At 45.4% G+C, this 57,671-nt stretch carries 47 protein-coding genes and 2 pseudogenes (1 of these 49 running past the window's edge); 25 read left to right on the top strand and 24 right to left on the bottom strand.

Annotated elements, in window-relative coordinates:
• A protein-coding gene (locus AND4_RS11905; RefSeq protein ID WP_009843222.1) for a transcriptional regulator crosses the window boundary here: on the bottom strand, positions 1-748 show its 5' portion. It extends 128 nt beyond the left edge of the window; only the first 748 of its 876 coding nucleotides appear in the window; its start codon is at positions 746-748; the stop codon falls past the left edge of the window.
• Positions 749-1,021: 273 nt separating this feature from the next.
• Here AND4_RS11905 and htpG point away from each other — a divergent pair, with 273 nt between their 5' ends.
• From htpG to hemH, 3 genes are all read left to right on the top strand, one after another.
• Positions 1,022-2,926: a molecular chaperone HtpG gene (htpG, locus tag AND4_RS11900; protein ID WP_009843221.1), complete on the top strand. Its 1,905-nt coding sequence runs from the start codon at positions 1,022-1,024 to the stop codon at positions 2,924-2,926.
• A 317-nt stretch (positions 2,927-3,243) separates the two neighbouring features.
• Positions 3,244-3,888 (top strand): adenylate kinase, encoded by a 645-nt coding sequence (gene adk / locus AND4_RS11895; RefSeq protein WP_009843220.1) that lies wholly within the window; start codon positions 3,244-3,246, stop codon positions 3,886-3,888.
• Positions 3,889-4,027: 139 nt separating this feature from the next.
• Positions 4,028-4,993, top strand: a complete 966-nt coding sequence (gene hemH, locus AND4_RS11890; protein WP_009843219.1) for a ferrochelatase — start codon at positions 4,028-4,030, stop codon at positions 4,991-4,993.
• A gap of 92 nt (positions 4,994-5,085) precedes the next feature.
• Here hemH and AND4_RS11885 read toward each other — a convergent pair whose 3' ends face one another.
• A complete protein-coding gene (locus AND4_RS11885; RefSeq protein ID WP_009843218.1) occupies positions 5,086-6,474 on the bottom strand; it encodes a peptide MFS transporter in 1,389 nt (462 codons plus the stop codon).
• 334 nt (positions 6,475-6,808) lie between these two features.
• Here AND4_RS11885 and rfaH point away from each other — a divergent pair, with 334 nt between their 5' ends.
• Entirely contained in the window at positions 6,809-7,309 is a 501-nt protein-coding gene (gene rfaH, locus AND4_RS11880; protein ID WP_009843217.1) for a transcription/translation regulatory transformer protein RfaH, read from the top strand.
• A gap of 115 nt (positions 7,310-7,424) precedes the next feature.
• Here rfaH and asnB read toward each other — a convergent pair whose 3' ends face one another.
• The 4 genes from asnB to nagA form a co-directional block, all read right to left on the bottom strand.
• Positions 7,425-9,089, bottom strand: a complete 1,665-nt coding sequence (asnB, locus tag AND4_RS11875; RefSeq protein WP_009843216.1) for an asparagine synthase B — start codon at positions 9,087-9,089, stop codon at positions 7,425-7,427.
• Positions 9,090-9,317: 228 nt separating this feature from the next.
• On the bottom strand, positions 9,318-10,907 hold the full coding sequence (locus tag AND4_RS11870; protein ID WP_009843215.1) for a cation:proton antiporter family protein: 1,590 nt from the start codon (positions 10,905-10,907) through the stop codon (positions 9,318-9,320).
• 81 nt (positions 10,908-10,988) lie between these two features.
• A complete protein-coding gene (locus tag AND4_RS11865; RefSeq protein WP_009843214.1) occupies positions 10,989-12,203 on the bottom strand; it encodes an ROK family protein in 1,215 nt (404 codons plus the stop codon).
• Between the two features lie 2 nt (positions 12,204-12,205).
• Entirely contained in the window at positions 12,206-13,342 is a 1,137-nt protein-coding gene (gene nagA / locus AND4_RS11860; protein ID WP_009843213.1) for an N-acetylglucosamine-6-phosphate deacetylase, read from the bottom strand.
• A gap of 490 nt (positions 13,343-13,832) precedes the next feature.
• On the opposite strand from nagA, the gene nagE reads away from it, so the two are divergent.
• Positions 13,833-15,401, top strand: coding sequence for an N-acetylglucosamine-specific PTS transporter subunit IIBC (gene nagE, locus AND4_RS11855; protein WP_043991643.1), 1,569 nt, complete (start codon positions 13,833-13,835; stop codon positions 15,399-15,401).
• Between the two features lie 232 nt (positions 15,402-15,633).
• On the top strand, positions 15,634-17,304 hold the full coding sequence (glnS, locus tag AND4_RS11850; RefSeq protein WP_009843211.1) for a glutamine--tRNA ligase: 1,671 nt from the start codon (positions 15,634-15,636) through the stop codon (positions 17,302-17,304).
• Between the two features lie 131 nt (positions 17,305-17,435).
• Here the strand turns inward: glnS and fcrX are convergent, their stop codons facing one another.
• On the bottom strand, positions 17,436-17,885 hold the full coding sequence (gene fcrX / locus AND4_RS11845; protein ID WP_009843210.1) for a ferric iron uptake transcriptional regulator FcrX: 450 nt from the start codon (positions 17,883-17,885) through the stop codon (positions 17,436-17,438).
• Between the two features lie 198 nt (positions 17,886-18,083).
• Between fcrX and AND4_RS11840 the strand changes: the two genes are divergently transcribed.
• On the top strand, positions 18,084-18,587 hold the full coding sequence (locus AND4_RS11840; protein WP_009843209.1) for a DUF4442 domain-containing protein: 504 nt from the start codon (positions 18,084-18,086) through the stop codon (positions 18,585-18,587).
• A 57-nt stretch (positions 18,588-18,644) separates the two neighbouring features.
• On the opposite strand, the gene fldA is transcribed toward AND4_RS11840, so the two are convergent.
• The 3 genes from fldA to AND4_RS11825 form a co-directional block, all read right to left on the bottom strand.
• Positions 18,645-19,178, bottom strand: a complete 534-nt coding sequence (fldA, locus tag AND4_RS11835; protein WP_009843208.1) for a flavodoxin FldA — start codon at positions 19,176-19,178, stop codon at positions 18,645-18,647.
• A gap of 47 nt (positions 19,179-19,225) precedes the next feature.
• The gene (locus AND4_RS11830; protein WP_005446406.1) at positions 19,226-19,447 is read right to left on the bottom strand and encodes a DUF2788 domain-containing protein; all 222 of its coding nucleotides are present in this window, start codon (positions 19,445-19,447) and stop codon (positions 19,226-19,228) included.
• A gap of 112 nt (positions 19,448-19,559) precedes the next feature.
• Positions 19,560-20,327, bottom strand: coding sequence for an alpha/beta fold hydrolase (locus AND4_RS11825; RefSeq protein WP_009843207.1), 768 nt, complete (start codon positions 20,325-20,327; stop codon positions 19,560-19,562).
• Between the two features lie 92 nt (positions 20,328-20,419).
• Between AND4_RS11825 and seqA the strand changes: the two genes are divergently transcribed.
• Together seqA and pgm are read left to right on the top strand one after the other, a co-directional pair.
• Complete coding sequence (seqA, locus tag AND4_RS11820; RefSeq protein ID WP_009843206.1) at positions 20,420-20,962, top strand: replication initiation negative regulator SeqA; 543 nt, start codon at positions 20,420-20,422, stop codon at positions 20,960-20,962.
• 91 nt (positions 20,963-21,053) lie between these two features.
• Positions 21,054-22,700, top strand: a complete 1,647-nt coding sequence (pgm, locus tag AND4_RS11815; RefSeq protein ID WP_009843205.1) for a phosphoglucomutase (alpha-D-glucose-1,6-bisphosphate-dependent) — start codon at positions 21,054-21,056, stop codon at positions 22,698-22,700.
• Between the two features lie 238 nt (positions 22,701-22,938).
• On the opposite strand, the gene AND4_RS11810 is transcribed toward pgm, so the two are convergent.
• Positions 22,939-23,691: a DUF1853 family protein gene (locus AND4_RS11810; RefSeq protein ID WP_009843204.1), complete on the bottom strand. Its 753-nt coding sequence runs from the start codon at positions 23,689-23,691 to the stop codon at positions 22,939-22,941.
• A 132-nt stretch (positions 23,692-23,823) separates the two neighbouring features.
• On the opposite strand from AND4_RS11810, the gene AND4_RS11805 reads away from it, so the two are divergent.
• A complete protein-coding gene (locus AND4_RS11805) occupies positions 23,824-24,582 on the top strand; it encodes a Nif3-like dinuclear metal center hexameric protein (RefSeq protein ID WP_009843203.1) in 759 nt (252 codons plus the stop codon).
• Between the two features lie 173 nt (positions 24,583-24,755).
• Here AND4_RS11805 and AND4_RS11800 read toward each other — a convergent pair whose 3' ends face one another.
• Positions 24,756-26,045 carry a citrate synthase gene (locus AND4_RS11800; protein ID WP_009843202.1) on the bottom strand — a complete coding sequence of 430 codons (1,290 nt, stop codon included), beginning with the start codon at positions 26,043-26,045 and terminating at the stop codon, positions 24,756-24,758.
• A 395-nt stretch (positions 26,046-26,440) separates the two neighbouring features.
• On the opposite strand from AND4_RS11800, the gene sdhC reads away from it, so the two are divergent.
• The 8 genes from sdhC (at position 26,441) to sucD (ending at position 36,060) form a co-directional block, all read left to right on the top strand.
• Entirely contained in the window at positions 26,441-26,833 is a 393-nt protein-coding gene (gene sdhC, locus AND4_RS11795; protein ID WP_009843201.1) for a succinate dehydrogenase cytochrome b556 subunit, read from the top strand.
• Entirely contained in the window at positions 26,827-27,171 is a 345-nt protein-coding gene (sdhD, locus tag AND4_RS11790) for a succinate dehydrogenase, hydrophobic membrane anchor protein (RefSeq protein WP_009843200.1), read from the top strand. Before sdhC ends, sdhD begins: the two co-directional genes overlap by 7 nt.
• Positions 27,172-28,938, top strand: coding sequence for a succinate dehydrogenase flavoprotein subunit (gene sdhA, locus AND4_RS11785; protein ID WP_009843199.1), 1,767 nt, complete (start codon positions 27,172-27,174; stop codon positions 28,936-28,938).
• A 15-nt stretch (positions 28,939-28,953) separates the two neighbouring features.
• A complete protein-coding gene (locus AND4_RS11780) occupies positions 28,954-29,664 on the top strand; it encodes a succinate dehydrogenase iron-sulfur subunit (RefSeq protein WP_009843198.1) in 711 nt (236 codons plus the stop codon).
• Between the two features lie 91 nt (positions 29,665-29,755).
• On the top strand, positions 29,756-32,581 hold the full coding sequence (sucA, locus tag AND4_RS11775) for a 2-oxoglutarate dehydrogenase E1 component (protein WP_009843197.1): 2,826 nt from the start codon (positions 29,756-29,758) through the stop codon (positions 32,579-32,581).
• Positions 32,582-32,609: 28 nt separating this feature from the next.
• Positions 32,610-33,818 (top strand): 2-oxoglutarate dehydrogenase complex dihydrolipoyllysine-residue succinyltransferase, encoded by a 1,209-nt coding sequence (odhB, locus tag AND4_RS11770; RefSeq protein ID WP_009843196.1) that lies wholly within the window; start codon positions 32,610-32,612, stop codon positions 33,816-33,818.
• Positions 33,819-34,021: 203 nt separating this feature from the next.
• A complete protein-coding gene (gene sucC / locus AND4_RS11765) occupies positions 34,022-35,188 on the top strand; it encodes an ADP-forming succinate--CoA ligase subunit beta (protein ID WP_009843195.1) in 1,167 nt (388 codons plus the stop codon).
• Positions 35,188-36,060: a succinate--CoA ligase subunit alpha gene (gene sucD, locus AND4_RS11760; RefSeq protein ID WP_005436989.1), complete on the top strand. Its 873-nt coding sequence runs from the start codon at positions 35,188-35,190 to the stop codon at positions 36,058-36,060. The genes sucC and sucD overlap by 1 nt, the downstream gene beginning before the upstream one ends.
• Before the next feature lie 131 nt (positions 36,061-36,191).
• Here the strand turns inward: sucD and znuB are convergent, their stop codons facing one another.
• Positions 36,192-36,977, bottom strand: coding sequence for a zinc ABC transporter permease subunit ZnuB (znuB, locus tag AND4_RS11755; protein ID WP_009843194.1), 786 nt, complete (start codon positions 36,975-36,977; stop codon positions 36,192-36,194).
• On the bottom strand, positions 36,970-37,755 hold the full coding sequence (znuC, locus tag AND4_RS11750; RefSeq protein WP_009843193.1) for a zinc ABC transporter ATP-binding protein ZnuC: 786 nt from the start codon (positions 37,753-37,755) through the stop codon (positions 36,970-36,972). The genes znuB and znuC overlap by 8 nt, the downstream gene beginning before the upstream one ends.
• Before the next feature lie 78 nt (positions 37,756-37,833).
• Between znuC and znuA the strand changes: the two genes are divergently transcribed.
• The 5 genes from znuA to AND4_RS11725 all read left to right on the top strand — a co-directional run bounded on the left by znuA (position 37,834) and on the right by AND4_RS11725 (position 45,731).
• Positions 37,834-38,715, top strand: a complete 882-nt coding sequence (gene znuA, locus AND4_RS11745) for a zinc ABC transporter substrate-binding protein ZnuA (RefSeq protein WP_009843192.1) — start codon at positions 37,834-37,836, stop codon at positions 38,713-38,715.
• Positions 38,716-38,925: 210 nt separating this feature from the next.
• A complete protein-coding gene (locus AND4_RS11740; RefSeq protein WP_009843191.1) occupies positions 38,926-42,324 on the top strand; it encodes an AraC family transcriptional regulator in 3,399 nt (1,132 codons plus the stop codon).
• A 680-nt stretch (positions 42,325-43,004) separates the two neighbouring features.
• Positions 43,005-43,232 carry a FeoA family protein gene (locus AND4_RS11735; RefSeq protein ID WP_005426705.1) on the top strand — a complete coding sequence of 76 codons (228 nt, stop codon included), beginning with the start codon at positions 43,005-43,007 and terminating at the stop codon, positions 43,230-43,232.
• Positions 43,232-45,499 carry a Fe(2+) transporter permease subunit FeoB gene (feoB, locus tag AND4_RS11730; protein WP_009843190.1) on the top strand — a complete coding sequence of 756 codons (2,268 nt, stop codon included), beginning with the start codon at positions 43,232-43,234 and terminating at the stop codon, positions 45,497-45,499. Before AND4_RS11735 ends, feoB begins: the two co-directional genes overlap by 1 nt.
• Position 45,500: 1 nt before the next feature.
• Positions 45,501-45,731, top strand: a complete 231-nt coding sequence (locus tag AND4_RS11725) for a FeoC-like transcriptional regulator (RefSeq protein ID WP_009843189.1) — start codon at positions 45,501-45,503, stop codon at positions 45,729-45,731.
• 77 nt (positions 45,732-45,808) lie between these two features.
• Here AND4_RS11725 and AND4_RS11720 read toward each other — a convergent pair whose 3' ends face one another.
• From AND4_RS11720 to argS, 3 genes are all read right to left on the bottom strand, one after another.
• A complete protein-coding gene (locus AND4_RS11720) occupies positions 45,809-46,330 on the bottom strand; it encodes a YqhA family protein (RefSeq protein WP_009843188.1) in 522 nt (173 codons plus the stop codon).
• A gap of 155 nt (positions 46,331-46,485) precedes the next feature.
• Positions 46,486-46,911 (bottom strand): HIT domain-containing protein, encoded by a 426-nt coding sequence (locus AND4_RS11715; RefSeq protein WP_009843187.1) that lies wholly within the window; start codon positions 46,909-46,911, stop codon positions 46,486-46,488.
• Positions 46,912-47,057: 146 nt separating this feature from the next.
• Complete coding sequence (argS, locus tag AND4_RS11710) at positions 47,058-48,791, bottom strand: arginine--tRNA ligase (protein ID WP_009843186.1); 1,734 nt, start codon at positions 48,789-48,791, stop codon at positions 47,058-47,060.
• Between the two features lie 219 nt (positions 48,792-49,010).
• Here argS and AND4_RS11705 point away from each other — a divergent pair, with 219 nt between their 5' ends.
• A complete protein-coding gene (locus AND4_RS11705) occupies positions 49,011-49,613 on the top strand; it encodes a VOC family protein (protein ID WP_009843185.1) in 603 nt (200 codons plus the stop codon).
• 66 nt (positions 49,614-49,679) lie between these two features.
• Here AND4_RS11705 and AND4_RS11700 read toward each other — a convergent pair whose 3' ends face one another.
• The 7 genes and pseudogenes from AND4_RS11700 to purU form a co-directional block, all read right to left on the bottom strand.
• Positions 49,680-50,876 carry a serine protease gene (locus AND4_RS11700; RefSeq protein ID WP_009843184.1) on the bottom strand — a complete coding sequence of 399 codons (1,197 nt, stop codon included), beginning with the start codon at positions 50,874-50,876 and terminating at the stop codon, positions 49,680-49,682.
• 221 nt (positions 50,877-51,097) lie between these two features.
• Positions 51,098-51,175: pseudogene (locus AND4_RS20095) on the bottom strand (formyltetrahydrofolate deformylase); the annotation flags it as partial.
• A gap of 78 nt (positions 51,176-51,253) precedes the next feature.
• Complete coding sequence (locus AND4_RS11695; protein WP_009843183.1) at positions 51,254-52,852, bottom strand: serine protease; 1,599 nt, start codon at positions 52,850-52,852, stop codon at positions 51,254-51,256.
• Positions 52,853-53,045: 193 nt separating this feature from the next.
• Positions 53,046-53,204, bottom strand: a pseudogene (locus AND4_RS19550) (formyltetrahydrofolate deformylase); the annotation flags it as partial.
• Between the two features lie 55 nt (positions 53,205-53,259).
• The gene (locus AND4_RS11690; RefSeq protein ID WP_009843181.1) at positions 53,260-53,619 is read right to left on the bottom strand and encodes a hypothetical protein; all 360 of its coding nucleotides are present in this window, start codon (positions 53,617-53,619) and stop codon (positions 53,260-53,262) included.
• Positions 53,616-54,845 (bottom strand): serine protease, encoded by a 1,230-nt coding sequence (locus tag AND4_RS11685; RefSeq protein ID WP_009843180.1) that lies wholly within the window; start codon positions 54,843-54,845, stop codon positions 53,616-53,618. The genes AND4_RS11690 and AND4_RS11685 overlap by 4 nt, the downstream gene beginning before the upstream one ends.
• A gap of 193 nt (positions 54,846-55,038) precedes the next feature.
• On the bottom strand, positions 55,039-55,872 hold the full coding sequence (purU, locus tag AND4_RS11680) for a formyltetrahydrofolate deformylase (RefSeq protein WP_009843179.1): 834 nt from the start codon (positions 55,870-55,872) through the stop codon (positions 55,039-55,041).
• A gap of 217 nt (positions 55,873-56,089) precedes the next feature.
• Between purU and AND4_RS11675 the strand changes: the two genes are divergently transcribed.
• Positions 56,090-57,671 (top strand): ATP-dependent DNA helicase (locus AND4_RS11675; RefSeq protein ID WP_009843177.1); only part of this gene is annotated, 1,582 nt, incomplete at its 3' end.

Raw genomic sequence — 57,671 nt, 5'->3', positions numbered from 1 at the left:
CTTCGACTGGAGAAGAGCTATCTTCGTGTCGTTCAACAAAGCGCTTGATGCATTGCTCAATTGATGGCATCCAATGATTTAACTGAGGGTGGTTCATTGGCGTTTTTACTGTGACATTGTGATACTCGCCAATTTGACGGAATTTAGACTCCGCTGGGTTAGTCAGCATCAGCACACACACTGGTAGTAGCAAAGCCGCCACAATCAAAATACGGGATAACCAGTTCACCTCTTTCTGCGCAGGTGCTGGCGTTGTCTCTGGTTTTTCAGCTGGACTTACCGCCTCAGGGGCCGTTTTTTCTGGTGTGTCTGCCGTCGCTTCAGCAAACTGCTCCAAATCAACCACTGGCGCTTCGTTTTCTTCTTGCTCATCAATATCAGGATTGAAGTCAGAAGAAAGTGGGCTTAAGCGTTCAACAGAACAGATCAGTTGGTAGCCGCGTTTTGGTACGGTTTTCACAAACTCTGGTGACTTGGTGGAGTCCTTCAACATTTTACGTAGCGTCGAAATCGCTTGAGTTAAGCTCGAATCATCCACTTCAAAGCCTTGTTCACGCCAAACAAACTCATGCAGTTCGTTACGTGATATCACGTCGCTAGGCCTTTCTGCCAACATGAGGAGAATGCGACTTTCGTTGCTGCCTAGTCGTACAACTTCGTTGCCATTTTTCTGGTCAGCGAGCGAATTACTATTTGGGTCAAAGACGAATCTTTGAGCAAGCAGAAATTTAGTGCCTATGTTAGTCATTTATTTCTTCTTAGATGGATGATTCTGTAATTATAGCGATTTGCGTTACGTAAAAAACGTATACAAAAAGACGTGTGCCACGTTTTAGATACTTTTAGGGATGTAGGATAATTAAATTTTTCTAAAAAAACACCGTTTTTAGCAATATTGACCTTGAATTTACAATTGTCAGCCTCATGTTAGTTGTCATATTGGTCATGCCGCTTTTATGAGGCGGCGGTTAGGGCTTTGTCATTAAAAGTCTATTTTTAGTTTAGATGTTATGGAGCAAACATGAGCGAAACCGTATCTCAAAACAAAGAAACTCGTGGCTTTCAATCAGAAGTAAAACAGCTACTTCACCTGATGATTCATTCTCTTTATTCTAACAAAGAGATTTTTCTGCGCGAGCTGATTTCAAACGCATCTGACGCCTCAGATAAACTTCGTTTTCAAGCGCTATCTAACTCAGATTTGTATGAGGGCAACGCGGAACTTGGAGTGAAGCTAGCGTTTGATGAAAGCGCGAACACATTAACCATTTCTGATAACGGCATCGGCATGAGCCGTGATGATGTGATCGAGCATTTGGGTACGATCGCAAAGTCAGGGACAGCAGAATTTTTCTCAAAGCTGTCAGATGAGCAAAGTAAAGATTCTCAACTTATCGGCCAGTTTGGTGTGGGCTTCTACTCAGCTTTCATTGTTGCGGATGCCGTTACGGTTCGCACTCGTGCTGCGGGCCTAACCGCTGGTGAAGCAGTGCAATGGCACTCTGCTGGCGAAGGTGATTACACGATAGAGACTATTACTAAAGACTCTCGCGGCACCGACATCGTGCTTCACATGCGTGAAGAGGGCAAAGAATTCCTAAATGAATGGCGTCTACGTGATGTGATCAGCAAATACTCTGACCATATCGGTATCCCTGTATCTATCCAAACCGCGGTTCGTGATGACGAGGGTAAAGAAACGGGTGAGAAGAAGTGGGAGCAGATTAATAAAGCGCAAGCACTTTGGACGCGCAACAAATCAGATATCTCGGAAGAAGAGTATCAAGAGTTCTACAAACATGTATCTCACGACTTTGCAGATCCTCTTACTTGGAGTCATAACCGTGTAGAGGGTAAAAACGACTACACCAGTCTGCTTTATATTCCAGCTAAAGCGCCTTGGGATATGATGAATCGTGACCATAAGTCGGGTCTAAAGCTGTACGTTCAACGTGTCTTTATTATGGATGACGCGGAACAGTTTATGCCGTCGTACTTGCGTTTTGTCCGTGGCCTAATTGATTCAAATGATTTACCTTTGAACGTATCGCGTGAAATCCTACAAGACAACAAGGTCACTCAGTCGCTACGTAACGCTTGTACCAAGCGCGTGCTTACTATGCTTGAGCGTATGGCGAAGAACGATGAAGAGAAATACCAATCGTTCTGGAAAGAGTTTGGCCTAGTCATGAAGGAAGGCGTTGCAGAGGACATGGCTAACAAAGAGAAAGTGGCTGGTCTATTGCGTTTCGCGTCTACTGAAGTGGATTCTGCACAACAAACCGTTGGTTTAGCTTCTTACATTGAGCGCATGAAGGAAGGCCAAGATAAGATCTACTTCCTAACCGCAGACAGCTATGCAGCGGCGAAGAATAGCCCTCACCTAGAGCAGTTCAAAGCGAAAGGCATTGAAGTTATTTTGATGTTCGATCGAATTGATGAGTGGTTGATGAGCTACCTAACTGAATTTGATGGAAAAACGTTCCAATCGATCACTAAATCTGGCTTAGATCTCAGCAACTTTGAAGACGATACGGAAAAAGAAAAGCAGAAAGAAACGGAACAAGAGTTCAAGTCTGTTGTGGAGCGCACTCAGTCATACCTTGGGGACCGTGTGAAAGAAGTTCGCACCACCTTTAAACTCGCAACGACACCAGCGGTTGTGGTGACGGATGATTTCGAAATGGGGACGCAAATGGCGAAGCTTCTTGAAGCGGCAGGCCAAGCAGTACCAGAGGTTAAGTACATCTTCGAAATTAACCCGGAGCATGAGTTAGTGAAGCGCATGGCGGATGAAGCAGACGAAGAAGCGTTTGGTCGCTGGGTAGAAGTGCTACTCGGCCAGGCAATGCTCGCTGAACGTGGATCGATGGAAGACCCTTCTCAATTCGTTGGTGCCATAAACAAGCTTTTAACTAAAGCCTAACAACCAAACAACGACAAAAAGCTCGCCAAATGCGAGCTTTTTGTTTGTATACGTATAAGTTCACACTTTAAGTGTTGAGAAGATTACCATCTTGGTGTCAAAACGGGTCTTACTAACACACTTTAGTCTTAATCTGCTCGTTGCATAATGAACTTGTGTTAGAATCTCAGCACTTGAATGTGAGTTGTAAGGCGTGTATTTTGGCCCGCCTAAACGTTATACCGAAACTTATCGTTGCAGTACTTCGTGGGAGGCTCCTAAGAATTCCAGCGATTGTGAGCTTCGGTATAAATCTTAAATATTAAAGAGGATAAATCATGCGCATCATTCTTCTAGGTGCTCCAGGTGCAGGTAAAGGCACACAAGCAAACTTCATCATGGATAAATACGGTATCCCACAAATCTCTACTGGTGATATGCTTCGTGCTGCTATCAAAGCAGGTACTGAGCTTGGTAAACAAGCGAAATCTGTTATCGACGCTGGTCAGCTAGTTTCTGATGAGATCATCCTTGGTCTAATCAAAGAGCGTATTGCTCAAGACGATTGCGAAAAAGGTTTCCTACTCGATGGTTTCCCTCGCACTATCCCTCAGGCTGATGGCCTAAAAGAAATGGGCGTTGATGTTGATTACGTTATCGAATTTGACGTAGCTGATGATGTTATTGTTGAGCGCATGGCTGGCCGTCGTGCTCACCTGCCTTCAGGTCGTACTTACCACGTTGTTTACAACCCACCAAAAGTGGAAGGTAAAGATGATGTAACTGGTGAAGACCTTGTTGTTCGTGACGACGACAAAGAAGAAACAGTACGTGCGCGCTTGGGTGTCTACCATGAGCAAACTGCACCACTGATCAATTACTACGGTAAAGAAGCAGAAGCTGGTAACACTAAGTACCTTCAATTCGATGGCACTAAGCAAGTTGCAGAAGTAAGTGCAGATATTGAGAAAGCGCTAGCATAATTTGCTAACGGCAAAATTTAATCTTTTGATATATTTTAAAGCGACCACTGGGTCGCTTTTTTATTTTGCCTGTAAGTACGATGAACCATGAGGTTCGTGTTACCGTATGAAGCAAGCTGTTCACCATGAGTAGTATGTTATGAAAAACAACAATAACAAACAGGGCGTGTTATTGGTTAATTTAGGTACGCCTGATGATCCTACCGCACCAGCCGTCAAACGCTTTCTTAGTCAGTTTCTGCATGATCATCGTGTCGTTGATATGACTCGTTGGCTGTGGTGTCCGATTCTTCACGGTATCATTTTGCCAATTCGCTCACCCAAGGTCGCCAAGCTGTACCAGTCCGTCTGGATGGAAGAGGGCTCTCCGCTGATGGTGTATTCAAAACAACAAGCTCAGAAGCTCGCCGTGGCGCTGAATATGCCAGTTGAATTAGGTATGACGTATGGCAACCCAAGTTTGCAGTCAGGTTTTGAAGCGCTGCAAGCACAAGGCGTAGAGGAGGTGATTGTACTGCCGCTTTACCCGCAATACTCAGGTACAACGACAGCCGCAGTCTCTGATGGTATAACGAAAGCATTCAAAAAGATGCCGGTAATGCCAGGATTCAGTTTCATTCGTGACTACCACAATCATCCCAAGTACATCGCTGCACTTGCTCAATCGGTCCGTGACCACTGGGCGGAGCACGGTCAGGGCGATTACCTGCTTTGCTCTTACCACGGTATTCCTCAGCGCTATGCAGACAATGGTGATATTTACCCTAAGCATTGTGAAGAGACGACTCGTTTACTTGGTGAAGAGTTAGGGCTGACTGAAGCGCAAATGGGCATGACATATCAGTCACGCTTTGGTCGTGAAGAGTGGCTACAGCCATATACGGACAAGACGTTAGAGGTACTTCCAAGTCAAGGTAAGAGGAAGTTGAACGTGATTACGCCAGCTTTCTCGTCAGACTGTTTGGAAACGCTGGAAGAAATTTCAGAAGAGTGCCGCGAGATTTACCTAGAAGCCGGCGGTGAGAGCTTTAGCTACATTCCTTGCTTGAATGACAATGATCAGCACATTGAGATGATGGTTGAACTGGTTCGCTCTAAGCTTTAAACCAACCCCCGAAACCATCTACGTGGTAGTTTCGGGGTCAGAAAATAAAAGAGGGTCGCGATTGCGGCCCTCTTTTTTGCTTACATTTTGAATTAAGCAACTTGAGTTTGTTGCTCTTCAATTTGTTCTGCGGTGCTATGAGTATTGGCTGTTCCGTGCATCCAAAGAACAAGTTTGTTCGAGAACAACAACAGAATCACACCAGATAGGGTTGCTGTTACTGCGATACCACTGAAGATAGCCAGTGCACCCAACTCACCAACGTGAGAGCCAACATAACCTGCGACGTAGTTTGCAATCGCGTTACAGCCGAACCATGCTCCCATCATAAGTGAAGCAAGACGCAGCGGTGCGAGTTTAGTGACTAACGATAGGCCGATAGGAGACAGACACAGTTCGCCCAGCGTGTGGAAGAAGAATGCGCCGACTAGCCATAGCATTGATGTTTTAACCGCAGTGTCGCCACCTTGTTCCATAACGGCACCAACCATACACAGGAAACCTAGAGCTAGGAAAAACATCGCGAAAGCAAACTTCATCGGTGAGTTAGGTTCGCGTTTACCCAGTTTCACCCATAGAACGGCTAATACAGGTGCCAGAGTAATAATGAAGAATGGATTCAGAGATTGAAACCACGCTGCAGGAACTTCAAAACTACCAATCATACGATCTGTGTATTGCTGCGTGTAGATGTTCATTAGACCACCAGCTTGTTCGAAACCTGCCCAGAAAACGATAGTAAACAGGCTCATAACAAGGATAACCTTGATGCGGTCAATTTCTTTTTTGGTCAGTGGTTCTTTTCTCGCAGATTGCTTAAGCGCTAGGTCACGCTTGGCTGCAGGTTCGCGGCCAATATCACCTAACCATGATTGCGCCATTGTTATTTGCATCACAAGGCTAATAAGCATACCAATACCAGCTGCAACGAAGCCTGCTTTCCAGCCAAATTCGTTCGTTACCGTACCTGATACAACACCAGCCATCAACGCACCAAGGTTAATACCCATGTAGAAGATAGTGAAAGCACCGTCACGGCGGTTATCGCCTTCATTGTACAGGTCACCAACCATAGTAGAGATGTTTGGCTTAAACAGACCATTACCGCAAATAAGCAGAGCGAGCCCGAGATAGAAAGTGTGTAAAGAGCTAAGTCCCAAGGCATCTGCTGGCATTGCTAGCGTAAATTGGCCAATTGCCATTAACGTACCGCCGATAAGGATCGAGCGGCGTTGACCCAAGTAGTTATCTGCAAGGTAACCACCAATAAGTGGTGTGATATAGACAAGTCCAGTATAGATGCCGTAAAGATCTAGAGCATCTTTAGTCGACCAGCCAAGACCACCGTGCATTGTTGTGTCAGTAAGATAAAGTACTAGAATGGCGCGCATTGCGTAGTAAGAAAAGCGTTCCCATAGTTCTGTACCGAACAATAAGAACAAGCCACGTGGGTGACCAAAGTATTGATGTTGGTTTGACATAAGCTCTTCTAATAGTAGTTATTACATTTTTTAACGGAACTTACGTATACATGGCAATTTCTTTCCTGACAATTAATAAAATTATCCACGACGATTTAAATACCTTATGAAACGCTGGTTCAGCGTTGAATTAATGGGGTTTTTGCCGATGTTTAGGGTTTGTTACAAACTTACTTTTCATTTTTGGCTGTAGACAGGTTTTCTTAAGTTGATGAAAAAGGTGTAAATTGTAAGGGGAATGTGTTGTTGCCGAATGATAGGCGAGCTTAATGTCCATGACTCGTTCTAGCCTTAATGCTAGGATGACAAAAAAATATAATTGGCTATTAATATAATGAAACGTTGGTATTTACTGTATTGCAAACGTGGGGAACAAGTCAGGGCAAAACAGCACTTAGAAAATCAAGGTGTAGAGTGTTTTTACCCAACGCTAGAGGTCGAGAAGATCTTGCGAGGTAAGCGACAAAAAGTCGAAGAGCCACTGTTCCCTTGCTATGTGTTTGCTCGATTTGATTACGAAAAAGGGCCGAACTTCACGTCAGTTCGATCTACGCGAGGTGTGGTAGACTTTGTGCGCTTTGGTGCACAGCCGAAAGAGGTACAGGGTGATCTGATTTATGAGCTTAAGCAGCTGGATAAATGCGTTGATGACCATACCGATGCTAAGAACATGCCGAAACCGGGTGATGAAGTGCGAGTTAAAAGCGGACAATTTGCAGGTATCGATGCCATCTTCCAAGAACAAGATGGTGAGAAGCGCTCAATTATGCTGGTTCAGATGATCACCAAGCGGGTACCTGTCAGCATAGACAACAGCGATTTAGATTTAAAATAGCCGAATACAAGCAAACATCAAAAAGAGGTGCGCAAGCACCTCTTTTTGATCGTCTTTACTGTGTTTATTTTTAATGGGCAGGTGTGAAGCTAGCCCTTATTGAAACAAAGGCTAGCTAGTACGCGTCGTTGTGAACGGTTTGTACAGCACGGCCTGATGGATCAACACAGTTTTGGAATGATTCATCCCATTCAATTGCTTTAGCGGAAGAACACGCCACAGAGGGGCCACCAGGTACACACTCTGCAGCTGATGGCAGCGGGAACAGCTCTTCAAATATTTCGCGGTATACATAACCTTCTTTGGTTGTCGGAGTGTTGTAAGGGAAGCGGAATTGTGCCGTTTCCATTTGCTGATCCGTTACCTTCTGCTCGGCCACTTCTTTCAATGTATCGATCCAGCTGTAACCGACACCATCAGAGAACTGCTCTTTTTGACGCCATGCGATTGATTCTGGTAGGTAGTGCTCAAAACACTCGCGAAGAATGTGTTTTTCCATCTTACCGTTGCCGCACATCTTATCAGTAGGGTTCAAGCGCATTGCTACGTCGATGAATTCCTTATCTAAGAAAGGTACACGACCTTCTACGCCCCACGCGGCTAATGATTTGTTTGCGCGTGCACAGTCAAACATATTTAGAGCAAGCAGTTTACGTACGGTTTCTTCATGGAACTCTTTTGCGTTTGGCGCTTTGTGGAAATACAGGTAACCACCGAAGATTTCATCTGCGCCTTCACCTGACAGTACCATCTTAATACCCATCGCTTTGATTTTGCGTCCCATTAGGAACATAGGTGTTGAAGCTCGAATCGTGGTTACATCGTAGGTTTCAATATGGTAAATCACGTCACGAATCGCATCTAAACCTTCTTGGATGGTGTAAGTCATCTCGTGGTGAACCGTACCAATCTGGTCTGCAACCTCGCGAGCGGCTTTCAAGTCTGGGGCACCTTCTAGGCCAACAGCGAATGAGTGCAGTTGTGGCCACCAGGCTTCAGACTTCTCATCATCTTCAATGCGCATAGCGGCAAAGCGTTTTGCAACCGCAGAAGTAATAGAAGAGTCCAGACCACCAGAAAGCAGCACACCGTAAGGTACGTCTGTCATTAGCTGACGCTTAACCGCAGCCTCTAGCGCTTCCGTTAGTTCCTCTTTACTTGTGCTATTGCCTTGCACTGCCGCGTACTCGTTCCAGTCTCGGGTGTAGTAACGTTGTGGCTCTGTATCTTTACTGCTGTAGTGACAACCCGGAGGGAACTCACTTACAGTTTTACATACAGGTACAAGTGCTTTCATCTCTGATGCTACAAAGTAGTTGCCGTGTTCATCATAACCTTGATAGAGCGGGATGATGCCAATGTGGTCGCGACCAACGAGGTACTCATCTTTTTCTTCATCGTAAAGTACGAATGCAAAAATACCGTTTAGCTCTTCAAGAAGATCAGCGCCCATGTCTTGATATAGTGCGAGGATTACTTCACAGTCTGAATCGGTTTGGAATTCGTACTTGCCCTCGTAGCGAGCACGGATCTCTTTGTGGTTATAGATTTCACCGTTTACAGCAAGGATGAGTTTGTTATCAGGGCTGTACAGCGGCTGTGCGCCACTATTTAGACCTACAATAGCTAGGCGCTCGTGTGCCAGAATTGCGCGTTGTGATGAATAAATTCCGGACCAATCTGGGCCGCGGTGACGAAGTTTTTTCGACATCTCAAGTGCGATAGGTCGCAATGCCGCTGCATCGCTCTTAATGTCTAAAATGCCAAATACTGAACACATACAACATCCTTTTTTAAACTAGACAATTTTTAATCGGTATAGCTTTAATTTGCCATTATGAGTAAAAAAAGCAACGATTCATGACGAAAAAGATAGCAAGAAACTATATTGAGTAAATAAAATTTAATTAATTGTCTGTTTTGGTGAATGGGATTAAGTTTTGGTTTAAAAAGTGTACAGAAAAGCCCTCTTATCGATAGAGGGCTCAAAATAAATCCACTTCGATGCTTATTTTATCGGTGTGAACTGAGGTTGAAGTTGATCGCAAACATGACGTGCAAATCCACTTCCGGCCTCATTATAAATGTTGAATGCGGCATCTACGCCAGTTGCTAATAAGCCTTCGATCTGATCTGGGTATTCGGCAATAGCCGCAATTTGTCCTTTATATTTTCGACTTTGCAGCTGCTCAAGTGCAGTTTGGTTGCCTTGATGATGTGGCATGGCCAGTAGGACCAGCTTTACGTTAGCCGTATCTAAAATACGTTCCCAAAAATCAGGGTCAGTCGCATCACCTGCGATGACATTTCTCCCCTCAGACCTATGTTTGTGCGCGGCGTCCTCACGAACTTCGACCCCCAATGAAATCTTGCCGTATCGAGCGCGTATTTCATCGTAAGCACCCGTACCGATTCGGCCCATGCCAAGAATAAGCACCTGAGCACGACCCGGATTGATGAGCTGATCACGTTGATTGAGTTTCTCTGCTGCCGTTTCTTGCAGCCATTTACCAGAGTGTTGGTAAATCTGGTGACCCAATCGGTTTAGCGGAGCAGAGATAATGAACGAAATAGATACCGCGACAGCAATCGCAGCCAACATGTCGCTTGGCATCCAACCCATTTTGTAAGCCAAGCCTCCAACAATCAGACCAAATTCACTGTAGTTGAAAAGTGATAGCGATGTCAGTAACGAAGTACGTACACGGAACTTAAAGTGGTTAATGGTGAGGAAGTACAGCAGCCCTTTGATCGGTAATAGCAAGATGAACAACAGCGCTAAGCCAACACCAGTAAAGCTCAATGATGCAGATAAACCAATATTGAGGAAAAAACAGACGAGAAATAGCTCTTTCATATTGAACAGCGATTTTGATAGCTCGGATGCTTTATGATGGCTGGCCAGCAGCATACCCAATATTAATGCACCTAAATCTGGCTTCATACCGACAAATTTAAATAAGCCCGCGCCAACGACGAGCGCAAAAAAAATGCCGAACAGAACCAACATCTCACCATGGCCTACTTTGTCTAACAGTTTGTAGAACAAGGGGCGAAGGAACGGCAGGGCAAACAGTCCGATAGCATACCATTCCGGAATTTTTCCTGTCGAAGCGGTAAGGAAGACCACGGCAAAAATATCCTGCATAACCAAGATACCAATGGCAATGGTGCCATAGGTGGCGTTCATTTCACCTTTCTCTTGCAGCGACTTAACCGCAAATACGGTACTGGAGAAGGAGAGAGCGAAAGCGAGCAATAGAATTTGGCTGTGGTCCATGGTGGTCAGGGCTGCGAGCCCAAGTAACTTCAAGCCAATAAGCACCGATGCAAAGAAAAGAGTCGAGATAATATTGTGCGCGGTGGCTCCCCCCCAAATCTCTTTAGAGAGCAGCGTTTTTACATCCAGTTTTAGGCCAATAGTGAAAAGCAGCAAGGTCACACCGAGATCGGCGAGTGTGACAATAACATCATTACTTTGGTAGCCAAACGCATGAAGGCTGAAACCTGCAAGTAGGAAACCGACTAAAGGCGGGAGGTTGCATTTGATTGCAATTAAGCCGGCGAGGAACGCCGTTGTAATAAGAATAATTTCCATACTGTTAAGCTGTATCCCTGATATACAAAAACGGGCTGTGAAACCACAGCCCGAGATTGTAACTCAATTAATTGTATAAACTTAGTCTTCTAGTAGTTTTTGTAACAAAACTCCGTTCAACATAGCACGTTTGATCATTGCAAATGCGCCCTTTGTTGGCTGTTTATCGATAAGAGAAGCAACGATTGGTAGTTCGTTGTGGAAAGTTTTCAAAGATTGGGTCTCGACGTTGCGCTGGATCGCTGGAAAAACAATGTCTTCAGCGGCAGTAATATCACCGGCGATGACGATTTTTTGTGGGTTAAACAAGTTAATCGTCATGGCGATAGCTTTACCAAGTTGGTTACCTACGCGAACTAGGCTTTGCTTCGCCAGCTCGTCGCCATTCATTGCATGAGTGCAAACGTCGTCGATGGTGATGTGCTCAAGCTGGCCAAGGCTTGATTCGTAACCTTGTGCAATGAGTTTTTGTACGCGCGATATGATGGCTGGATTTGCTGCAACCGTCTCTAGGCAACCAAAGTTACCACACTGACACTGTTCGCCGAGCGGATCGATTTGGATATGGCCGATTTCTCCGACATTACGGTTGAAACCGAGGAACACTTGGCCATTGACTATGATTCCTGCACCAGTACCACGGTGTACACTCACAAGAATCGAATCTTGGCAATCTTGGCTCGCGCCAAAATAGTGTTCAGCTAATGCCATACCGCGTACGTCGTTCCCGACAAAACACGCAATATTGAACTTTTCACGAATGATGTCACCAAGAGCGAGATTATCAATATCCGTATTCGGCATGTATTCAACAACGCCTGTACTTGGGTTCACCAAACCAGGTAGTGTGATTCCGATAGCGATAAGTTGATCGATTTTGTCTTGGCAACGATTTATGAAGTCTCTCATTAAATCAACTAAACCAGAGACCAAGTCAGCTTGGTTGCCGTAGTAAAATTCGTGCTGGGCTTGAACCAATGCGTTGCCGCCTAAGTCGTAGAGGCAAAATTGCACGTAGTCACGACCCAATCGAATTGCGACGGAGTGAAAAGGTTTCACTTCAGTGGTCAACGAAATAGCTCGACGGCCACCGGTAGAAGCTTGTTGCGCGACTTCTTTAATTAAGCCGCGCTCTAAAAGTTGGCGGGTTATTTTGGTAACACTTGCTGGAGCGAGCTGACTAACATCCGCAACTTGAATACGGGAGATTGGACCTTGTTGGTCAATCAGCCGATACACTGCAGCGCTGTTCAGCTGTTTTACTAAATCTACATTACCAATTTGTCCGCCATTCATGCTTAATTTTGCTCGTATTGTCCGTTAACAATCGTCGCTTTTACATTGAAGTTACGATCAAAAACAGTAAGGTTTGCTACCATACCTTTTCGAATTCGGCCAAGTCGTTCCTCAACACCGATTGCGGTTGCTGGGTAAAGTGTAGCCATTCGTAAAGCTTCGTCTAAAGCGATACCTGCGTGCTCAACTGTATTCTGAACTGCTTCGATCATAGTCAGAGCTGAGCCGCCTAGTGTGCCATTTTCATCAACACACTTACCATCTCGGTAATATACTTTCTTACCGACAAAAATAAAATGATCCATGTTAGCACCTGCTGGAGCTGTGGCATCCGTCACCAAAACAAGCTTTTCGCCCTTGATTTTATGAGCAATTCGAATATTCGCATAATCGACATGGAAACCGTCAGCAATGATACCAGCGAAAACCTCAGGCGTATCGTAAATGGCACCAACGACCCCAGGCTCTCGGCCAACCATTGGCGTCATCGCGTTGAATAAGTGAGTCGCAAATGTGATGCCTGCCTCGAAGCTTTGACGTGCTTCGGTGTATGTTGCGTTCGTATGACCGATAGAAACGACGATACCAGCGGATTTTAAACGAGAGATATGCTCAGGGTCATTTTGTTCTGGTGCTAACGTTACCTTCGCAATGATGTCTGCGTTCGCGCAGATCAAGTCAATCATGTTGTCGTCAGAAGGGCGAATGAAATCAACGCTGTGAATACCTTTTTTCGCTACGTTGAGGTATGGACCTTCAAGGTGCAAGCCTAGCGATTGATTTTGGTATTTGCTGTGGTACTCACGAGCTGCTGAAATCGAAGCTCGCATGTCTTCATCTGAGGATGTTATTAGGGTAGGCAGAAAGCTTGTACAACCAGATTTAAGATTTGCTTCATGCATGATCTGCATTGTTTCTGCTGTGATTTCGTCGTTAAGCATCACGCCACCACAGCCGTTTAGCTGCAGATCGATAAAACCAGGGCTCAGGTTCGCACCGTCTAGATCTTTGATTTCAATACCTTCTGGTAATTGAGTCACGGGCACAACTGATTGAATCTGGTCATTGTCGATAATGACAGCATGATCGGCAAGAACATCACTACCGGTATAGATTTTACAGTTACTTAGCGCGTACATAGTCAGCTAGTCCTTATAAATGAAATTCATTTTCTGTTCCGTTATCTAATTAATAAACCCATGAGTCGGGTTGCAACTTAGTTTGTATAACTGAATTAGATAACGAGCGACATACAGTAAATTGCGTTCTTTATTGACTTTGTTGTCATGGTAACTAGCTGAAAAATAACAACTTAACTTTTTTGTTTGATTGTTTTTTAGAGCAAAGTTACTGAGAATCATCTGTAGAAACATCAAAATAACACTGATTCTTTATTGCATAAAGTCCGAGAATATTATCTCTAAAACACCATTTTTTTGTATAATAAAATAAGTTTTATGATCTCGCTAGCAAAAACCTTCTGAATGCCCTGTTTGTGGTGATTATGATCACAAACAATGAGCGTTTAATTTGCGGGGGAAAATTAATAACATAAACTGGCAGCGACTAAATTGAACGGCTGAAATAAGTCATTCGACAAAACATAAAATCCTACAGGGGGAACTTAAGGTGAATATTCTCGGATACGCGCAGAAGTTAGGTAAAGCTCTTATGCTTCCTATCGCAACGCTTCCAGTTGCAGCGCTCTTACTACGTTTGGGGCAGCCTGATCTTTTAGATATCGCGTTTATGGCATCTGCTGGTAACGCAATTTTTAGCCAACTACCACTATTATTCGGTCTCGGCATCGCGATTGGTCTTTCAAAAGACGGTCAGGGTGCAGCAGGTCTAGCGGGTGCGGTTGCTTACTTTGTATTGACAGCAACAGCATCAACAATCGACGAAAGCGTAAACATGTCATTCTTTGGCGGTATCATTGCTGGTATTATCGCTGGTCACTCTTACAACGCTTTCCATACTACTCGTCTCCCTGAGTGGTTGGCATTCTTCTCTGGCAAACGTCTAGTTCCAATCATGGCGGGTCTGTTCTCGCTAGTCGTGGGTGCTGTTGCTGGTTTTGTATGGCCAACAATCCAAGGTGGTCTGGATACACTAGCACACGCAATATCTACCTCTGGTTCTATCGGTCAGTTCGTATACGGTACTCTTAACCGTGCACTTATCCCTGTAGGCCTGCACCATGTACTAAACTCTTACTTCTGGTTCGGTATGGGTACATGTCAAGAAGTGTTAGTATCTGGCGCAAATGCGGCTGGACAAGCGCTTCCTGCACTACAACAGCTTTGTGTTGACCCTGCTTTAGCGAAAACTCTTGTTGCTAGTCAAACTCACACATTTGAATTCGCTAACTCTGTAACTCCAGAAATCACCGCAACAGTTAAAGAAGTAACTGAAACTCTAAAATCTGGTGATCTACACCGTTTCTTCGGCGGCGATAAGAGCGCTGGTGTATTCATGAACGGCTTCTTCCCTGTGATGATGTTCGGTCTTCCGGGTGCGGCACTCGCTATGTATCTAGCAGCACCAGCTGAGAAACGCAGTCAAGTTGGTGGTGCGCTGTTCTCGGTAGCATTCTGTTCGTTCCTAACAGGTATCACAGAGCCTTTAGAGTTCATGTTTGTGTTCCTAGCACCTGCTCTATACGCAATCCACGCCGTGTTTACTGGTCTATCTCTAGTACTTGCAAACACGCTTGGTACGCTACATGGCTTTGGTTTCTCTGCGGGTCTAATTGACTTCGTACTGAACTTCGGTCTAGCGACTAAGCCTCTAGTGCTTCTTGCTCTAGGTCTAGGCTTCGGTGTGCTTTACTTCGTTACATTCAGCTTCGCTATCCGCGCATTTAACCTGAAATCACCGGGCCGTGAAGATGACGATGAATCTGTAGCTCCTGCTGGTGATGCACCAAAAGGTGACCTGGCTCGCCAATACCTTAAAGCACTCGGCGGTCATGACAACCTAACGTCAATCGATGCGTGTATCACTCGCCTACGTTTAACGCTTAAAGACCGCTCCGTTGCTGACGAAGCAGTACTTAAGAGATTAGGTGCAAAAGGTGTGGTTAAGCTTGGTGAAAACAACCTTCAAGTTATCCTTGGTCCTCTTGCAGAAATCGTTGCTGGTGAAATGAAAGCGATTGGTGCGGGTGAAGATCTATCAGATGTAAAACTGCCTTAGTGATATCTTAATTATTCTCTGTGAAGACCTCCTTCGGGAGGTCTTTTTTTGTTTATGCAGATTTAATATGCTGTGCTTTCAAGCGAAGAAGAGAAATATTGCTGTTTTAACGACGGTTCTTGTTGTCTAATCGCTAAGAATTGTGGATCATTAGGACAAAGCACTCTGTAAACCGATTAAGTTTACTGAGTAACGTTTCTCTGACAATACTAATATTTTTGAGGTGCTATAGATGAGTGAAGCTGATGCTCGTCCATCAAACTTTATTCGCCAGATCATTGATAAAGATCTAGCGGATGGTAAACACACTAGCGTGCATACTCGATTTCCGCCTGAGCCGAATGGCTACTTGCATATCGGTCATGCTAAGTCCATCTGTTTGAACTTCGGTATTGCTCAAGACTACCAGGGCCAATGTAACTTGCGTTTCGATGATACAAACCCTGAAAAAGAAGACATCGAATACGTTGAGTCTATCAAGAAAGATGTAAACTGGTTGGGCTTCGAGTGGGATGGTGAAGTATGTTACTCATCAAACTATTTCGATAAGCTTTACGAATATGCAATTGAATTGATCAATAAAGGCTTAGCGTATGTTGATGAACTAAGTCCTGAGCAGATTCGTGAATACCGCGGTACACTAACAGCGCCGGGCAAACCAAGCCCATACCGTGATCGCCCAATCGAAGAAAACCTAGCACTATTTGAGAAAATGCGCGCAGGTGAGTTCGAAGAAGGTAAAGCGTGTCTTCGCGCGAAGATCGACATGGGCTCTTCATTCATGGTCATGCGTGATCCTGTTATCTATCGTGTTCGTTTCGCGACTCACCACCAGACTGGTGATAAGTGGTGCATTTACCCAATGTACGACTTCACGCACTGTATCTCTGATGCGTTAGAGGGCATTACGCACTCTATCTGTACTTTGGAGTTCATGGACAACCGCCGCCTGTACGATTGGGTTCTCGATAACATCACGATTGATAGCCGTCCACATCAGTATGAGTTCAGTCGATTAAATCTTGAATACACAGTGATGTCTAAGCGCAAGCTGAACCAACTAGTGACCGAAAACTTGGTTGATGGTTGGGATGATCCACGCATGCCAACCGTATCCGGTCTGCGTCGTCGTGGTTTTACATCTGCATCGATTCGTGAATTCTGTAAGCGTATTGGCGTAACCAAGCAAGAGAACATGATTGAGTTTGGTTCTTTAGAGTCATGCATTCGTGATGATCTAAACGAAAACGCACCACGTGCAATGGCTGTTCTCGATCCTGTTAAACTTGTTATCGAGAACTTCGAAGAAGACGCGGTAGAGACACTGACAGTTGCGAACCATCCAAACAAACCTGAAATGGGTGAGCGTGAAGTACCATTCACTCGCGAAGTTTGGATTGAGCGTGAAGATTTCCGTGAAGAAGCAAATAAGAAGTACAAGCGTCTTGTTTTGGGCAAAGAGGTACGTCTACGTGGCGCATACGTGATCAAAGCAAAACGTATTGAGAAAGACGCGGAAGGCAAGATCACAACCATCTTCTGTACTTATGACGCTGACACACTAGGTAAGAACCCAGCAGATGGCCGCAAAGTGAAAGGTGTTATTCACTGGGTTTCAGCGGATAAAGCACTGCCTGCAGAAATCCGTCTGTATGATCGCTTGTTCACAGTGCCAAACCCAGCCGCTGCGGATGATTTTGCTGCGACGATCAACCCAGAATCACTCGTGGTTCTAAATGGTTTTGTTGAGCCAAGCCTAGCGACATCAGAAGCTGAAAAAGGCTACCAGTTTGAGCGTACGGGTTATTTCTGTGCAGATTCAAAAGACTCTTCAGCGAACAAGTTAGTGTTCAACCGTACGGTTGGCCTACGTGATACCTGGGCGAAAATCGAGACTCAATAATCTCCATCCTTGCTCACAAAAATGCCAGCATTCTTGCTGGCATTTTTTATGGTTAATCTGATTTGCTCAGACAATAAAAAACGTCAGCCGAGGCTAACGTTTAGAGTCTTCGTTAATAAAAGCGTTACGTTTTATTTTGTCGGCTTGTGCGCGTCAGGGTTTGTTTTACATGAACCATCACGACATTTACCGTATAAGTATAAGCTGTGATTGGTCAGAATAACGTTGTACTTGGCCGCAATTTCTTTTTGACGCTCTTCTATCACGTCATCCGAGAATTCAATCACTGCACCACAATCGAGACATACAAGATGGTCGTGGTGATGCTGGGTTGAGAGTTCAAAAACTGATTTACCGCCTTCGAAGTGATGACGAGTAACAATGCCGGCATCGTCAAATTGGTTGAGTACACGATAAACGGTCGCTAGTCCGATCTCTTCACCTAGATCAATTAGCTTTTTGTACAAATCTTCTGCACTGATGTGCTGGCAGTCTGGCTGCTGAAGTACTTCTAGAATTTTTAGCCTTGGAAGGGTTACTTTTAAACCCGCATCCTTCAGCGCCTGATTATTGTCTGACATATACTTTCCCGTTGGATCATCTGCAGCGATTTAACAGAATATATTATTCATGTCATTATAGGCGAAGCGTACTCAACATTAAACCACGAACTTCAGAGGGTTAATCGATTCTTTTTGTAAATTGGAAACAGGTCGATTATATTTCAGGTCATACCAGTTGTATGCTGATGAGTTTGGGACTTTAGACTACGGAAAGTTATGAATAAGCGACTTGCTAGAATATATAAGCCAGGGATTGTGAAGTTTTCGCTCAATATTTGGCCGCCATTTTGGGGCGCCGGTATTAAAATCTTACATATTTCTGAAGATTTTCGCATGGTGAAAGTGCGTTTGAAACTGCGCTGGTGGAACAAAAATGCCAATCGGACGCAATATGGTGGAAGTATTTTCTCTCTCACTGACCCTATTTACTCTTTGATGTTGATGGGTATTCTTCGCGAGGAATATTATGTCTGGGACAAAGAGGCGAGTATCAACTTTATTAAACCTGGGCAAAGTGATTTGTTTGCAGATTTTGAGATTACGGACGGCATGTTAGACGATATCTATCAGATGACACGCAATGGTGAGAAATGCTTCCCAGAATTTATTACTCACGTGAAAGACAGAGAAGGCAACCTTGTCTCGGAAGTGCAACGTAAGTTGTATGTGAGGAAGAAACCTCAGTATCGAGAGGAAGACATTGCGCCAGAAATCTCTTAGTACCTGTTTAGATACAAAAAGACCTCCACGAAGGAGGTCTTTTTTATGAATGCTTTCTTAGTCTTCAAGCTCTGCTAAGCACATTTCTTCGTGGATTTGTTTAACCCAGTTTTTAACGCGCTCGTCAGTCAGTTCAGGTTGACGGTCTTCGTCGATACATAGACCCACAAATTGGCTGTCATCGCCTTCAACTAACCCTTTCGACGCTTCGAATTCGTAGCTTTCAGTCGAAGTGTAACCTAGGATAGTACCGCCTTTCGCTTCAACGATGTCACGAACGGTGCCCATTGCGTCGCAGAAGTACTCTGCATAATCTTCTTGGTCACCGCAACCGAAGATAGCAACTAGCTTTGTAGAGAAATCGATTTGCTCAAGTTCTGGGAAGAAGTCATCCCAATCACATTGTGCTTCACCGTAGTACCAAGTCGGAATGCCCAGAAGCAGAAGATCGAAGTTATCGATGTCTTCTTTGCTGCTTTTTGCGATGTCTTGAACGTGAACTAGTTGTTTACCTAGTTGCTTTTGAATCATCTTTGCAACGGCTTCAGTATTACCTGTGTCGCTACCGAAGAAGATACCTACACTTGCCATAGAGTCTATACCTTTACATTGTTTGTTAGTGGCGATGGGAGCAGAGCTTAACCTAACCCTGTGCCTTCCCAACTGAGCTGAATCAAACCTTTGGCGATGAAACCAGCGCAGCCAAGGAAAAGAACCAACCACACAATACGACGACCAAAAACAGGAACATTACCTTGCTTTAGTACATCTTTTATTGCCATCCCAATGAAGAAAAAGATAGCAGCAAAAAGAAGATCGAGCCCGATAGACTCGAGCATGTCCATATAGTCGTATAGCATTGTTGTCCTTCATGCCAAAAATTCTTTGGCGCACTATACCACTGTTAATCAGTAAAGTTAATGCACTACCAGAAGGGTTATTTCAATAATCTGGTGTTGTCTTTCGAATTTGTTAACTCGAAATAAATTTCCTGATCACACGCATTACCTCTGCTGGTTTCTCGGCATGCAACCAGTGTCCTGTATTAGCAATAATGTGCGCTTTGGCGTTGATAAACTGACGCTTAACCGCAGGTTGATGCTCTGGCATTAAATAGTCGGAATCACCGCCTTTGACAAACAAAGTTGGGATCTCGGTTGGTGCTATTTCTTGCCAGCCAATGATGTCGTCATAGTTGTTGAGCAGACTAACAACGTTAAAGCGCCAAGCCATTTTATCACCGTTTTTATATAACGACTTCGACAGAAATTGTCTAACACCATCAATTTCAATATGTTGAGCAAGAATGTCCATCGTTTGCTGGCGATTACTAGGTTGCTCTTTGATGACCGCTTGCAAGCCGCTAAACACGTTGTCGTGACGGTTTATTTGGTAAGACACGGGCGCCATATCGAGTACCACGAGTCTGTTAACGAACTCCGGGGCGATGTCCGCCAACTTTATCGCGACTTTACCGCCCATTGAGTGGCCAATAACAAGCGCAGGCCCGATATTCAAATCACCAAGTAAATTTGCTACGTCTTGTGCCATCACTTCATAGTTGTGAGTCTCTGAATGGAACGAGAGGCCATGGTTTCGAAGATCAACACTGATTACAGTATGATCTTGAGCGAGGTCGCGAGCCAGTAAACCTAGATTACTGAAACTGCCAAACAATCCATGAATTAAAACAACGGTTTGGCCTTGCCCTTCCTGCTTATAGTTGAGTAATACTGACATTTTATCTTATTCGTGATGGGTTTAACGTGGAGTATCCGAGAGGATCTCGTTATAATCCCCCAGAGTTTAAACATTGAGAATGTGAAAAGCGAATGAAAACAATTGAGGTTGATGAGGATCTATACCGTTACATTGCGGGTCAAACCAAGCATATCGGTGAAAGTGCCTCGGATATTCTACGACGTCTTTTAAACCTTGATGGCCAGTTGCAGGAAGCAGTTGTTGCTCCTGTGAAAGAACAGCCACAAGGAATTGTAGTAAGCAAAGATGCGGGTAAAGCAGAGTCATTAGATACGGTAAAAGAGATGCGCTCTTTACTTATCTCCGATGAATTTGCAGGTCTTAAGAAAGCGATTGATCGCTTCATGTTGGTACTGACAACCTTACACACACTGAATCCAGAGAGTTTCTCTCAAGCAACAAAAGTGAAAGGACGCAAACGCGTTTACTTTGCTGACAATGAAGAGACACTACTAGCAAATGGTAACACGACCAAACCTAAAGCAATTCCTGGTACGCCATTTTGGGTGATTACCAACAGCAACACCAGTCGTAAGCGACAGATGGTAGAGCAGGTGATGGCTCACATGGGATTCCAGCCTGACTTAATAGAGAAAGTAACAGGTTCAATCTAAGAAACCTGATAGAAGCCTCATAATATGCAGCGTTTAGTGGATATTATGAGGCTTTTTTGATTTTATTTTTTTTACAGAAAGGATGTCAAACATGGCTATGCACCCTCGTGCTGGGCAAAAGGCGCAGCAGGAAGATCTTCACAATATCCCGGCACTTGTTGCTAACTACTTCCTCCTTCAGCCAGATGCCGCTAATGCAGAACACAAAGTTCAATTCGGTACGTCTGGCCATCGCGGTACAGCAGATAAGCACACTTTTAATGAGAATCATATTTTAGCTATCGCTCAAGCGGTAGCAGAAGTTCGTGCTGAGCAAGGAACAAAGGGACCATTGTTTATTGGCAAAGACACGCACGCACTTTCTGAGCCCGCATTTGCTAGCGTGATTGAAGTGTTGATTGCGAACGGTGTGAAAGTGATTGTCCAGCAAGACAGTGGCTACACACCAACTCCGGGTATTTCACACGCGATTTTGACTTACAACACCAAGCACGATGACAAAGCTGACGGTATCGTAATTACGCCATCTCATAACCCACCACAAGATGGCGGGATCAAATACAACCCGACTCACGGTGGTCCAGCAGAAGGTGAGCTAACTCAAGCGATTGAAGATCGTGCCAATAGGCTGATTGCCGAAGGTCTACGAGGAGTGAAGCGCCTTCCATTGGCTGAAGCAAAAGCATCGGATCGGTTTGTTGAGGTGGACTTGGTAAAACCCTACATCGATGACCTAGTCAATGTTATCGACATGGAAGCAATCCAAAACGCAAATCTGAAGATAGGTGTGGATCCATTGGGTGGCAGCGGCATCGATTACTGGCGTCAAATTGGTCAGGCATACGACCTAGACTTAACACTGGTCAGTGAAGCCATTGACCCGTCTTTCCAGTTCATGTCCCTAGATAAAGACGGCGTTGTACGTATGGACTGTTCTTCTCCTTACGCAATGGCGGGTCTATTGGCACTGAAAGACGAGTATGATCTAGCATTTGGTAATGATCCTGACTACGACCGTCACGGTATCGTTACGCCGAAAGGTCTGATGAACCCGAACCACTTCTTAGCGGTTTGCATCGACTACCTATACCGTCACCGTGACGCATGGGGTAAAGACGTAGCTGTTGGTAAAACGCTCGTTTCAAGCGCCCTGATTGACCGCGTTGTCGCGGATCTCGGTCGTGAGCTTTGTGAAGTTCCGGTAGGCTTTAAATGGTTTGTGGATGGTCTTTACACTGGTGAGTTTGGCTTCGGCGGCGAAGAAAGTGCAGGTGCGTCTTTTCTGCGTAAAGATGGTACCCCTTGGTCAACAGATAAAGATGGCATTTTGCTGTGTCTTCTCGCGGCAGAGATCACTGCGGTAACGGGCAAGAACCCACAAGACTACTATGAAGAGCTAGCAGCAAAGCATGGTGAATCAAAGTATAACCGCATTCAAGCTGTCGCCAATGGCCCACAAAAAGACGTACTGAAGATGCTGTCACCTGAGATGGTTGCGGCGGAAACTCTGGCTGGTGATGCAATTACTGCCCGTCTGACGCATGCACCAGGTAATGGCGCGGCAATCGGTGGTCTTAAAGTGACGACAGCGAATGGTTGGTTTGCCGCTCGTCCATCAGGCACTGAAGACATCTACAAGATTTACTGTGAAAGCTTCAAAGGTGAAGAACATCTGAAACAAATCGAAGCCGAAGCACAAGAAATCGTTAATCAAGTATTTGCTGCCGCTGGCTTGTAATTCTAACGATTAAGGTTTTGAAAGGGTCGACATTGTGTCGGCCCTTTTTTGTTTAATAGGGAACGCTTAGCTTCGAGAATCAGGAGCGCTTTGCTTTAGGAATCGAGAGGTGCTCGTTGAGAGTATGGTGAAAAGGTAGTTTGATTAAGAAGGTGTTGACGGATCTTGTTCCTAGAAGAGCAAAATAAAATCCTTTCCCGTTTCCCGTTTCCCGTTTCCCGTTTCCCGTTTCCCGTTTCTAGTTTGGCCAAGTATCTGGTACAACAAACCAAAATTGCCCGTTCTGCGTTTGCGCGTGAACGAATCTATCGGATGGTCTGTCGATTGGTTCCAAGAACTCCTCATTGCCTGCTGCCCAAAGCGGCTTAGAAAGAGCGTAAAGTGGCTCTCCGATTTGCTCCCATTGACTCTGATAACACCAGAAACCGGATATTTGATTTGAGTCTAGTTCGTAACCTAAGCAGTTTGTCGGGATAGGTTCTGCAGAGAAAGGGTTAACGTAAAGGCGTCCTTGGATCAGAAGATGCTCACTCGGGGTATTGTCTAAAGGCAGTTGCTGATGGAACTCCTCTCTTTGGCTCATTTTTAGTTGGTGGGTGAGCATACGGTCGAGCTTCTTGTGCAATTGGTCGTGAGCATTCGGCCCAAACCAAATCCCCTTGTGAAGTAAGTAAAACTTGATGGCTACTTCCCAATGCTCGTGTTGTTTGGTTTCCTGATTCTTGAGGATCAAATCGACGGCGCCAATTGTGCGGCCAGTTGCGTCATTGAGTTGAATCTCTTCAGCAATCAACTCATATCGAGGTGAGCAAGTCAGTAGCTTGGTACAAAGGTGTTGGTAAAGAAAGCCAAGTCGAGGATTACCCTTGTAGTTTTCATCGTCTGATAGTGGGGGTGCCAGAATATCTTTGACCGTGACAAAAGGCGCTTGAGGTTTAAAAAGTGGCGGGGTGTTAGCAATCCATTGATAGAAACGTTGTAGCGAGTTCATCCTGTATCCTTGTTGTCACGGGCTGAGCCTTTCTATTGTACCGAAATTTCGTTAGGTTGGGGATGCCACAACTGGCATCTGGATTGCAGTTCGATATACACTTTGCCCAAGCCATAAATATTGGAATTAAAAATGAATAATTTACAGCTGGAAAGAATCCTCAACGAGAAACTGTCGCCTCAGATCATCAAAGACTATGCGCCTAATGGTATGCAAGTGGAAGGCAAATCAGAAATCAAACGCATCGTGACAGGCGTCACTGCTTCACAAGCATTGATAGAGAAAGCCATCGAGCTAAAAGCTGATGCATTACTGGTTCATCACGGCTACTTTTGGAAGGGCGAGCCTGAGCCCATTCGTGGAATGAAAGGAAAGCGTATCCGCAGTCTGATAAAAAATGACATCAACCTTTATGGCTACCACTTACCGTTAGACATTCACCCTGAACTGGGTAACAACGCGGAACTTGCGCGCTTGCTCGATATTGAAGTGGAGGGCGGCTTAGAGGGGCACCCTCAATCAGTCGCGATGTTTGGCCGCTTGAAACAGGCAATGACAGGTAGTGACTTCGCGAAGAAAATCAATCAAGTACTAAACCGTGAACCTTTGCATATTGCCCCTGACAATGCAGAAAAAATGATCGAAACAGTGGGCTGGTGTACTGGCGGTGGTCAGGATTTTATTGAACTTGCTGCTCAACATGGATTAGATGCCTTTATTTCGGGTGAGATCTCAGAGCGCACCACTTATACGGCTCGTGAGCTAGACATCCATTATTTCTCAGCAGGGCATCACGCAACAGAGCGATACGGCATTAAAGCGCTTGGGGAATGGTTAGCGCAAGAGCATGATTTAGACGTCACGTTTATTGATATTGATAACCCAGTATAGAAGGGGCGGGGTTTGTCTTTTGAGATGCGAAAGTATTACGCAATTATTCCTCGCATCTCGAAGCGAAGCGTTCCATAGAGCGCAGCTCGTTCCAACCATCCTAAAATAGAAAGGGTTGACGCTTTCACGTCAACCCCAACACTTATCCGATTCTCGATTCTCGATTCTAAACGTTACTCACGCTCGTGCAGTGGAGAAAACTCACGCTGAGTTTCACCAGTGTATAGCTGACGAGGACGACCGATACGGTTGAGTGGGTCACTGTGCATTTCATTCCAGTGAGCAATCCAACCGATAGTACGAGAAATCGCGAAGATAACAGTAAACATGGATACTGGAATTCCGATCGCTTTTAGGATGATGCCTGAGTAGAAGTCTACGTTCGGATAGAGTTTCTTTGACACGAAGTATTCGTCAGAAAGGGCAATACGCTCAAGTTCCATTGCGACATCGAGCAGTGGGTCTTTAATGTTTAGCTCTTTTAGTACTTCATGACAGGTCTCGCGCATGACGGTCGCACGTGGATCGTAGTTCTTGTAAACGCGGTGACCGAAGCCCATTAAGCGGAATGGATCATCTTTATCTTTTGCACGCTCTACGTATTCAGGAATATTATCGACGCTGCCGATCTCTTCAAGCATTTTCAGACACGCTTCGTTCGCCCCACCGTGTGCAGGACCCCATAGAGAGGCAATACCAGCGGCAATACATGCGAATGGGTTCGCTCCAGAAGAGCCAGATAGACGAACCGTCGACGTTGACGCGTTTTGCTCGTGATCGGCGTGAAGAGTAAAGATTTTATCCATCGCACGTGCAACAACAGGGTTTACCTCGTATTCTTCACACGGGTTTGCAAACATCATGTGCAGGAAATTCTCTGCATAGTTTAGGTCGTTGCGAGGGTAAATAAATGGTTGGCCGATGGAGTACTTATAACACATCGCTGCCAACGTTGGCATTTTAGACAGTAGACGGTACGCCGCAATTTCGCGGTGCTCGTCGTTATTGATATCCAGTGAATCATGATAGAAGGCAGCGAGTGCACCAACCACGCCACACATTACTGCCATTGGGTGAGCGTCGCGACGGAAGCCGTGGAAGAAGCTTGCGATTTGCTCGTGTACCATAGTGTGGCGAGTAACTGTTGTTTTGAATTGTTCGTACTGCTCGCGGGTAGGGGCTTCGCCGTAAAGAAGTATGTAACACACTTCGAGGTAATCTGCGTTATTGGCTAATTGATCAATCGGGTAACCGCGGTGCAAAAGAATCCCTTTACCACCGTCGATGTACGTAATTGATGATTCACAAGATGCAGTGGCAAGAAAACCTGGGTCAAAAGTAAAGTAACCATTGGCTCCCAGTTTACGAACATCAATTACGGGTGTACCTAGCGTACCGTCCATAATTGGCAATTCGATTGGCGCATGACCTTCGACGTGAAGGGTAGCTTTCTTATCCGCCATAACAATCTCCTTTGTTTATTATTTAATCCGTCCAGGATGTTTATGTGCCATTTTTGTACTGTTGTTAAAGCTTAAAGTCAATTTTTCTCCAGTTTTGTGTGCAGTTGTTATGATTTTTCTCATGAAAATCGTTAAAAATCTGTTCTGTGTAGCATTATTTGTTACATCAATTGTATTAGAATGTTGCTAGCCGTATATTGGCGAAGAAAATTTTAGTTGAATCCTTATAAATTCGGGGCTGGAAACAAAAGTGAGGTTTGTTCACAGATCCCGATTGTTAACAAGATGTTTGCAGTTATCTCCCAGTTTACTGTGAGTATTTGTTAACCAAATGTTAACTTTTGTACGTTTGGAAGCTGAAATTGGTTATAACTATAAATGCTCAATGGAGCTGAGTGAGCAAGCCCGTGAAAGAAAGAAAGTCAAGACCTGTTAATTTAGATTTACAGACCATTCGCTTTCCCATCACAGCAATCGCTTCTATCCTACACCGAGTGTCGGGTGTGATTACGTTTGTTGCGGTGGGCATATTACTTTGGTTACTGTCCGTTTCTCTGTCATCCCCGATTGGTTTTTTGGAAGCTGCTGATATTGTTGACAGCTTTTTCGTAAAATTCATTTTGTGGGGAATTCTGAGCGCACTCGCCTACCACATAGCTGGAGGTGTTCGTCACTTGCTGATGGACTTGGGCCACTTTGAAGAACTCGAATCAGGCGCGATGAGCGCAAAAGTCACCTTTGGTGCTACCGCAGTTTTATCTCTATTGGCGGGGATTTTGGTATGGTAAAACACGTTTCTTCATTTGGTCGCAATGGTGTCCACGATTTCTTATTGATTCGTGCATCAGCGATCATCATGACTCTATACACGATTTATCTGGTGAGTTTTTTTGCATTCTCAGATATCTCTTACGCATCCTGGACCCAATTCTTTAGTGGTTCCTTCACTAAGATCTTCACCATGTTGGCTCTTGTTTCTGTACTGATTCATGCGTGGATCGGTTTGTGGCAAGTATTAACGGATTACGTTAAGTGCGCGAAACTTCGCGGAGCACTGCTACTTGGTGTTATTGCCGTTCTATTCGGCTATGTCTTCTCTGGTCTATTTATTTTGTGGGGTGCGTAAGTGTCTATTCCAGTTCGTGAATTTGACGCCGTAGTAATCGGCGCTGGTGGTGCAGGCATGCGCGCTGCACTACAAATTTCGGAGCAAGGCCTGTCTTGTGCTTTGCTATCAAAAGTTTTTCCAACCCGCTCTCATACTGTTTCTGCTCAGGGCGGTATCACGGTTGCACTTGGTAACTCTCACCAGGATAACTGGCAATGGCACATGTACGACACGGTGAAAGGGTCCGATTACATTGGCGATCAGAATGCCATTGAGTACATGTGTAAAAACGGGCCAGAATCGGTGATCGAACTCGAAAAGATGGGCCTACCATTTTCTCGTTTTGATAACGGCTCTATCTATCAACGCCCGTTTGGTGGTCAGTCTAAAGAATTTGGCGGTGAGCAAGCGGCTCGTACTGCAGCTGCAGCAGACCGTACAGGTCACGCGTTGCTTCATACGCTTTACCAACAGAACGTTAAACACAAAACAACCATTTTCTCTGAGTGGTACGCACTAGACTTAGTTAAGAACCAAGATGGCGCCATCATGGGTTGTACTGCTATCTGTATGGAAACTGGCGAGATTTGTTACTTCAAATCGAAAGCGACGATTCTTGCAACCGGCGGTGCAGGTCGTATCTATGCATCGACGACAAACGCGCACATCAATACTGGCGATGGCGTCGGAATGGCGCTTCGTGCTGGCGTTCCAATGCAAGATATGGAAATGTGGCAGTTCCATCCAACGGGCATCGCTGGTGCGGGTGTGCTTGTGACTGAAGGTTGTCGTGGTGAGGGTGGTTACCTACTCAACAAAGACGGCGAACGCTTCATGGAACGTTATGCACCAAACGCGAAAGACCTTGCGGGACGCGACGTAGTTGCGCGCTCAATGATGATTGAAATCCGTGAAGGACGCGGCTGTGACGGTCCTTGGGGTCCACACATTAAGCTGAAACTAGACCACCTAGGTAAAGATGTCCTTGAATCTCGTCTACCTGGTATTTGTGAGCTGTCACGAACATTTGCCCATGTGGATCCAGTGAAAGAGCCAATTCCAGTCATCCCAACCTGTCACTACATGATGGGCGGGGTTCCAACTCAGGTATCTGGTCAAGCTATCAAGCAGACTGCCAACGGCAATGACGTTGAAGTACAAGGTCTGTATGCATGTGGCGAAATCGCGTCAGTATCGGTACACGGCGCTAACCGTTTGGGTGGTAATTCACTGCTTGATCTCGTGGTATTTGGCCGCGCAACAGGTCTGCATCTTGGCGAAACATTAGCAGCGCAAGCTGATGCACGCCCGGCGACAGAGTCGGATATTGAAGCATCTCTAGCGCGTACTATGCGTTGGGAAAACAGCACGGGTGGTGAAGACCCAGTTCAAATACGTAAAGATCTGCAATCTTGCATGCAAAATAGCTTCTCGGTATTCCGTGAAGGTGATGCAATGGCAACAGGTCTAGAAGAGCTGAAAGTGATACGTGAGCGTCTACAAAACGCACACCTTGCTGACAAGTCTTCAGAGTTCAACACGCAACGTATCGAGTGTCTAGAGTTAGACAACTTGATGGAAACTGCATTCTCTACGGCTGTAGCGGCGAACTACCGTACAGAAAGTCGTGGCGCGCATGCTCGTTTCGATTTCCCTGAGCGTGATGATGAAAATTGGCTATGCCACTCTATCTACAACCCGGAAACCGAAGCGATGACCAAGCGTGATGTAAATATGACGCCTGTTCACCGTGACGCTTTCCCACCGAAAGTACGTACATACTAAGAGGAGGAAATGATTATGAAACTGAACTTCTCTTTGTACCGTTACAACCCGGATGTCGATACAAAACCTTATATGAAGGACTACCCACTTGAGGTAGAAGAAGGGTCTGACATGATGGTTCTGGATGCGCTGATTTTGCTTAAAGAGCAAGATCCGAGCATCTCATTCCGCCGTTCTTGTCGTGAAGGTGTTTGTGGCTCTGATGGCCTAAACATGAATGGTAAAAATGGTCTGGCATGTATCACACCGCTTTCGGCATTGAAGGGTGATAAAATTGTTATCCGTCCACTACCTGGACTACCCGTTGTGCGGGACCTTATCGTCGACATGACGCAGTTCTATGATAACTATGCGAAAGTTAAGCCTTTCTTGATTGATGACGGTGCTCTGCCGCCTTCGCGCGAGAACTTACAACTGCCAGATGAACGTGCCCATTTAGATGGTTTGTACGAATGTATCATGTGTGCATGCTGTACGACTTCTTGCCCTTCATTTTGGTGGAACCCAGATAAATTCATCGGCCCAGCGGGTCTTTTAGCGGCGTACCGTTGGCTAATTGACAGTCGTGATACGGCCACAGATGAACGTCTGTCTGATCTTGATGATGCATTTAGCGTTTTTCGTTGCCATGGCATTATGAATTGTGTAAGTGTTTGTCCTAAGGGGCTAAATCCTACGAAAGCCATCGGTCATATCAAGTCGATGCTGGTGAATCGTTCGATTTAATTGACAATAAAAATTGCCGCTCATTTGGGGCGGCTCTTAATAGCTCGGCGCAGACCGAAGCAAACGTGAAAACTACTGGTTAAGGGAAAATATGCACAACGGCGTGATGAAGGCATGGCTCGAGTCTTCACACTTGGCTGGCGCCAATGCAACGTATGTAGAGGACCTCTACGAACTGTATCTTAGTGACCCCGATCTGGTAAGTGAGGAGTGGAAACGCGTATTTGATGAGTTGCCGAAGAACTCAGAAGAAGTGGCTGAACAGCCGCACTCGCGTGTCCGTGACTACTTCCGACGACTCGCTCAAGAAACAAAGCATTACAGTGTCCAAGTTAGTGATCCAGATGTCGACGCTAAACAAGTAAAAGTTTTACAGCTTATCAATGCATACCGCTTCCGCGGTCATGAAGCTGCCGAACTTGATCCTCTAGGCCTATGGCAACGTCCGACTGTGGCGGAGCTAGACCCTACATTTCATAATCTCACCGAAGATGACTTCACAGAAACTTTCAATGTTGGTTCCTTTGCCATTGGCCAAGAAACGATGCAGTTGAAAGACATCTACTCAGCACTGAAGAAGACGTACTGTGGTTCTATTGGTGCAGAATACATGCACATGACAGACACAGAACAGAAGCGTTGGATCCAACAACGTTTAGAGTCTGTTGTTGGTCAGCCATCGTTTGATAAAGACGAAAAGCGCACATTCCTGGAAGAGCTGACAGCTGCTGAAGGCCTTGAACGCTACTTGGGAGCGAAATTCCCGGGTGCGAAGCGATTCTCGCTAGAGGGTGGTGATGCACTCATCCCGATGACGAAAGAGTTGATCCGCCACGCTGGTGCAAGCGGCATGCGTGAAGTCGTTATCGGTATGGCTCACCGTGGACGTTTGAATATGCTCGTTAACGTTCTCGGTAAGAAGCCACAAGATTTGTTTGACGAGTTTGCGGGTAAGCACGATGAAACATGGGGTACGGGTGATGTTAAGTACCACCAAGGTTTCTCTGCTGACTTTGCCACGCCGGGTGGTGATGTCCATCTAGCGCTCGCTTTCAACCCATCTCATCTTGAGATAGTAAATCCAGTTGTCATTGGCTCAGTTCGTGCTCGTCAAGATCGCTTGGGTGATTTTGATGGTAGCCGCGTACTGCCTATTACTATCCACGGCGACTCTGCAATCGCAGGTCAGGGCGTGGTCGCTGAGACCTTCAACATGTCTCTTGCTCGTGGTTTCTGCGTGGGTGGTACGGTTCGTATTGTTATAAACAACCAAGTTGGCTTTACAACGTCGAACCCTCGCGATACGCGCTCGACCATGTACTGTACTGATATCGCGAAGATGGTACAGGCGCCAATTTTCCACGTTAATGCCGACGATCCAGAAGCGGTGGCTTTTGTCACGCGTATTGCTCTGGATTACCGTAATGAGTTCAAACGTGATGTCGTGATTGATTTGGTTTGTTACCGTCGTCATGGTCACAACGAAGCGGATGAGCCGAATGCCACTCAGCCGTTGATGTATCAAAAAATCAAGAAGCATCCAACGCCTCGGAAACTCTACGCTGATGTGCTTATCGATAACAATGAGTCCGACATTGAAGTGGCGACTCAGTTGGTTAACGAGTACCGCGATGCGCTGGACAAAGGCGAAGTGGTGGTTAAAGAATGGCGCCCGATGGCTCTTCATTCTGTTGACTGGTCACCGTACCTAGGCCATGACTGGGATGTTTCTTGGGATAGCAGATTCGACTCAACTCGCTTGAAGGAGTTGGGGCAACGTCTAATCCAATACCCAGACAGCCATAAACTACAAAGCCGTGTAAACAAGCTTTACAACGATCGTTCTGCAATGATCAGCGGTGAGAAGCCTCTTGATTGGGGGATGGCTGAAACGCTGGCGTACGCAACGTTGGTTGATGATGGCAAGCGTATTCGTATCTCAGGTCAGGATTCTGGTCGTGGTACCTTCTTCCACCGTCACTCAGTTCTGCATAACCAAAGTGATGCCAGTACCTACATCCCGCTGGCGAATATTCACGACAAACAAGGCCCATTCCAAGTCTTTGACTCAGTGTTGTCAGAAGAAGCGGTATTGGCATTTGAATACGGTTACGCCACCGCAGAGCCAAGCGGTTTGACCATTTGGGAAGCGCAGTTTGGTGACTTTGCAAATGGCGCGCAAGTGGTGATTGATCAATTCATCTCATCGGGTGAGCAAAAATGGGCTCGTCTGTGTGGTTTGACAATGCTGCTGCCGCACGGTTATGAAGGTCAGGGCCCTGAGCACTCATCCGCGCGCTTAGAGCGTTACCTACAATTATGTGCTGAACAAAACATGCAGGTGGTAGTGCCATCTACACCTGCTCAGGTTTATCACATGATCCGTCGTCAAGTGGTGCGTCCTATGCGTCGTCCACTGATTGTTATGTCACCCAAGTCACTACTGCGCCATCCACTTTGTACGTCGTCGTTGGAAGAGCTGTCCGATGGCACTTTCCAGCCAGCGATACCAGAAGTCGATAAACTGGATCCAAGCAAAGTGAAACGTGTTGTGTTCTGTTCAGGTAAGGTTTATTTCGACCTCCTAGAGCAGCGTCGCAACAACGAACAAGACGATGTTGCTATTGTGCGTATCGAGCAGCTTTACCCATTCCCAATGGATGAGGTTCAAGCCACTATCTCGCAATACACGAATGTTGAAGATTTCGTTTGGTGTCAGGAAGAGCCTCAAAACCAGGGTGCTTGGTACTGTAGTCAGCATAACTTCCGTGCTGCTATTCCAGCAGGCGCAGATCTGAAATACGCGGGTCGCCCAGCTTCTGCTTCGCCAGCAGTAGGCTACATGTCGGTGCACTTGAAACAACAAAAAGCGTTGGTTGAAGACGCTCTGAACGTGAACTCAAAAACTTCGAATTAACAACAAGAAGTTAAAGGAATAAACAGATATGACAATTGAAATTCTGGTTCCAGATTTACCTGAATCAGTTGCTGACGCAACCGTTGCGACATGGCACAAACAACCAGGCGACGTCGTCGAGCGCGATGAGGTTCTGGTCGACATCGAAACCGATAAAGTCGTGCTTGAAGTACCTGCTCCAGAAGCGGGCGTTTTAGAAGCCATTATTGAAGAAGAGGGTGCAACAGTACTTTCTAAGCAGTTAATCGCGAAGCTTAAGCCAGGTGCAGTAGCTGGCGAGCCCACAACTGATTCAACAGAAGACAAACAAGCGTCTCCAGACAAGCGTCACAAAGCAGCGCTCGCAGAAGAGAGCAACGACTCCCTAAGCCCGGCAGTGCGTCGTCTTCTTGCTGAACATGGTCTGGAAGCGAGCCAAGTGAAAGGTTCTGGGGTTGGTGGTCGCATTACGCGCGAAGACATTGAAGTGCACCTTGCAAATGCAAAATCGGCATCAAAAGCAGAAGCACCAGCAGTGGTTGAAGCTCCAGCTGCGGCTCGTAGCCAAAAACGTGTTCCAATGACGCGCCTACGTAAGACAGTAGCAAACCGTCTGCTCGAAGCGAAGAACAACACTGCAATGCTCACCACGTTTAACGAAGTGAACATGAAGCCAATCATGGATCTTCGTAAGCAATACAAAGACCAGTTCGAAGAGCGTCACGGTACTCGACTTGGCTTTATGTCTTTTTACGTGAAAGCCGTAACGGAAGCGTTGAAACGTTACCCAGAAGTCAATGCATCTATCGATGGTGATGAGATCGTATACCACAACTACTTTGACATCAGCATGGCGGTTTCTACGCCGCGTGGTCTCGTGACGCCAGTTCTAAAAGACTGTGACACACTAGGCTTTGCTGACATCGAAAAAGGCATCAAAGAGTTAGCAATCAAAGGCCGTGATGGCAAGCTGACCGTGGATGAGCTGATGGGAGGTAATTTCACTATTACCAATGGCGGTGTATTCGGGTCACTGATGTCTACGCCAATCATCAACCCACCGCAATCGGCAATTCTGGGCATGCACAAAATCCAAGATCGCCCTATGGCAGTCGATGGTAAGGTAGAAATCTTACCAATGATGTACTTGGCACTGTCTTACGATCACCGTCTGATCGATGGCCGTGAGTCAGTCGGTTTCCTAGTGACCATCAAAGAGCTACTAGAAGATCCAGCGCGTCTGCTACTCGACGTTTAATATTGCTAAAACGTCGAGTCGTCCCTGATGGCTCGGCGTCTACAGCACTTAAGGCTAGGCAGGCTCAGCGTCTGGCCTTCATTTGAACGGCTTCGATACCTTTATTAAGCCGTTGACTTGAGAAGACCCTACAGACGTACCGCATCGATGCGGCGTTATGGAAATAATAAATCCCTTAAGGGATAAACAAACGGAATATCGAAATGAATTTGCACGAATACCAAGCCAAACAGCTGTTTGCAGAATTCGGTTTGCCTGTACCGGAAGGTTACGCATGTGATACGCCACAAGAAGCTTTCGAAGCAGCGGGTCGCATCAGCACTGAAAAGAAAGTGGTAAAATGTCAGGTTCACGCTGGCGGCCGCGGTAAAGCGGGCGGCGTTGAGCTACATGATACAAAAGATGGCGTAAAAGAATTCGCACAAAAATGGCTAGGTAAGAACTTAGTGACTTACCAGACCGACGCAGATGGTCAGCCTGTGACTAAAATCCTTGTAGAAGAAGCGTCGAACATTGCTAACGAACTCTACCTTGGCGCGGTTGTTGACCGTGCAACTCGCAAGGTTGTTTTCATGGCTTCTACTGAAGGTGGTGTGGAAATTGAAAAAGTGGCGGAAGAAACGCCGGAGCTTATTCACAAAGCAGCTATCGACCCACTAGTCGGTCCTCAGGCTTATCAAGGCCGTGAGCTTGCCTTCAAACTTGGTCTTAAAGGTGACCAAATCAAACAATTCGTTAAGATTTTTATGGGTCTTGGCACTATGTTCTCGCAGTACGACCTAGCACTGTTAGAGATCAACCCATTGGTGATTACTGGCGAAGGCAACTTGCTGTGTCTTGATGGTAAGATCAACATCGATTCAAATGCGCTATACCGTCAACCTAAACTTCGTGAAATGCATGATCCTTCGCAAGAAGACGAGCGTGAAGCGCACGCAGCTCAATGGGAACTGAACTACGTAGCACTAGACGGTAATGTTGGCTGTATGGTTAACGGTGCGGGTCTCGCTATGGGTACGATGGATATCGTAAACCTACACGGTGGCAAGCCAGCTAACTTCCTAGACGTAGGTGGCGGCGCAACAAAAGAGCGTGTAGCAGAAGCATTCAAAATCATCCTATCTGATGACAACGTGAAAGCGGTCCTAGTAAACATATTCGGTGGTATCGTTCGTTGTGACATGATCGCAGAAGGCATCATTGGTGCGGTGAAAGAAGTTGGTGTAACCGTACCGGTTGTTGTTCGTTTAGAAGGCACTAACGCTGACCTAGGTCGCGAAGTTCTTGCTAATTCTGATGTTGATATCATTGCTGCTGAGTCGCTAACTGATGCTGCTCAAAAAGTTGTTGCTGCTGCGGAGGCTAAATAATGTCTGTACTAATTAACAAAGACACGAAAGTAATCTGTCAGGGCTTCACTGGTGGTCAAGGTACTTTCCACTCAGAGCAGGCAATTGCTTACGGTACACAAATGGTTGGTGGTGTATCTCCGGGTAAAGGTGGTCAGACTCACCTTGGTCTTCCTGTATTCAACACAGTACGTGAAGCGGTAGAAGTGACTGGCGCAACGGCAACAGTTATCTACGTTCCAGCACCATTCTGTAAAGATGCCATCCTAGAAGCGATCGACGCGGGTATCGAGCTTATCGTAACGATCACTGAAGGCATCCCAACGACAGATATGATCGACGTAAAAGTGAAGCTAGAAGAAACTGGCGTTCGCATGATCGGCCCTAACTGTCCGGGTGTTATCACGCCTGATGAGTGTAAGATTGGTATCATGCCTGGTCACATCCACAAGAAAGGTAAAGTGGGCATCGTTTCTCGCTCAGGTACACTAACGTACGAAGCCGTTAAGCAAACGACAGATGAAGGATTTGGCCAGTCAACGTGTGTTGGTATCGGTGGTGACCCAATCCCAGGTTCAAACTTCATCGACATCCTGAAGCTTTTCCAAGAAGACCCTGAAACAGAAGCAATCGTAATGATTGGTGAGATCGGTGGTACTGCGGAAGAAGAAGCAGCAGCTTACATCAAAGAAAACGTAACTAAGCCTGTGGTTTCTTACATTGCCGGTGTAACAGCACCTCCTGGTAAACGTATGGGTCACGCAGGTGCAATCATATCTGGTGGTAAAGGCACTGCAGAAGACAAATTTGCAGCACTAGAAGCAGCTGGCGTTAAGACGGTAAAATCTCTCGCTGAGATTGGTAAAGGTCTACGTGAAGTGACAGGTTGGTAATTAACCAAGCCACGCGATAAGTATTGAAAAGCCTGCGATTTCGCAGGCTTTTCTTTTTCCGTCCCACCTTGTTTTTATCTTGCTTTGATTTGTGTCTCAAGCACGAGGTAGGTTGTATTAAACGCTCGGGCTTATGCTTTGCGGCTAATCAGTTGGCTCAGCATGAATAAGAATGTGGCACTGATTACGACAGAGGGACCCGCTGGAGTATCGAAATGCCAAGACAGGCTCAGTCCCATCAACACCGCGACAGAGCCGATAATCGAAGCAAACAACGCCATTTGTTCTGGCGAAGAAGACACTTTACGTGCCGTTGCCGCTGGGATAATCAATAGCGACGTCATAATTAATGCGCCAACAAACTTCATGCCGACTGCAATCACGACACCCACCATTAGCATCAGTACAAGACGCACTAAATCGGTATTCACACCTTCAACTGCGGCAAGTTCTTCACTCACGGTGCTAGACAGTAATGGGCGCCAGAATAGATACAAACACGCGCTGACAGCAATGACGCCTGTGTAGATAAACATCAGGTCTTGAGGCGATACCGCTAGCAAGTCACCGAACAGATAGCTCATTAGATCGACGCGAACATTGTCCAAGAAGCTGACGGAAACCAAACCAATCGACAAAGCACTGTGAGCCAAAATTCCCAGTAAGGTGTCCGTCGCAACAAGTTGTTGCTTTTGCAGTGTCACCAGTAGTGCTGCTAATGCCAAGCAGCAAACGAGCAGTGCTAGGTATAAATTGATATTGAGCAGGAAGCCAAGGGCTAGACCCATTAAAGATGCATGCGCGAGAGTGTCACCAAAGTAAGCCATCTTGCGCCAAACGACGAATGAGCCAAGTGGACCAGCGATCAGTGCGATCCCGATGCCAGCCAGTATTGAAGGCAGTAAAAACTCAATCATGATGGTGATGTCCGTGAGCATGGTTTGAACAAGAGGTTGCATTGCCAGTAACTGGAGAACCCGCTAAATCGTGATGATGTTCGTGGTCATGATGGTAAAACGCCAAAGACTCACGGGCAGCATTACCAAACAGCGCAATGTAAGAAGGGTGCTGGGTAATGGTCGCTGGCGAGCCTGAACAGCATACATGGTGATGTAAACAAATTACATCATCGGTTTTAGCCATGACCAAATGCAGATCGTGTGAAACCATAAATACACCACAATCGAAGCGATGGCGGATGCTCTCAATCAGATCATATAAGTCGATTTGACCTTGTACATCGACACCTTGAGCAGGCTCATCCAATACGAGAAGCTCTGGGCGCTGAAGGAGCGCACGCGCTAACAGTACACGTTGATTTTCACCACCTGATAAACGGTGCATATTACTTGCAATCAAGTGTTCAGCACCGACAAGGCGTAACGCATCAAGGCACTCTTGCTTGCTATACTTGCCAGCAAGGTTGAGAAAACGAATCACGTTCAGCGGCAGAGAGTCGTTGAGTTTCAGCTTTTGCGGAACGTAACCAATTTTGAGTTTACGTTGTTTGGTTAACTTACCACTGGTTGGCTTCTGAAGGCCCAGAATGACTTTAACTAACGTCGATTTTCCTGCTCCGTTAGGACCAATTAGGGTGGTGATTTTGCCCTTTTCTAATTCCATGGTGATATTGTCGAGAACTCTGCGTTCGTCAAACTCGACGCACAATTGCTCAAGACGGACTAGTGAAGACATGAATGAAACTCATTTGCAAAATAATAATGTTATAATGTAACATTGTCTCACTTTCCACGCCATACCCCAAGTAAAACTATGAAAAGAGCTATAATCCTTGCAATAACAGCAATACTAACGTTACCTGCTCACGCAGTCACCGTGTTAACGAGCATTAAACCGATCCAAATGATCGCAACTGAGCTAACGGAAGGTGTGACTAAACCTGACGTACTGCTTCAAAATAACGCTTCGCCCCATGATTACGCCTTGCGTCCATCGGATGTGAAAAAAGTAGCAGCGGCCGATTTGGTGATTTGGTACGGCCATGAACTTGAGCCCTTTCTTGAGAAAGTCGTGACTGACAAAGGCAATACGCTAACGATCAGTCAAATTCCGGGTTTGTCACTGCGTAAGTTTGGAAGCGAACACGCTCACGAACATGACGGCCATCACCATGGTACTCATGATCCCCATTTTTGGCTAGGTTTTGAAACCGTTCAGCAAGTGGCTAATGCCATTGCTCATAAATTGGCGGAGATTGACCCTGAACATGCTGCTATTTATACGCAAAACTTAAACAATTTTGAAATCCAGCTCAAAGCAACGGATGCAGAAATTAAACAGCAACTTACACCAGTGCAAGACAAAGGCTACTTTGTATTCCATGATGCTTACGGCTACTTCGAGGAGCACTATAAATTGAACCAGATGGGGCATTTTACGGTTTCACCGGACCGAAAGCCTGGTGCAAAAACCCTGATTCATATTCGTAAAACGCTTGGTGCTGGAGATGTGTCATGCGTGTTTTCTGAGCCCCAATTTACCCCAGCCGTGATTGAGAGTGTGATGCGCGGCAGTAACGTAAACACAGGTATTCTTGATCCACTAGGTAGCGAGATTGATGTAAAGTCAGGCAGTTATTTTGAATTTCTGCAAAGTTTGTCTAATAGCTTTAGTCAATGTTTGAGCGAAAAGTAACAGTTGTGCTGTGCTTCTTGCACCATATCTGTTTTTAACGTGATCCAGCAATAAGAATCGTAACTTGTGGGCGCAGTGAGTCTTCTCTAGCAAAGGATTTAAGATATCATTATCAATAATTAGCGGCTCAAAATAACTATCCAAACACTTAGCAACGAAAGTGTGAGTGAATTATAGGCCGCCTATATTGATACATGTAAGGGTTTTATCTTGCTGCGCCACATCGCCCTGTTTTTATGGGTTTCAATACTTTCATTTCAAGCCACAGCTTCAAGTGAAGCGAATGCTGTCTTTTACCCTTTGCCTAATCAGGTTAAGGGGACTTTCATTGCCGCGAAAAAATTATTCCTAGGTGAGCAAGGTGGACTTTGGATCCATGATGTTCATGGACGCGTTTTATTCTACGACGGCCAAACCACATTGCCAAAGTCCGGAAGCTTTCTCAGAAATAAAGTTGAGCAGCTGGCCTATCATAAAGGCTCATTTTGGACATTCGTTGAGAACGAGGTTTATCAAACCTATCCGAACCAAGAGCGTCGTTTAGTTTTTAGCCTTTATCCTGGGTCTCAAATCCGTAAGATTGGCTCATCGGGAAGTTATATTTGGGTCAGTGATGGTGCGCAGTTCTATACCTACAATGTTGAAACCAGAGAACTGGACTCTTTCTCTTTACTCCAGCTTTATCAGCACAGTAACAACAGCTACGTCTACATTAACGAAGCCATTCTAATTGGGAGAAAATGGGTGTTGGCGACGACTTCTGGTGTTTACCTATCAGAGGGTGGCAAGTTTAATCATGTTGTTTCATCTGGGAGAAATTACATCGAGAAAGTGTATTACTCACATACTCGTCGTGAAATCTTGGTCGGCACCTTAAAAGGTGCGTTGATATTCGATATTCATGAGCCAAGTAAGCCTGCTATTCGAATTGGAGCTTCTCATGCTCTGACTTTTGCTGAAACGAATCAAGAGTATTGGGTCGGAACGGAGCAAGGTCTCTATTTTTATTCCTTCCTAACGGGTGAAGTAACCCAAGTGACACCAGCAAGTTTTCTGGAACTCGAGTTAGCCAACACCAAGATTTACTCGTTACTGAACGATAATATGGGAGGGATGTGGATTGCCACTAATCAAGGCATTCGATATTACTCTCTATTTAGTAAAAAATTTGAGCGTATAACCTTCAGCAGTCATGATCAAAAAACGCTCGATGGTCGCATCCGACAGACCTTGACTGGACCCGAAGGGGCGCTTTGGTTCGCAGATGACCATAAGATATATCGCTCTAACAATAACGATAACAATAACAAAAACAAGATTACCGAAGTCCTGACTGTGTCATCACAAATTTACGAGTTTGCTTTTCAGGGAGAGAGGCTTTGGATTGCTACATCTTCCGGCTTAGAAATTTATAGTCTGAAAAACTTACAGCGGGTGAACTTTCCTTTCCTGCAAGTCATAGCGGGAAAGACAATCGAACATATTGTCTCTGATGGCCCAAATCGACTTTGGGTATCTAGTGGATATCAGTTGTTTAATATCGATGCCGTTAACCAAGCAATAAGAAGTTTTGGTAGTGAATGGTTAGTGAGCAAGTTCTTACCCGCTAAAATTACTCGCCTTTACGATAAGGAAGATTTGCTATTAATAGGGACTGACCACGGCGTTTACGAATATGATGGGAAGCACATTCGCTTTAGTCATTTTTCAGAAAAGTTTGGTGAATCAATCGATATCATTACTGCGAACGATGGAGCGCACTGGTTTGCTTCCGCTTACGGCGTTTTTAGAACGGTTCCGGGGAGCAATGAAAAACAAATCATGGAAATGAGTGTGGTTAACTCACGTCCGGCTTGTTTGCTGAGTGATTCAGAAGGGGTATGGCTTGCTTCTTCCGTTGGTCTAAGTTACTACCATTTGTCGGGTCAGCTTATCAAGCATTACTCTTCTTTGTCGGGGCTTATCAATAATGAGTTCTTACCGGGCATTTGTAATATTATCCGTCGCACAGAAGATAGTGAACGCCAACTTATTTTGGGCTCCCACTACGGGTTGGTCAAAGCTGACTCATCTAAATTGCTGGTTTCCAACGCGCCCGAGTCTAAACCTATTGTGAGTCGGGTTACGCTGCAAAATGAGGTGGTTCAGGTTGGGAGTGCCAACTTATCAGAGACGAACCTGTCCTATGGCTCGTCTCTCAGTTTTCTTTTTGGTGTGATGCCCAAGCCTACCAATCAGAACTTGTATTATCGTTTGAATGAAAATGACGAGTGGCAAACGTTAGACGGAGGGCAGTTAACCTTAGAACATTTAAATTCTGGCGATTACCACTTACAAGTGAGTAATGAAACACAACGGGCCTCTGGCCTGATTGGGTTAGATTCAAAATTTACAGTGCCAAAACCATGGTTTTTGTCGAAACTGGCTTTGTCGGGTGGGGCATTAGTGATTGTTGTGGCTCTTGCCCTTCTAATGTATTGGCGCTCACGTTATGTGTTGCAAGCCAACCGAGAGTTAGCCGCTCAAGTTACGCTGAAAACCAATCAACTGCGGCATCAAAGTCGCGTGCTTTTGACCAGTAACCAGCAATTGAGAAAGCAAATTCAGGTAAGAAATCTGCTGGTGGATCACGTTGCTCAATCTCTTAAGTCAAGTATTGATTGGATTATGCGTAAGCTTCCCGATGACATGGATGTAGCGACTCAAGAGCATTTAACCCAAACCTACTCGCAATTAAATGAGCTAAAAAGTGCTCCGGAAAATACCAGTAGTTCGAGTCAAAGCTACAACTTAAGTCAGATTACCCAATCGGTGGTGGATGTTTGGCGCGAGGATTTCTTTAAAGCTGGCATCAATGTTGAGCTACAAGATGGATTTAAGGCAAGCCGTGTCTCGTTGGAGTGTTTCAATCTTGATGTCATTTTTAACAGCATTTTTGCGAACATCATCAAACGTTCTTTTAGGGGGCAGTTGATCAAGTTAACCTTGGAAGAGAATGAGGGTATTGTCTCACTGAGCTTTATTGATCATGGAACGCCGTTGCCAAGTAAAGCATCGACAATGCGTCCAATGGGCACACATAGTGCTGATCTAAGTATCGATAACTTACCTCAATTAGTTGCGGCTAGTGGTGGCAAGTTATCCATGTTCACATTTGATGCTCAGAACAAAATAGAGATTACGTGGCCTTGCGCTCAAGAACTCAATTATCAAGAAGAGGTTCTAGCGGCGTTTTCTAAAACAGAAACCCCGCAGCAAGGAGAAATGTCGCCTGAGCAAGAGTGGTTACACAAAGTCTATCAGCTGGTGGACGAGTGTTACCACGATCCAGAGTTTGGTACGGCGTCCGCCGCTAAGATGCTATTTATGTCTGAAAGAAGCTTACAGAGGCGCTTTAAGTCGGCGTCATCAAGAACGTTAAAAGATTACGTAACAGAGGTGAGATTAGAGATGGCGTGTGAGCAGTTGCTAGCTGGTGAGAAAATCAGTGAAGTAGCGTTTAACTGTGGTTTTAATGATCCCTCTTACTTTAGTCAGAAGTTTAAATTGCACTTCGGTTTATCGCCATCCAAGTTTGCAACGGCGCAAGAGGATCAAATAAGCATTTAGATCCTATTGACGTTACTTAGCCTAGCCATAAGCGCTGGGCTTTTTTACGTTTGTGAATCGAACCATGTCGTAAAATTCAGGCACTGAACAGAAAAAAGCAACAGTTAATCTGGCAAGATAAGAGCAGAGCACATTGAATACAGCAATGACCGAGATTTTTGGGTCAAAAGTCATGGAGAGGGATTTGAACAGAACGGTTGAAGAAAAAGAATAAAAAAACGTGGTACGGCCGGGGTGACTGTACCACGGGTGTAAAAGACACCTTCGCTTGCTGCCGATTGACATGTTTCCATGCCATCTCTGGAAATCACTTGAGGGGCTGTTGCCTCTCGATGTGTTCACTATACGAGACCCTACTTATTTTCTTTATAAAAATAACGACATCTTAATGTAAGAAAAGCGACATAATGTTTTCATTTTTATAAGTAACTGTTTATTAATTACTAATTTGGTTTTGTGGTGGCGAGTGTTGTGATTGAGTTGATTTTTGTTTGCTCGAGAGATGCCAATTTTGACGAAAGTGACGTAGTAAAAAGTGACGGAGTTAACGTTCAACGGTCTATAGTAATAGTGAAATCTTTGATTTCACACAATGCTTAGACTGAGTCAGGAGAGTAAAATTGGCGCATCAAAATTCTTAATAATAATATTTATCATTAGCAATACACTTAAGGGCCACTATGAAGCTATCAGAAATTAAACCTGGAGAAACGGTGACTATCCGATTACTGGAAGGTCTTACATCGGATGTCAGAAAAAAACTGATGGTTATGGGGTTACTACCAAACACAGAAGTAAAAGTGATTCGACGTGCTCCAATGGGTGATCCATTGCAAGTTGAAGTCCGAGGTGTTTCCGTTGCTTTGCGAGAAACCATTGCGCAGAACATCGAAGTGGAGCGAGCATAATGCAATACAAAATCCTCACAGTGGGTAACCCTAATAGTGGTAAAACGACGCTTTTTAATGGCCTTACTGGTGCTAAGCAGCAAGTTGGTAACTGGGCGGGGGTGACCGTTGAAAAGAAAACGGGTCAGTACAAACACGCTGGTGATGAGTTCTTACTGACTGACCTTCCAGGTATCTATTCTCTGGACAGTGGCAATGACAGTAACAGTATTGATGAATCCATAGCGTCTCGTGCGGTACTTACACATCCTGCTGACTTGATCATCAACGTAGTCGACGCAACGAGTCTGGAACGCTCTCTTTATATGACGTTACAGCTGCGCGAACTTGGTCGCCCAATGATCGTTGTGTTGAACAAGATGGATGCGCTTAAACGCGAGCGCCAAATCATCAACGTTGCAGAGCTCGAAAAAACACTGGGTTGCCCTGTCGTCAGCTTATCTGCCACAAATAAAGCACAAGTTGCGGAATTTAAACACAAGCTGCACAAGTCTGTTGTTCAAGGCGTAGCGTTAAAAGACATCGCTTTGACCTATGGCGAAAAAATGGAAGCGGCGATCAATAACATTTCGGCTCTGTTCAATGAACAAACCGTTTCTAGCCGTGCTCTGGCGATTCGCGCATTAGAAAAAGACGCACTGGTTCTCAACAGCATGCTGGATGTTGACCGCAGCAAGGTTGAAAATACCATTGCTGCTCTTGAGCTTGATGTTGACTTGCATGTTGCAGATACAAAATACACACATCTCCATCAAGAGTGCAAGAAAGTACGCCGCAGCGAAGGTAAGCTCAGTCGCAGTGTGACGGAAAAACTAGACCAGTTCATCTTGAATAAGTGGGTAGGCATCCCATTCTTCTTCGTTGTGATGTACTTAATGTTTATGTTCTCCATCAACATAGGCAGCGCTTTCATTGATTTCTTCGATATCGGAGTCGGGGCTTTATTGGTTGATGGCGGCCACCATTTGCTAGACGGTCATTTACCTGTGTGGCTAGTGACGGTTCTTGCTGATGGTATCGGTGGCGGTATCCAGACGGTCGCGACCTTTATTCCTGTTATCGCGTGTTTATACCTATTCCTAGCAGTACTTGAAAGCTCGGGCTACATGGCGCGTGCTGCATTTGTACTTGATAAAGTGATGCAGAAGATCGGCCTGCCAGGCAAAGCATTCGTTCCCCTAGTTCTCGGTTTTGGTTGTAACGTGCCCTCTATCATGGCGACTCGAACCCTTGACCAAGAGCGTGAGCGTAAACTGGCTGCCTCTATGGCGCCATTTATGTCATGTGGTGCTCGTCTGCCAGTATACGCGTTATTCGCTGCGGCATTCTTCCCGGGATCTGGCCAAAACATCGTTTTTGCACTTTACCTACTTGGTATTGTGGCGGCAATCTTTACTGGTCTTTTTCTCAAGCACACGCTTTATCCGGGTAGCAGCGACAGTCTAGTGATGGAAATGCCAGACTACGAGCTACCGACGTTACAAAATGTGGCGATCAAAACGTGGCAAAAGCTAAAGCGCTTTGTGTTGGGCGCGGGTAAAACTATCGTCGTTGTTGTCGCGATTCTTAGCTTTTTTAATTCACTGGGTACCGATGGTAGCTTTGGTAACGAGGACAGTGAAAACTCAGTGCTTTCCAAAGCTGCGCAGGTGGTAACGCCAGTGTTTGCTCCGATTGGTCTGCAAGAAGATAACTGGCCAGCAACGGTTGGTATCATCACGGGTATCTTTGCCAAAGAAGCCGTGGTCGGCACGCTAAACAGTTTATACACGACTAGCGGTGGTGAAGAGGCAGAATTTGATCTGATGGGCAGTCTAGAAGAGGCTGTCATGAGTATCCCTGAAAACCTAGCAGATTTAAGCTACTCTGATCCACTTGGCATTGAAGTGGGTGACCTAACCGATTCCACTGCGGTTGCAGAAGATCAAGAGGTTGATGCGTCTATCTTCGGCAACATTAAAGCGAAGTTCGCGTCTGGCAATGCCGCGTTTGCATATCTAATATTTATCCTATTATACACGCCATGTGTGGCGGCTATGGGTGCTTACGTGCGTGAGTTTGGCCTTAAGTTCGCGCGTTTTATTGCCGTTTGGACAATGGGATTAGCTTACCTTTGCGCCACGTTTTACAACCAGTTGACGCATTTTGTGGATAGCCCAATCACGAGTGGTATTTGGATAGCGGCAATCATTGCTATCTTCTTTGGTACGTACCGAGTATTTAAACGAGTCGGTAGGCAGCAACACAGTGTGCTAGAGGTTCAGTAACATGATTTTGAAAGAGCTTTATCAATATATTGCGGACAATGGAACCGTCTCCCAGACAGATCTGGCTAAGCAGTTCGGGATGAGTGAAGATGGTGCTGATGCGATGTTAAGTGTGTGGATTAAGAAGGGCAAAATTAGCCGTTTAGTTGACACTAATAAAGCTCATAACGTGACTCGAGTTCGCTACTCTGTGACTAAGCAAGATGGTTTATCACTGACAGTGACCATGTAGTGATATGATTGTTACGTAAAGACAGCAAAGCCGCATCAATCATGATGCGGCTTTTCTTTGGTTGGCTGTTCGGGGACTCAGCTCTCTTCAGTGTGCTTTGTCATACCTAACCCAAGGAACTTCAAACCGAGACTTAAAACCAAAATTGAAATAGGCAAGGTCAAAATTGTCCAATCTAAGCTGTCAAAATTAATCAGCACGAGCTCTAAGAACTTTACAAACAAAATGACGATGATGACTTCAGCTAAGATATTCTTCAGGTGGCCGATGTTTGGTGTTCTAATCCAATGCAAAACTGATTTTTCTGGTGTTTTTGCCTTCGCTTTATTGGAAATGAATAGCGTATAGATACCGTGCGCAAAGATAAACAACACTAACGCGACAAGAAACGTGTCGAGTGACTTGATCAAATAAGCGATCGCAATATCGGCTTTATCTAAATGCGCGAGGGCTGGCGGAGGAGTTTGACTAAGAATGAAAACCGCAAATGCCGAATAGGTTTTCGCTGCACCCATAACGAAAAGCAAGAATGAGGCAGCCATAGAACAGATGATGGCGATCCAGCTGACGTATCGGAAAGTGTTGAAGACTTGTTTCATGATGACCCTCTCTAATTAAAGCGAGTAGTCTAAACAAGTTCGATTTCAGTGATAATCCTATAAAATTGAGAAAGATTATTACAAATATGGCATCAATCTTTCTCAATCTGTTTTAGGCGTATTCAAAGGCGAATTATTTTCGCTAGCAATGCTTACTATTTTTGGAAAAGAGAGCTCAGTGATAACACATTTTTAATACGGCCAAGCAATTGGTTTTGCTCTTCTTCTGTTCGGAATTCACCTTTAGTGTTTCCCCAAACCGGTCCCGGCCATGCCATATCATCTTTGAAGCGCGCAATATGATGAATGTGCAGCTGTGGCACCATATTACCCAGCGCACCAAGGTTGAGCTTGTCTGGACAAAAGGTTGCTTCCAGTGCTTGGCTTACCGCTTGAGACTCGAGCAGAAACTGTTGCTGTTCTTGCATTGGCAAGTGGTGAAGTTCTTTTAGGTTTGCACGTTTCGGCACCAAAATTACCCATGGCACGGCATTGTCTTTATGCAGAAGTGCCACGCACAGTGGGAAGTGACCGATAACGCTGGTGTCTTTTGCCAGTTGCGGGTGCAGTTCAAAATTCATTATATTATCCGATTTGAATGGAATGACATCAGTATACGTCAGATAAAACAAAAGGTTGACGCTTTCACGCCAACCTTGCTAAATCGTCTCGATTCTCGATTCTCGATTCTCGATTCTCGATTCTCGATTCTCGATTCTCGATTCGTTTACATACGCTCTAGAGTATCGATACCCAGTAGAGACAGACCTTGCTTGATGGTTTTTGCTGTTAGCGCAGCGAGTTTCAGACGGCTTTGTTTTACTGATTCGTCTTCAGCAACTAGGATAGGGCATGCTTCGTAGAAGCTAGAGAACTGACCTGCTAGTTCGAATAGGTAGCTACACATGATGTGTGGTTGACCTTCGCGAGCAACAGATTGAACCGCTTCTTCGAACTGCATAAGTTTTGCGATAAGCGCTTTTTCTTTCTCGTCAGTGACCTTAATTTCACCTCGTAGATCATCCATAGAAACGCCAGCTTTCGCGAATACAGATGCTACGCGAGTGTAAGCGTATTGCATGTACGGTGCAGTGTTACCCTCGAACGCTAGCATGTTATCCCAATCGAACACGTAATCCGTGGTGCGGTGTTTAGAAAGGTCTGCGTATTTAACCGCTGCCATTGCAACCGTATTCGCGATCGCTTGCTTCTCTTCTGCTGCGAGTTCTGGGTTCTTAGATTCGATCAGCTGTGCCGCACGAACCTCTGCTTCATCAAGAAGATCAGCAAGACGAACCGTCCCGCCCGCACGAGTCTTAAATGGTTTACCGTCTTTACCTAGCATCATGCCGAATGCGTGATGCTCAAGAGAGACAGTTTCTGGCACGTAACCCGCTTTACGCACGATAGTCCAAGCTTGCATTAGGTGCTGGTGTTGACGAGAGTCGATGAAGTAAAGTACGCGGTCCGCGCCCATTTCTTCGTAACGGTATTTCGCACACGCGATATCCGTTGTTGTATATAGGAAGCCACCATCGCGTTTTTGAACGATAACGCCCATTGCTTCGCCATCTTTGTTCTTGAATTCTTCAAGGAACACAACTTGCGCGCCGTCATCTTCAACCGCAAGACCTTGTGCTTTAAGGTCTGCTACGATCTTAGGCAGCATGTCGTTGTACATGCTTTCGCCCATTACGTCATCACGAGATAGAGACACGTTTAGACGATCATAGTTGCGTTGGTTTTGGATCATGGTTACGTCAACCAGCTTCTTCCACATTTCTGCGCAGAACTCGTCACCGCTCTGCAGTTTCACAACGTAGTTACGTGCTTTCACTGCGAATTCTTCGTCTTCGTCGTACAGTTTCTTAGACTCACGGTAGAAGCCTTCAAGGTCAGCCAGTTCCATCGATACTTCGCCAGACTCTTGCTGTACACGCTCAAGGTTTGCGATAAGCATACCGAACTGAGTACCCCAGTCACCGATGTGGTTTGCGCGGATCACTTTGTGACCTAAGAACTCAAGAGTACGTACTACCGCATCACCTATAATGGTTGAACGCAGGTGACCAACGTGCATTTCTTTGGCAACGTTTGGTGCAGAATAGTCAGCAACGATAGTTTGTGCTTTGTCAGCAGTAACGCCAAGACGTGAATCAGCCAATGCTGCTTCCGCTTGTTTTGCAAGGAACGCTTCACTTAGAAAAATGTTAATGAAACCCGGTCCAGCAATTTCTGTTTTGCTTGCAATACCGTCTAGGTCTAGAACATCCAGTACTTTCTGTGCAAATTCTCGTGGGTTCGTACCCAGTTTTTTAGCAACGCCCATTACGCCGTTTGCTTGGTAATCACCAAATTGTGGCTTTGCTGATTGGCGAACGGCTGCAGGGCTTCCCGCAGGTGCACCAGCGGCTTCTAAAGCCTGAGATACTTTGTCATTAATAAGTGCTTGGATATTCACACGCGTTTCCTTCAATTCAAGGATGAAGAACTTGGCAAGCTGGATGCCAAGTTCTGCTGGAGTTCACAAAAATGGGGCTAATGATAACAACTTTATTGCTTTTCATACAGAGAGGATTAGGGAAATTTTTACTTTTTCGATTGAATGGAAATGTGGCTCAGTTTGCGTTTACTATTGCGCTTAGAAGAATGAGATAAATTGCCCTAAAAGAGAACGATCATGACGACTCAACTGGTAGAAAAACGCCTAACGCCTGAATTGATGATCCAAGATCTGGATACATTTATGACAAAGATTGAATCGCTTGCCTCTTTGTTAAAATTGGATCTGAGTTTTGCACAAGCTGACCATATTGCGCTGCGTATTAATGATACAGAAACCGCAAAAGCAGCGCATGAAGCATGGTGTCAATATGGCAAGGTGATCTCGCAAGCGAAAATCAATGGTCGCCCAATCATCGTTATTGCCTTTGATAACGCATTGGAAAGCCGCGGCTGGAAGATAGAGTGTTTGGAACTTCCGTACCCAGCAGAAGGCAAAATTTACCCAACCGAAAGCTGGGAGCATGTGGAGTTTGTGATTCCATCGCATGCCGAAACGGCGAATGAGTTTCTCATTGATTTAAAACACACTTACCCTGAGTTTGGCGCGCGTTTTGATGCATTGGCAGGGCTGGGGGTGAAAGTCAAATTGTCGAGCCCAAAAGGAGAGGGTGAACGTTTGAGCAACCCGACAGTGGCGTTTAAATACCAAGGAGTCTGTATCAAGCTCCATCCGCATTCATTGAAGCGAATTGTGGAGTCTGAGCAGGATGAAACCTAGCAGGTCAAAATGAAGAAAAGAAAAAGGGAGCCTCTAGGTTCCCTTTTTTCGTTTGTTGTTAGTCAGTTAGTGACTTGTTGTCGCGTTTGTTCGCGAAGTAACATTACGCAGTGGGCGGTTCACTCTGTCAGCGCCTCGGTATTTCAATGTGGTTGTAAGCGTGGGTAGCTTCGGGTGATTGGTCGAGAGTTCAATGGTTTCCGATGTTTCAAAGTAATCGGGAGTGAAGCTCACGGTAACCTGGCAGCTTTGCGAGGGAAGTAAGGTGGTGTTACAGGTATTGTTTCTAATAGCAAGCCCAGCTGATACCTGGCTGTCAGTAATATCGAATGAGATAGTATCGTTATTACGAACAACAAAGGTTTCTTGCTGAGTGGTACGTTCCAACACATGAAGATCTCTAAACTGGGTGAAGCTGACCGTATTGCGATGACTATCTATCCAGCCGCTGTCCTGAAAATATGCGACGTTAGCGTAAACACCATAGGCATTAGGTTGAGCGCATCCATTGCCCCAACTGACCGTTCCCAGTAGCTTTTTGATGCCGTTGAAATCGAAAACAAGTGGCCCGCCGCTATCGCCTTGGCAACTATCTTTTCCTCCCTGAACGTACCCAGCACAAATGCCATCATCCGATACGTCATTGTAATCCCCACCTAGGGCTTGGCAGGTTGTTCGGTCTACATACTCTACATCAACTTGTTGTAACACCGTTGGAAATACGTTGCTTGTCGTAGAGGTGTTTCCCCATCCTGCAATATGTAACTTATCGCCCGCCCGCACACTATTCAGAACATCGGGGGTTGCCAGTTCGATAGCGGTACTATCGACGTTATGTGTTAACTCGATAAGAGCGATATCATTATTGAGTGTAAAGTTGTCGTAAGCATCATGTACATAGATATTGTTCACTGCGACACGCTGTGTCTGAGACTCGTCATTGATATTATACAAGCCAAGAACGATATCAAGATCGCCGGCGTTGACACCTTCAACGCAATGCGCTGCGGTTAATACGTATTTTCCGCCGAGGAAACTGCCGCCACAGAATGGACCTCTGGAGGTTGGTTGTCCTTTTTGTATCAGTGATGCGATAAACTTCCAATCGGAAGGATTCGCAGCTTCGCCACCGATAATATTAGGAGATACTTCACCACCGATATTATTAGAGGGTGCATCATCCCGAGAAAGTTTGAGGGTATCTGCTATTACAGTTGTAGGCAGAGTAAGCCCAATCAGAAAAGCCATTAACGTTTTAGTCATTTTAACCTCTTAGCATTTAAGCAATTAATGAAACTCAACTCAGATGATAATGATTATCACTTGCTGTTAAACATGCTTAATGTCAGGATTTTATAAAATTGACAGCATTATCGATATTTTGGAAGGAAGGTATTGTTTAAAAAACAACCCGCTTGTTAAGCGGGTTTATTTTTGCTGGTACTGCTAAGAAATGGACGTTACAAGAGTTCGTTTTTGTTACCTCAAACAAAAACATGATCATTGAGCACTCTATTAAGTGCTCTACCTAATACTTTTTTATCTACATCGCGCTTTGCTTGCATCCATTCAATTGTGGCTTAGCATGCGGTCCAGATTACTATGCCGACACCGATTAGGGGCGGTTATCAAGAGCTACTTCACCTCATTGTCCTTTTCTTGCGTCGTACGAATGAACCAGCAGCCAGTAACATCAAGAGGCCAATAGATAAACTGCCGCCTGAGCGAGTATTATCTGCGTCGGGTGACATGGTGATATTACGAATAGACGCTTGCGCGCGGTACATGCCGTTCGAACTTGGGTTTTTGATGTATACAAGCGCAATTGTGTTAGAGGTTTTATAAAGGTCGATATTAATCTTTTCATAGTCAAGAACTTGGGTGTTGGTCTCGTAAACCTGACCATTTACGAAGATGGTAAAAGTATCATTCTCATCGGAAATGGCCCTACGCTCCATTGTCAGTCTACCTTTCGGCAGGTCGGTCAAATATAAGATAGAGGAGCCAGCTGACACTCCCAAATCGGCAGAGTGAAGTTCACCATTTTCAGCCGTCCACGCATATTCATTTGTATAAACATTTGCGTCTGCTAGCGGAATGGCATTACGTAGTGAGCGGTTCACCTTATCAACACCTTGGTATTTCAACGTGGTTGTGAGCGTGGGAAGCTTCGGGTGAGTCGTGGAGAGTTCGATGGTTTCCAATGATCCCGAGTAATCAGGGGCGTAGCCCACAGTAATTTGGCAGCTTTGAGAAGGCAGTAAGGTGGTGTTGCAGGTATTCTCTGTCATAGTAAGTCCAGCAGATACTCGACTGTCAGTAACATTGAATGGGATAGTATCGTCATTACGAATAGCAAAGGTTTCTTGTTGCGCGGTTCGTTCCACCAAATGAAGATCTCTAAGCCAGGTGTAGCTGATTGTATTGCGGTGACTATCTATCCAGCCGTTGTCCTGAAAGTGTGCGACGTTAGCGTAAACACCATAGGCATCAGGTTGAGCGCATCCAATACCCCAACTGACCACTCCCAGTAGCTTGTTGATGCCGTTGTCATCGGCAATAAGTGGACCGCCGCTATCGCCGTGGCAGCTATCTTTTCCTCCCTGAGCGTATCCGGCACAAATGCTGTTATCCGATACGTTAGTGTAATCACCACCTAGGTTTTGGCAGGTTGTTCGGTCTACGTATTCTACATCAACTTGTTGTAACACCGTTGGAAATACGATATCTGTCGTTGGAGATATGTCTCCCCATCCTGCAATATGTAATTGATCTCCCCTTCGCACACCATTCAGTACATCGGGGGTTGCCAGGTCGATAGCGGCGCTGTTGACGTTATGTGTTAACTCGATAAGAGCGATATCATTGTTGTGAGTATCTTTGTCGTAAGCGGTATGTGAATAGATATTGTTAACTGAGATACGCTGCGCTTGAGACTCTCTGTTTTTGTTATATAGACCAAGAATGATATCAATATCATCCGCGTTAAGATCTTCAACGCAATGCGCTGCGGTCAATATGTATTTTCCACCGAGGAAGCTGCCGCCACAAAAGTGACCTCTGGAGGTCGGCCATCCCTTAAGTACCAGTGACGCAATAAATTTCCACTCGGAAGACTTAGCCACTTCACCGCCGATAATGCGGGGGGATACATCATTCTGAGAAGGTTTGATGGTATCTGCTATTGCAGTTGCGGGCAGAGTTAGCCCCATCAAAAGAGCCACTAACGTTTTTGTCATTTTAACCTCTTAGCATTTAAGTAATAAATTAAACTCAGCGCGAATGATGATGGCTATTGCCGTAAACATTCACACTGTCAGCGTTTGTAAAACTAAGTGCATATTCGGTATTTTGGAAGGAAGGCATTATTTAAAAAAATAAACCCGCTTGTTAAGCGGGCTCATTTTTGCTGATGCTGCTAAGAAATGGAGGTTACAAGGGTACGGTTTTGTTTCCGTAAACAAAAACATGATCATTGAGCATTTTATTCAGTGCTTTGCCTAATACGTTTTTCTCTACATCGCGCCTCGCTTGCGCTATATCTTGTGCGCTGAACGTGTGAACGACTGGAATAACGTCCACTTGGCAGACCATTCTCACTTGCATTGCAGATACTGTGTTCCTTTTTAAGTTTGTCGTTAGTCAGCTAGTGATTTGTTGTCGCGTTTGTTATGGAAAGCTTTTTGCCTTGCAGCTCTTCGTCCAGTTCCAGCGTGAAGGTTTTGAGAAAAGGCATTTTTCTGCAATGATCAGCTTTGTCTCTAACAATGGTTATCACTGCCTCAGTTTGCGAGCTTTGCTCTATGTTCAGGCGAAAATCGTCGTTTTTACTGCAACCGTTAGATTCAGCAACAAATGTTATCTGACGCTCGTTGATTCGGGCAGTGCCACTTATCGAATGATGCTCTGGCTCTTGATTTTTTTGCGCCTTTTCAATTGTGGCTGAGCATGCAGTTAAGCTTACCGCGCCGAAACTGATCAGTAGTGTTATTAGGAGATGTTTCACTTCATTGTCCTTTTCTTGCGTCGTGCCAATGAACTTACACCCAGTAACATCAATAGACCAATAGATACGCCGCCACCGCTGCTAGTATTACCGCTGCTAGTATTACCGCTGGTGTTATCAGCGCCGCGGTATTTCAATGTGGTTGTCAGCGTGGGTAGCTTTGGGTGATCGGTCAAGAGTTTTACGGTTTCCGATGTTTCAAAGTCATCGGGAGTGAAGCCCACGGTAATCTGGCAGCTTTGCGAGGGCAGCAAGGCGGTGTTGCAGGTATTTTCTTTGACAGTCAGCCCAACTGATACTTGGCTGTCAGTAATGTTGAATGGGATAGTATCATTATTCCGAACAACAAAGGTTTCTTGCTGAGTGGTGCGTTCCAACACATGAAGATCTCTAAACTGAGTGTAGCTGATCGTATTGCGATGGCTATCTATCCATCCATTGTGTTGAAAATGCGCGACGTTTGCATAAACGCCATAAGCGTTTGGTTGAGCACATTCATACCCCCAACTGACCACTCCCAGTAGCTTTTTGATGCCATTGTAATCGACAATGAGTGGACCGCCGCTATCGCCTTGGCAGCTATCTTTTCCACCCCAATAGTATCCTGCACAAATGCCATCATCCGATACGTTAGTGTAACCCCCACCTAGGTTTTGACAGGTTGCTCGGTCCACGTATTCTAAATCAACTTGTTGTAATACCATTGGGAATTTGTTGCTTGTCGTAGAGGTATTTCCCCACCCTGCGACATGTAATTTATCTCCTGCGCGTACGCTATCTAAAACCTCTGGCGTTGCAAGATCGATAGTCGCGTTGCTGACACTGCGTTCCAACTCAATAAGAGCGATGTCATTATTCGCTGTATTGCTGTTATATGCATCATGTGTATAGATATTGTTAACTGCGATGCGCTGCGCTTGAGACAGGTCATTGAAATCATATGAGCCAAGAATGATATCCAGATCGTCCGCGTTGAGATCGTCGACGCAGTGCGCAGCGGTTAATACGTATTTTCCACCAAGGAAACTGCCGCCACAGAAGTGACCAATAAATGCTGGCTGTCCTTTATGTACCAGTGCAGCAATAAACTTCCAGTCGGAAGTATTGGCTGTCTCACCGCCGATAATGCGAGTGGATACATCATTCTGAACAGGCGCAAGAGTATCTGCGATTGTGGTCGCTGGCAAAGTCAGCCCAATCAGAAAAGCCACTAACGTTTTTTTCATTTTAATTCCGTAATATTAAGATTGTTTTATAAGTTTTAGGCTTAATTATAAATAGAACTGTTTCTATAGTAAATATAAGTAATGAAATGAAAATTATAAAGCTGGAGGGGTGTGGCGAAAGATATTGTTGAAAAACAAACCCACCGATTAGGCGGGTTTACTCATAGTGAAATTGTAAAAAACAGAGAGGTAATTAAAGAATAACCGTCTTATTACCGTAAACGAAAACATGATCATTGAGTACTTTATTCAATGCCTTACTCAATACGTTTTTCTCTACATCGCGGCCCGCTTGCGCCATATCTTGTGCGCTGAACGTATGGTCTACTGGGATAACGTCCTGCTTAATGATCGGGCCTTCATCCAAGTCATTGGTTACAAAGTGTGCCGTTGCACCAATGATTTTTACACCGCGGTCGTACGCTTGTTGGTAAGGCTTTGCGCCGATGAAGGCTGGTAGGAAGCTGTGGTGGATATTGATGATCTTGTGTCGGTATTTCTCTACGAATGTCGGAGTGAGAACACGCATGTACTTGGCCAGCACAAGGTAGTCTGCTTCGTATTGCTCAATCACCTCTCGCATCTTCTGCTCGTGCTCTTCACGGCTCAGATTTTCGTGAGTGACATAATGGTAAGGAATATCGAAACGCTCAGTCAGTGTTTGCAGCGTGTCGTAGTTACCGACAACGGCGGCGATTTCGACATCTAAGCTACCATCGTAAGTCTTCATAAGAATATCACCTAGACAGTGCGCTTCTTTGGTCACTAAGATAACGATACGCTTGCGACAAGAACCCATAAGTTTACGTTTTGCGCCTTGTGGCAGTGCCTGGTCTAAATCGGCAAGCAGTGTTTGATCGTTGAAATAACCCTCCAACTCGGTTCTCATGAAAAAATGACCACTGGTGTTATCGACAAACTCGTTGTTATGCACGATATTCAGCTGGTGTTTGTAACAGATGTTGGTGATTTTTGAGATCAAACCCGGTGCGTCGCTGCAATGGGTTAACAGTGTTTTCTTTTCCATAAATTAACTACTTCCATAGATATATGTTTCTAGCGCACGAATACATAATTCACATCAGAAGTGTAAATCGTACGGCAATATAGCTTCATAAATAATCTATTCTTGGCGCGGTTTCAACAAATTATCCGTGCGATGCCCAAACCAGAACTTTTGCTGGCTGATGTTTACGTATAACTCCTGATATACTCTCGACAATTTTTCTAACCAGATGTCAGGCATGATCGCAAAAACATTCTCTTCCGAGGGCGCGTTAGGCAAAGCCATCCCGGGTTTTCAAGCTCGCCAACCACAAATTGATATGGCAGAAGCCGTCAACAGTGCGATCAAAGACCAAACACAGCTGGTGGTTGAAGCCGGAACGGGGACAGGTAAAACTTTTGCTTACCTTGTACCTGCGTTGTTAAGTGGTAAAAAAGTCATCATCAGTACGGGTTCGAAGAACTTGCAAGAGCAGTTGTACCACCGAGACTTACCTCTGATGGTGAATGCATTAGGTTTTTATGGACAAGTGGCGTTACTAAAAGGGCGTTCTAACTACCTTTGTTTGGACCGTCTTAGCCGACAAATGGTTGAGAGCCACACTAATGAAGCCGATCCAACGCTGCTTACTCAATTAGTCAAAGTCCGTACTTGGTCTTCAGAAACCAAAACAGGTGACTTAGGTGACTGTGATGATCTGCCAGAAGACAGCATGATTATCCCTACCATTACCTCGACCAACGACAACTGCTTAGGTAAAGAATGCCCGAGCTACACCGATTGTTTCGTCTTAAAAGCGCGTAAACGTGCTATGGATTCGGACATCGTTGTGGTGAATCACCATTTGTTCCTCGCGGACCTTGCGATCAAAGAAACTGGCTTTGGTGAGCTGATCCCAGAAGCCGATGTGTTCATCTTTGACGAAGCGCACCAGCTCCCGGACATTGCCAGCGAATACTTTGGTCAGTCGATCTCGAGCCGTCAGATCCAAGAGCTCGCCAAAGACATTGAAATCTCCTATCGCACAGAAGCAAAAGACATGCGTCAACTGCAAAAGGTCGGCGATAAGCTGATGCAAAGTGCAATGGACATGCGCATTGTACTGGGTGAGCCCGGCTTTCGTGGTAACTGGCGTGAAGCGTTGCAATCGGAATCGATCAAACGTGAACTGGTGCGCCTAACCGACAGTTTAGATTTAACCATCGACGTGTTGAAATTAGCACTAGGCCGAAGTCAGTTGCTCGATGCTGCGTTTGAGCGTGCCAATTTGATAAAAGGCCGAATCGACCGTGTTTGCGATGTCGATATCACTGGTTATTCATACTGGTTCGATACGTCGCCGCGCCATTTTACTCTGCACATCACCCCGTTATCGGTGGCTGATAAATTTCATGAGCAGATCGAAATCAAACAAGGTGCTTGGATTTTTACCTCTGCAACGCTTGCGGTATCCGGCGATTTCAAACACTTCACTGATCGACTGGGATTGAAGCCGAAACGACAGTTTTCGCTGCCGTCTCCTTTTGATTATGAGAAACAAGCGCGTTTGTGTGTGCCTCGTTATCTGCCAGAGCCGAACAGTTCCGGTCTAGCCGATAAGCTGGTGCGTATGCTCGCACCTGTAATTGAAGAAAACGACGGGCGTTGTTTCTTCTTATGCACGTCACACAGTATGATGCGTGAGCTTGGTGAGCGCTTCAGAGAAGTGTTGGATCTGCCAGTACTGATGCAAGGTGAGATGAGCAAACAAAAGACCCTGGCTGAGTTTATGGAGCTGGGTAATGCACTTTTGGTGGCGACGGGGGCATTTTGGGAAGGGA

It is taken from the genome of Vibrio sp. AND4 (genome assembly GCF_000171815.1).
Lineage (GTDB): Bacteria > Pseudomonadota > Gammaproteobacteria > Enterobacterales > Vibrionaceae > Vibrio.
This window is presented reverse-complemented; position numbering and strand designations above follow the sequence as displayed.

Bases quoted from the DNA above. Each gene is read 5' to 3' on its own strand.
- htpG (WP_009843221.1), top strand. From the start codon at position 1,022: ATGAGCGAAACCGTATCTCAAAACAAAGAAACTCGTGGCTTTCAATCA.
- adk (WP_009843220.1), top strand. From the start codon at position 3,244: ATGCGCATCATTCTTCTAGGTGCTCCAGGTGCAGGTAAAGGCACACAA.
- hemH (WP_009843219.1), top strand. From the start codon at position 4,028: ATGAAAAACAACAATAACAAACAGGGCGTGTTATTGGTTAATTTAGGT.
- AND4_RS11885 (WP_009843218.1), bottom strand. From the start codon at position 6,474: ATGTCAAACCAACATCAATACTTTGGTCACCCACGTGGCTTGTTCTTA.
- rfaH (WP_009843217.1), top strand. From the start codon at position 6,809: ATGAAACGTTGGTATTTACTGTATTGCAAACGTGGGGAACAAGTCAGG.
- asnB (WP_009843216.1), bottom strand. From the start codon at position 9,089: ATGTGTTCAGTATTTGGCATTTTAGACATTAAGAGCGATGCAGCGGCA.
- AND4_RS11870 (WP_009843215.1), bottom strand. From the start codon at position 10,907: ATGGAAATTATTCTTATTACAACGGCGTTCCTCGCCGGCTTAATTGCA.
- AND4_RS11865 (WP_009843214.1), bottom strand. From the start codon at position 12,203: ATGAATGGCGGACAAATTGGTAATGTAGATTTAGTAAAACAGCTGAAC.
- nagA (WP_009843213.1), bottom strand. From the start codon at position 13,342: ATGTACGCGCTAAGTAACTGTAAAATCTATACCGGTAGTGATGTTCTT.
- glnS (WP_009843211.1), top strand. From the start codon at position 15,634: ATGAGTGAAGCTGATGCTCGTCCATCAAACTTTATTCGCCAGATCATT.
- fcrX (WP_009843210.1), bottom strand. From the start codon at position 17,885: ATGTCAGACAATAATCAGGCGCTGAAGGATGCGGGTTTAAAAGTAACC.
- AND4_RS11840 (WP_009843209.1), top strand. From the start codon at position 18,084: ATGAATAAGCGACTTGCTAGAATATATAAGCCAGGGATTGTGAAGTTT.
- fldA (WP_009843208.1), bottom strand. From the start codon at position 19,178: ATGGCAAGTGTAGGTATCTTCTTCGGTAGCGACACAGGTAATACTGAA.
- AND4_RS11830 (WP_005446406.1), bottom strand. From the start codon at position 19,447: ATGCTATACGACTATATGGACATGCTCGAGTCTATCGGGCTCGATCTT.
- AND4_RS11825 (WP_009843207.1), bottom strand. From the start codon at position 20,327: ATGTCAGTATTACTCAACTATAAGCAGGAAGGGCAAGGCCAAACCGTT.
- seqA (WP_009843206.1), top strand. From the start codon at position 20,420: ATGAAAACAATTGAGGTTGATGAGGATCTATACCGTTACATTGCGGGT.
- pgm (WP_009843205.1), top strand. From the start codon at position 21,054: ATGGCTATGCACCCTCGTGCTGGGCAAAAGGCGCAGCAGGAAGATCTT.
- AND4_RS11810 (WP_009843204.1), bottom strand. From the start codon at position 23,691: ATGAACTCGCTACAACGTTTCTATCAATGGATTGCTAACACCCCGCCA.
- AND4_RS11805 (WP_009843203.1), top strand. From the start codon at position 23,824: ATGAATAATTTACAGCTGGAAAGAATCCTCAACGAGAAACTGTCGCCT.
- AND4_RS11800 (WP_009843202.1), bottom strand. From the start codon at position 26,045: ATGGCGGATAAGAAAGCTACCCTTCACGTCGAAGGTCATGCGCCAATC.
- sdhD (WP_009843200.1), top strand. From the start codon at position 26,827: ATGGTAAAACACGTTTCTTCATTTGGTCGCAATGGTGTCCACGATTTC.
- AND4_RS11780 (WP_009843198.1), top strand. From the start codon at position 28,954: ATGAAACTGAACTTCTCTTTGTACCGTTACAACCCGGATGTCGATACA.
- sucA (WP_009843197.1), top strand. From the start codon at position 29,756: ATGCACAACGGCGTGATGAAGGCATGGCTCGAGTCTTCACACTTGGCT.
- odhB (WP_009843196.1), top strand. From the start codon at position 32,610: ATGACAATTGAAATTCTGGTTCCAGATTTACCTGAATCAGTTGCTGAC.
- sucC (WP_009843195.1), top strand. From the start codon at position 34,022: ATGAATTTGCACGAATACCAAGCCAAACAGCTGTTTGCAGAATTCGGT.
- sucD (WP_005436989.1), top strand. From the start codon at position 35,188: ATGTCTGTACTAATTAACAAAGACACGAAAGTAATCTGTCAGGGCTTC.
- znuB (WP_009843194.1), bottom strand. From the start codon at position 36,977: ATGATTGAGTTTTTACTGCCTTCAATACTGGCTGGCATCGGGATCGCA.
- znuC (WP_009843193.1), bottom strand. From the start codon at position 37,755: ATGTCTTCACTAGTCCGTCTTGAGCAATTGTGCGTCGAGTTTGACGAA.
- znuA (WP_009843192.1), top strand. From the start codon at position 37,834: ATGAAAAGAGCTATAATCCTTGCAATAACAGCAATACTAACGTTACCT.
- AND4_RS11735 (WP_005426705.1), top strand. From the start codon at position 43,005: ATGAAGCTATCAGAAATTAAACCTGGAGAAACGGTGACTATCCGATTA.
- feoB (WP_009843190.1), top strand. From the start codon at position 43,232: ATGCAATACAAAATCCTCACAGTGGGTAACCCTAATAGTGGTAAAACG.
- AND4_RS11725 (WP_009843189.1), top strand. From the start codon at position 45,501: ATGATTTTGAAAGAGCTTTATCAATATATTGCGGACAATGGAACCGTC.
- AND4_RS11720 (WP_009843188.1), bottom strand. From the start codon at position 46,330: ATGAAACAAGTCTTCAACACTTTCCGATACGTCAGCTGGATCGCCATC.
- AND4_RS11715 (WP_009843187.1), bottom strand. From the start codon at position 46,911: ATGAATTTTGAACTGCACCCGCAACTGGCAAAAGACACCAGCGTTATC.
- AND4_RS11705 (WP_009843185.1), top strand. From the start codon at position 49,011: ATGACGACTCAACTGGTAGAAAAACGCCTAACGCCTGAATTGATGATC.
- AND4_RS11700 (WP_009843184.1), bottom strand. From the start codon at position 50,876: ATGACTAAAACGTTAATGGCTTTTCTGATTGGGCTTACTCTGCCTACA.
- AND4_RS11695 (WP_009843183.1), bottom strand. From the start codon at position 52,852: ATGACAAAAACGTTAGTGGCTCTTTTGATGGGGCTAACTCTGCCCGCA.
- AND4_RS11685 (WP_009843180.1), bottom strand. From the start codon at position 54,845: ATGAAAAAAACGTTAGTGGCTTTTCTGATTGGGCTGACTTTGCCAGCG.
- purU (WP_009843179.1), bottom strand. From the start codon at position 55,872: ATGGAAAAGAAAACACTGTTAACCCATTGCAGCGACGCACCGGGTTTG.